Source organism: Azospira sp. I09 (assembly GCF_009177135.1).
GTDB classification, from domain to species: domain Bacteria; phylum Pseudomonadota; class Gammaproteobacteria; order Burkholderiales; family Rhodocyclaceae; genus Azospira; species Azospira oryzae.
In genome coordinates, this window is the sequence record NZ_AP021844.1 from 2,804,652 (window position 1) to 2,860,444 (window position 55,793).

At 64.2% G+C, this 55,793-nt stretch carries 54 protein-coding genes and 2 pseudogenes (2 of these 56 cut by a window edge); 18 read left to right on the top strand and 38 right to left on the bottom strand.

Translation table 11 applies throughout. The features are described from left to right. The 5 genes in view from AZSP09_RS13065 to AZSP09_RS13085 are tightly spaced (at most 22 nt apart) and all read right to left on the bottom strand, a layout consistent with a single transcriptional unit that may run on beyond the window. Positions 1-254 carry the beginning of a PFL_4703 family integrating conjugative element protein gene (locus tag AZSP09_RS13065; RefSeq protein WP_152090296.1) on the bottom strand. Its footprint begins 439 nt before the window's first position, so the window shows 254 of its 693 coding nt (coding positions 1-254); it begins with the start codon at positions 252-254; the stop codon falls past the left edge of the window. Then, a complete protein-coding gene (locus AZSP09_RS13070; protein ID WP_023093115.1) occupies positions 251-661 on the bottom strand; it encodes a TIGR03750 family conjugal transfer protein in 411 nt (136 codons plus the stop codon). Before AZSP09_RS13070 ends, AZSP09_RS13065 begins: the two co-directional genes overlap by 4 nt. Positions 662-673: 12 nt before the next feature. Further along, positions 674-1,042 carry a TIGR03745 family integrating conjugative element membrane protein gene (locus tag AZSP09_RS13075; RefSeq protein WP_021248605.1) on the bottom strand — a complete coding sequence of 123 codons (369 nt, stop codon included), beginning with the start codon at positions 1,040-1,042 and terminating at the stop codon, positions 674-676. A gap of 22 nt (positions 1,043-1,064) precedes the next feature. After that, positions 1,065-1,304 carry a TIGR03758 family integrating conjugative element protein gene (locus AZSP09_RS13080; protein ID WP_003294214.1) on the bottom strand — a complete coding sequence of 80 codons (240 nt, stop codon included), beginning with the start codon at positions 1,302-1,304 and terminating at the stop codon, positions 1,065-1,067. Next, positions 1,301-1,666, bottom strand: a complete 366-nt coding sequence (locus AZSP09_RS13085) for an integrative conjugative element protein, RAQPRD family (protein ID WP_152090297.1) — start codon at positions 1,664-1,666, stop codon at positions 1,301-1,303. The genes AZSP09_RS13080 and AZSP09_RS13085 overlap by 4 nt, the downstream gene beginning before the upstream one ends. A 30-nt stretch (positions 1,667-1,696) precedes the next feature. Between AZSP09_RS13085 and AZSP09_RS20755 the strand changes: the two genes are divergently transcribed. The 9 genes from AZSP09_RS20755 to AZSP09_RS13130 all read left to right on the top strand — a co-directional run bounded on the left by AZSP09_RS20755 (position 1,697) and on the right by AZSP09_RS13130 (position 16,314). Next, positions 1,697-2,089 (top strand): helix-turn-helix domain-containing protein, encoded by a 393-nt coding sequence (locus AZSP09_RS20755; protein WP_442858677.1) that lies wholly within the window; start codon positions 1,697-1,699, stop codon positions 2,087-2,089. A gap of 58 nt (positions 2,090-2,147) precedes the next feature. Next, positions 2,148-5,027: an SNF2-related protein gene (locus AZSP09_RS13095; protein WP_152090298.1), complete on the top strand. Its 2,880-nt coding sequence runs from the start codon at positions 2,148-2,150 to the stop codon at positions 5,025-5,027. A 2-nt stretch (positions 5,028-5,029) separates the two neighbouring features. Continuing rightward, positions 5,030-6,727 (top strand): AAA family ATPase, encoded by a 1,698-nt coding sequence (locus AZSP09_RS13100; protein ID WP_152090299.1) that lies wholly within the window; start codon positions 5,030-5,032, stop codon positions 6,725-6,727. A gap of 2 nt (positions 6,728-6,729) precedes the next feature. Then, positions 6,730-7,605 carry a DNA adenine methylase gene (locus AZSP09_RS13105; RefSeq protein ID WP_152090300.1) on the top strand — a complete coding sequence of 292 codons (876 nt, stop codon included), beginning with the start codon at positions 6,730-6,732 and terminating at the stop codon, positions 7,603-7,605. A 6-nt stretch (positions 7,606-7,611) separates the two neighbouring features. Continuing rightward, positions 7,612-8,193, top strand: a complete 582-nt coding sequence (locus AZSP09_RS19985) for a hypothetical protein (RefSeq protein WP_172974763.1) — start codon at positions 7,612-7,614, stop codon at positions 8,191-8,193. Continuing rightward, positions 8,190-9,143, top strand: coding sequence for a DUF4868 domain-containing protein (locus AZSP09_RS13115; RefSeq protein ID WP_152090301.1), 954 nt, complete (start codon positions 8,190-8,192; stop codon positions 9,141-9,143). The genes AZSP09_RS19985 and AZSP09_RS13115 overlap by 4 nt, the downstream gene beginning before the upstream one ends. Beyond that, the gene (locus AZSP09_RS13120; protein WP_152090302.1) at positions 9,140-10,837 is read left to right on the top strand and encodes a site-specific DNA-methyltransferase; all 1,698 of its coding nucleotides are present in this window, start codon (positions 9,140-9,142) and stop codon (positions 10,835-10,837) included. Before AZSP09_RS13115 ends, AZSP09_RS13120 begins: the two co-directional genes overlap by 4 nt. Next, positions 10,837-13,572, top strand: a complete 2,736-nt coding sequence (locus AZSP09_RS13125; protein WP_152090303.1) for a DEAD/DEAH box helicase — start codon at positions 10,837-10,839, stop codon at positions 13,570-13,572. The genes AZSP09_RS13120 and AZSP09_RS13125 overlap by 1 nt, the downstream gene beginning before the upstream one ends. A 114-nt stretch (positions 13,573-13,686) precedes the next feature. Further along, on the top strand, positions 13,687-16,314 hold the full coding sequence (locus AZSP09_RS13130) for an AAA family ATPase (RefSeq protein WP_152090304.1): 2,628 nt from the start codon (positions 13,687-13,689) through the stop codon (positions 16,312-16,314). Between the two features lie 91 nt (positions 16,315-16,405). Here the strand turns inward: AZSP09_RS13130 and AZSP09_RS13135 are convergent, their stop codons facing one another. From AZSP09_RS13135 to AZSP09_RS13295, 32 genes are all read right to left on the bottom strand, one after another. Next, a complete protein-coding gene (locus AZSP09_RS13135) occupies positions 16,406-17,155 on the bottom strand; it encodes a TIGR03747 family integrating conjugative element membrane protein (RefSeq protein ID WP_029133604.1) in 750 nt (249 codons plus the stop codon). Continuing rightward, positions 17,152-19,308 carry a type IV conjugative transfer system coupling protein TraD gene (gene traD / locus AZSP09_RS13140; protein ID WP_029133603.1) on the bottom strand — a complete coding sequence of 719 codons (2,157 nt, stop codon included), beginning with the start codon at positions 19,306-19,308 and terminating at the stop codon, positions 17,152-17,154. The genes AZSP09_RS13135 and traD overlap by 4 nt, the downstream gene beginning before the upstream one ends. An 8-nt stretch (positions 19,309-19,316) precedes the next feature. Continuing rightward, complete coding sequence (locus AZSP09_RS13145) at positions 19,317-19,838, bottom strand: integrating conjugative element protein (RefSeq protein WP_029133602.1); 522 nt, start codon at positions 19,836-19,838, stop codon at positions 19,317-19,319. Next, the gene (locus AZSP09_RS13150; protein WP_029133601.1) at positions 19,835-20,455 is read right to left on the bottom strand and encodes a lytic transglycosylase; all 621 of its coding nucleotides are present in this window, start codon (positions 20,453-20,455) and stop codon (positions 19,835-19,837) included. Before AZSP09_RS13150 ends, AZSP09_RS13145 begins: the two co-directional genes overlap by 4 nt. Next, on the bottom strand, positions 20,440-21,159 hold the full coding sequence (locus AZSP09_RS13155; RefSeq protein ID WP_003141019.1) for a TIGR03759 family integrating conjugative element protein: 720 nt from the start codon (positions 21,157-21,159) through the stop codon (positions 20,440-20,442). Before AZSP09_RS13155 ends, AZSP09_RS13150 begins: the two co-directional genes overlap by 16 nt. Positions 21,160-21,168: 9 nt before the next feature. Beyond that, complete coding sequence (locus tag AZSP09_RS13160) at positions 21,169-21,816, bottom strand: hypothetical protein (RefSeq protein ID WP_029133599.1); 648 nt, start codon at positions 21,814-21,816, stop codon at positions 21,169-21,171. Next, positions 21,813-22,391, bottom strand: coding sequence for a PFGI-1 class ICE element type IV pilus protein PilL2 (gene pilL2 / locus AZSP09_RS13165; RefSeq protein WP_023123936.1), 579 nt, complete (start codon positions 22,389-22,391; stop codon positions 21,813-21,815). Before pilL2 ends, AZSP09_RS13160 begins: the two co-directional genes overlap by 4 nt. Positions 22,392-22,588: 197 nt before the next feature. Continuing rightward, entirely contained in the window at positions 22,589-24,862 is a 2,274-nt protein-coding gene (locus AZSP09_RS13170) for a helicase-related protein (protein WP_023123935.1), read from the bottom strand. Positions 24,863-24,951: 89 nt separating this feature from the next. Next, complete coding sequence (locus AZSP09_RS13175; protein ID WP_023123934.1) at positions 24,952-25,254, bottom strand: hypothetical protein; 303 nt, start codon at positions 25,252-25,254, stop codon at positions 24,952-24,954. Between the two features lie 115 nt (positions 25,255-25,369). Further along, on the bottom strand, positions 25,370-26,479 hold the full coding sequence (locus AZSP09_RS13180; RefSeq protein ID WP_023123933.1) for a DUF6094 domain-containing protein: 1,110 nt from the start codon (positions 26,477-26,479) through the stop codon (positions 25,370-25,372). Positions 26,480-26,544: 65 nt separating this feature from the next. Further along, entirely contained in the window at positions 26,545-27,195 is a 651-nt protein-coding gene (locus tag AZSP09_RS13185) for a hypothetical protein (RefSeq protein ID WP_010792163.1), read from the bottom strand. An 84-nt stretch (positions 27,196-27,279) separates the two neighbouring features. Further along, entirely contained in the window at positions 27,280-27,645 is a 366-nt protein-coding gene (locus AZSP09_RS13190; protein WP_152090305.1) for a hypothetical protein, read from the bottom strand. Between the two features lie 89 nt (positions 27,646-27,734). Continuing rightward, a complete protein-coding gene (locus AZSP09_RS13195; protein WP_010792165.1) occupies positions 27,735-28,346 on the bottom strand; it encodes a DUF3275 family protein in 612 nt (203 codons plus the stop codon). 55 nt (positions 28,347-28,401) lie between these two features. Beyond that, positions 28,402-28,953 (bottom strand): STY4534 family ICE replication protein, encoded by a 552-nt coding sequence (locus AZSP09_RS13200; RefSeq protein WP_010792166.1) that lies wholly within the window; start codon positions 28,951-28,953, stop codon positions 28,402-28,404. 344 nt (positions 28,954-29,297) lie between these two features. Then, complete coding sequence (locus AZSP09_RS13205) at positions 29,298-29,663, bottom strand: DUF3085 domain-containing protein (protein WP_010792167.1); 366 nt, start codon at positions 29,661-29,663, stop codon at positions 29,298-29,300. A 65-nt stretch (positions 29,664-29,728) separates the two neighbouring features. Continuing rightward, the gene (locus AZSP09_RS13210) at positions 29,729-30,526 is read right to left on the bottom strand and encodes a hypothetical protein (protein WP_003141039.1); all 798 of its coding nucleotides are present in this window, start codon (positions 30,524-30,526) and stop codon (positions 29,729-29,731) included. Positions 30,527-30,816: 290 nt separating this feature from the next. After that, entirely contained in the window at positions 30,817-31,533 is a 717-nt protein-coding gene (locus AZSP09_RS13215; RefSeq protein WP_003141041.1) for a DUF5983 family protein, read from the bottom strand. Positions 31,534-31,783: 250 nt separating this feature from the next. Next, positions 31,784-32,176 (bottom strand): hypothetical protein, encoded by a 393-nt coding sequence (locus AZSP09_RS13220; protein WP_003141051.1) that lies wholly within the window; start codon positions 32,174-32,176, stop codon positions 31,784-31,786. Between the two features lie 25 nt (positions 32,177-32,201). Then, on the bottom strand, positions 32,202-32,438 hold the full coding sequence (locus AZSP09_RS13225) for a hypothetical protein (RefSeq protein WP_013982118.1): 237 nt from the start codon (positions 32,436-32,438) through the stop codon (positions 32,202-32,204). Between the two features lie 778 nt (positions 32,439-33,216). Then, entirely contained in the window at positions 33,217-35,232 is a 2,016-nt protein-coding gene (locus tag AZSP09_RS13235; RefSeq protein ID WP_003141052.1) for a DNA topoisomerase III, read from the bottom strand. 294 nt (positions 35,233-35,526) lie between these two features. Continuing rightward, positions 35,527-35,910 carry a single-stranded DNA-binding protein gene (locus AZSP09_RS13240; RefSeq protein ID WP_003141056.1) on the bottom strand — a complete coding sequence of 128 codons (384 nt, stop codon included), beginning with the start codon at positions 35,908-35,910 and terminating at the stop codon, positions 35,527-35,529. Next, the gene (locus AZSP09_RS13245; RefSeq protein WP_009521552.1) at positions 35,907-36,455 is read right to left on the bottom strand and encodes a DUF3158 family protein; all 549 of its coding nucleotides are present in this window, start codon (positions 36,453-36,455) and stop codon (positions 35,907-35,909) included. Before AZSP09_RS13245 ends, AZSP09_RS13240 begins: the two co-directional genes overlap by 4 nt. Beyond that, positions 36,452-37,240, bottom strand: coding sequence for a PFL_4669 family integrating conjugative element protein (locus AZSP09_RS13250; protein WP_033980479.1), 789 nt, complete (start codon positions 37,238-37,240; stop codon positions 36,452-36,454). Before AZSP09_RS13250 ends, AZSP09_RS13245 begins: the two co-directional genes overlap by 4 nt. Before the next feature lie 188 nt (positions 37,241-37,428). Then, complete coding sequence (locus AZSP09_RS13255; RefSeq protein WP_172974764.1) at positions 37,429-38,181, bottom strand: OST-HTH/LOTUS domain-containing protein; 753 nt, start codon at positions 38,179-38,181, stop codon at positions 37,429-37,431. A gap of 238 nt (positions 38,182-38,419) precedes the next feature. Then, on the bottom strand, positions 38,420-39,613 hold the full coding sequence (locus AZSP09_RS13260) for an STY4528 family pathogenicity island replication protein (RefSeq protein WP_152090308.1): 1,194 nt from the start codon (positions 39,611-39,613) through the stop codon (positions 38,420-38,422). A gap of 3 nt (positions 39,614-39,616) precedes the next feature. Beyond that, positions 39,617-40,177 carry a DUF2857 domain-containing protein gene (locus tag AZSP09_RS13265; protein ID WP_003141063.1) on the bottom strand — a complete coding sequence of 187 codons (561 nt, stop codon included), beginning with the start codon at positions 40,175-40,177 and terminating at the stop codon, positions 39,617-39,619. Between the two features lie 17 nt (positions 40,178-40,194). After that, positions 40,195-41,853: a ParB family protein gene (locus AZSP09_RS13270; RefSeq protein WP_003141065.1), complete on the bottom strand. Its 1,659-nt coding sequence runs from the start codon at positions 41,851-41,853 to the stop codon at positions 40,195-40,197. Then, on the bottom strand, positions 41,846-42,082 hold the full coding sequence (locus tag AZSP09_RS13275; protein ID WP_033980481.1) for a hypothetical protein: 237 nt from the start codon (positions 42,080-42,082) through the stop codon (positions 41,846-41,848). The genes AZSP09_RS13270 and AZSP09_RS13275 overlap by 8 nt, the downstream gene beginning before the upstream one ends. Then, positions 42,066-42,932 (bottom strand): ParA family protein, encoded by an 867-nt coding sequence (locus tag AZSP09_RS13280; RefSeq protein WP_033980500.1) that lies wholly within the window; start codon positions 42,930-42,932, stop codon positions 42,066-42,068. Before AZSP09_RS13280 ends, AZSP09_RS13275 begins: the two co-directional genes overlap by 17 nt. 40 nt (positions 42,933-42,972) lie before the next feature. Beyond that, positions 42,973-43,191 carry an AlpA family transcriptional regulator gene (locus AZSP09_RS13285; protein ID WP_003141069.1) on the bottom strand — a complete coding sequence of 73 codons (219 nt, stop codon included), beginning with the start codon at positions 43,189-43,191 and terminating at the stop codon, positions 42,973-42,975. Positions 43,192-43,332: 141 nt separating this feature from the next. Then, on the bottom strand, positions 43,333-44,091 hold the full coding sequence (locus AZSP09_RS13290) for a hypothetical protein (protein ID WP_023123931.1): 759 nt from the start codon (positions 44,089-44,091) through the stop codon (positions 43,333-43,335). A gap of 539 nt (positions 44,092-44,630) precedes the next feature. Beyond that, on the bottom strand, positions 44,631-45,539 hold the full coding sequence (locus tag AZSP09_RS13295; RefSeq protein WP_003141071.1) for a LysR family transcriptional regulator: 909 nt from the start codon (positions 45,537-45,539) through the stop codon (positions 44,631-44,633). Positions 45,540-45,678: 139 nt separating this feature from the next. On the opposite strand from AZSP09_RS13295, the pseudogene AZSP09_RS20395 reads away from it, so the two are divergent. Beyond that, positions 45,679-46,108 (top strand): annotated as a pseudogene (locus AZSP09_RS20395) (IS66 family transposase); the annotation flags it as partial. Positions 46,109-46,229: 121 nt separating this feature from the next. On the opposite strand, the pseudogene AZSP09_RS20760 reads toward AZSP09_RS20395, so the two are convergent. Continuing rightward, positions 46,230-46,463, bottom strand: a pseudogene (locus AZSP09_RS20760) (IS110 family transposase); the annotation flags it as partial. Between the two features lie 333 nt (positions 46,464-46,796). Between AZSP09_RS20760 and AZSP09_RS13310 the strand changes: the two are divergent. The 8 genes from AZSP09_RS13310 to AZSP09_RS13345 all read left to right on the top strand — a co-directional run. Next, positions 46,797-47,078 (top strand): helix-turn-helix domain-containing protein, encoded by a 282-nt coding sequence (locus AZSP09_RS13310; protein WP_012761384.1) that lies wholly within the window; start codon positions 46,797-46,799, stop codon positions 47,076-47,078. Positions 47,079-47,113: 35 nt separating this feature from the next. Continuing rightward, positions 47,114-47,683, top strand: coding sequence for an Hsp20/alpha crystallin family protein (locus tag AZSP09_RS13315; RefSeq protein WP_024973321.1), 570 nt, complete (start codon positions 47,114-47,116; stop codon positions 47,681-47,683). Between the two features lie 93 nt (positions 47,684-47,776). Continuing rightward, positions 47,777-50,626: a heat shock survival AAA family ATPase ClpK gene (gene clpK, locus AZSP09_RS13320; RefSeq protein ID WP_058158422.1), complete on the top strand. Its 2,850-nt coding sequence runs from the start codon at positions 47,777-47,779 to the stop codon at positions 50,624-50,626. A 16-nt stretch (positions 50,627-50,642) separates the two neighbouring features. Beyond that, entirely contained in the window at positions 50,643-52,073 is a 1,431-nt protein-coding gene (gene cls, locus AZSP09_RS13325; RefSeq protein WP_058158423.1) for a cardiolipin synthase, read from the top strand. A gap of 27 nt (positions 52,074-52,100) precedes the next feature. Further along, positions 52,101-53,984 carry an ATP-dependent zinc metalloprotease FtsH gene (ftsH, locus tag AZSP09_RS13330; protein WP_058158424.1) on the top strand — a complete coding sequence of 628 codons (1,884 nt, stop codon included), beginning with the start codon at positions 52,101-52,103 and terminating at the stop codon, positions 53,982-53,984. Continuing rightward, positions 53,981-54,421: a thioredoxin TrxC gene (gene trxC / locus AZSP09_RS13335; RefSeq protein WP_028914928.1), complete on the top strand. Its 441-nt coding sequence runs from the start codon at positions 53,981-53,983 to the stop codon at positions 54,419-54,421. The genes ftsH and trxC overlap by 4 nt, the downstream gene beginning before the upstream one ends. 75 nt (positions 54,422-54,496) lie before the next feature. Further along, complete coding sequence (locus tag AZSP09_RS13340; protein WP_034050555.1) at positions 54,497-54,967, top strand: phosphate-starvation-inducible PsiE family protein; 471 nt, start codon at positions 54,497-54,499, stop codon at positions 54,965-54,967. 7 nt (positions 54,968-54,974) lie between these two features. Further along, positions 54,975-55,793, top strand: the 5' portion of a protein-coding gene (locus AZSP09_RS13345) for a zinc metalloprotease HtpX (RefSeq protein WP_034050554.1). Its footprint extends 147 nt past the window's final position; the window shows 819 of its 966 coding nt (coding positions 1-819); its start codon is at positions 54,975-54,977; the stop codon falls past the right edge of the window.

A 55,793-nucleotide genomic window follows, 5' to 3' on the forward strand; every position in this document is an offset into this window, starting at 1 on the left:
CCGTTCGTGGGCCAGCGCTGTACCTGCTGCCAGATGTAGAAGGAGAAGGCATACACGCTCTCGGGCGGCACGTCCCACCACTTGCGCGTGCTGCCCGAGCGCAAGTCCGGCGGCACATGGATGGTCAGACTCTTCGGCGCACTCCACCAACCGAAGCCGAGCAGCAGCGCCACCACGAACAACGCGCCGGCCCCCAGACGCAACGTCTTCACGTGCGCCTGCAGGTGCGCAACCTCGTTCTTGAAACGGCTCATGGCGTACCTCGATCGGCATTGCGCCGGGTCGTCCAAAAGCCCGAGCGGGTGATGAGGCGCTGGCCGCCCAGGAGCGCTGCCAGCGCCGGGTGCCGCAATGCCAGCCGCCACTGGAGCTGCCGGTAGAGCCAGGTATCGGGCCGGCCGCGCTTCTGCGCGCGCAGGAAGCCGCCGCCGACGAAGACGCCCAGCGCGATACCGGCGACGATCAGCGTGGGCACCATGGCGATGCTGTGCGTGAGCCAGGCCAGCGGCAGGCCGAGCGCGAACCCGGCTGCGGCCGACAGGCCGGCGCAGATCCACAACTCGTCGGCGGTCAGCCCGCGCACGACCACCGGCTGGCGGTTCAGCCGATGCGGCAGGAAGGTCACCAGCGTGTCTTGCGGGGTCTCCGAAGGGACGGCCATCGCTTGCCGCCCTCACAGCACGCCGGTGGCCTTGGTGAGCAGCCAGATGCCGACCACCAGGAGGATCGCGCCCACGGCGACCGTCAGGCCGAACTGTCCCCAGGTGGCGCGGCCGGTGTGGATCTCCGAGTAGCGCGTGTAGGCGTGATAGCAGACGCCGACGAACATCGAGGCGACCACGAGCAGCGCGATCAGCAGCACGATGTCGTAGCCGTAGTTCTGCAAGGTCTGCAGGATGCCGCTGCCCTGGCCGCGCGATGGGTCTTCCATGGTCGGCAGGCCCTGCGCGAAGGCCGACAGCGGCAGGCCCGCGAGCGCCAGCGGCAGCAGCGGAGCGGCGATGCGGGACGGAATGCGATGGGGTGTCGGTGGCATGTTCATGGCGTATGGCCTTTCGTGACGGTCAGGAGAGGAGGAAGAACGTCAGCACCAGGTACATCGCCACGAAGCGCACGACGACGGCGAGGAACTGACGTTCAGTGATGCGGTGCTCGGCCCAGCCGACATAGGCGGTGCGCATGGCCCACACGCCCCACAGCAGCAGCACAGCGAACACGAAGCCCAGCACCACGGCAGCGACGGCCGAAGGCGCAAAGCCGCCGTTGGCCTGGAAGGCGGCGACCTGATCGGCAGAGGGCGTCATGGCGACGGCACCTCGTCGTAGGCGCGGTCGCGGCGGACGTAATCGCCGGCCAGCGGGACGGGATCGCGCGGCTGGGCGCGCTGGGGCACGAGGTAGTCCTGCAGGCCGGCGCGAACGCGCATCAGGTCTGCGCGCAGTCGGGCGTAGTCGAAGTGGTAGCGGGCGCGTTCCTGCGGAGCGGTATTGGCGGCGTGCTCGGCGAGGCGGTCGATCAGGTCGAGTTGGCGGGCGAGCGCGGCGAGCTGCTCACGCTCCAAGGCGAGGCTGTCGGCAGCGACGGCAGGCTGCAGCGCCGAGAACGACACAGCCAACACCACGGCAAGCGCAGGCCATGCGGATGTGCGGCGGTTGGTCTGTCCCATCGTGCCATTCCCGTTGAAGCGGATGGCCAGATGCTGTGGCGCGCTCTCGCTTTGCGCCGCAGGGAATGGGAACTACAGCATGACCGGATTTGTTGGTCGCGCTGGCCGGCATTCGCGCAATGCCTGGTGGATTTCTTGTTGGCTAGTGCCCACCACCTTTTGGTAGAATTGAGCAAACTTGGCAATCCAAAGTCACGAAAGACCAAACCAGATGGTTTTCAGATGAGTGAAGTCGAGAGCGAGATCCTCACGCTGGAGGAGGTCGCGGCCTACCTAAAAGCCGGGAAACGGACGGTCTATCGCCTTGCCCAGAAAGGAGAGATCCCGGCGTTCAAGCTTGGAGGTACCTGGCGCTTTCGCCGCTCGGAGCTGGATCGGTGGATCGCCGAAAGCATCAACAAGAAGAAGCCGGAGGCCGAGTGAGCGCGGACCAAGCCAGCCGCCGAATCACGCTCGGGGAAGAGCAAGGGGAGGATCGCCGTTGACAACACAGCAGCTTCTGACGCCGCACCAGAGCCAGTACTTTGCTTGGCTGCTGACCAGGCGTGCAGCAGGCGATTCCGTGGAGTCCCTAGCTTCGACCTTGGTGGATTCGCAAGTCGATCTGAATCCCCATCAAGTCGAGGCCGCGCTCTTCGCTTGCCGCAACCCCCTCTCACGCGGCGTGATCCTCGCCGACGAAGTTGGTCTGGGCAAGACCATCGAAGCCGGCTTGGTCCTTTCCCAACGCTGGGCCGAACGGCGGCGGAAGGTCCTCATCATCGTTCCGGCGAACCTGCGCAAGCAGTGGCATCAGGAGTTGCAGGACAAGTTCGGCCTGCAAGGGCTGATCCTCGAAGCCAAAAGCTACAACGCGATCCGCAAGCAGGAGCAGCGAAACCCGTTCCTGTTCGCCTCCGGCCCGATCATCTGTTCCTATCAGTTCGCGAAGGCCAAGGCTGACGATGTCAAGGGCATCGACTGGGACTTGGTCATCCTCGACGAAGCGCATCGCCTCCGCAACGTCTACAAAACCAGCAACGTCATCGCCAAGACCCTCAAGGAGGCGCTGTCGCGCGTTCACTCCAAGGTGCTCCTGACCGCGACGCCGTTGCAGAACTCACTGCTCGAACTCTATGGACTGGTCAGCTTCATCGATGACCGCGTGTTCGGAGACCTTGATAGCTTCCGCTCGCAGTTCACTGGCAGAGAGCAATCCTTCAGCAGCCTGCGTGACCGGCTGGCTCCCATCTGCAAGCGCACCCTGCGCAAGCAGGTTCAGCCCTACGTGTCGTACACAGCGCGCAAGGCCATCGTTCAGGAGTTCACGCCGTCGAGCGAAGAGCAGGAACTTTCCAGGCTCGTTGCCGATTACCTGCGCCGCCCCAACCTCAAGGCCCTGCCCGAGGGGCAGCGCCAACTGATTTCACTTGTGCTGTGGAAGCTGCTCGCCTCCAGCACGCACGCGATTGCGGGTGCGTTGGAGACGATGGCCAAGCGCCTCCAGGGCGTGCTCGACGAAACCACCGAGGTTCCCGATCTGGCCGAGGAACTCGATGAGGACTATGAGTCGCTGGACGAAACCGCCGATGAGTGGAACGACCAAGGCTCAGACGTCGCAGCAGCGAGCCGCTTGGAACGCGATGTCATCACGCAGGAAATCGAGGAGCTTCGCCACTTCAAAACGCTGGCAACCAACATCCGGGACAACGCAAAGGGCAAGGCTCTGCTCACCGCGCTGGATCGAGCCTTCGCCGAACTGGATCGGCTAGGCGCGCCCAGAAAGGCCATCATCTTCACCGAGTCCAAGCGCACGCAGGAATACCTCCTCAACTTGCTGGCTGACACGCCATACGGCGACGGCATCGTGCACTTCAACGGCACCAATAGCGACCAGCGTGCGCAGGCGATCTACAAGGACTGGCTGAAGCGCCACGAAGGCACCGACCGCATCAGCGGCTCCAAGACAGCCGACACTCGCGCGGCCCTGGTCGAGCACTTCAAGGAGCGCGGCAAGGTCATGATCGCCACCGAGGCCGGAGCCGAGGGCATCAACCTCCAGTTCTGCTCGCTCGTCATCAACTACGACCTTCCCTGGAACCCGCAGCGCATCGAACAACGTATCGGACGCTGCCATCGCTACGGGCAGAAATTCGACGTAGTGGTCGTGAACTTCGTCGACCGCAGCAATGAGGCCGATGCACGCGTGTACGAGCTGCTGTCGCAGAAGTTCCAGCTCTTCGAAGGTGTATTCGGGGCAAGCGACGAAGTTCTCGGCGCCATCGGCTCCGGTGTCGACTTCGAGCGGCGTATCGCCGAGATCTACCAGAACTGCCGAGAGCCCGAAGAAATCAAGTCCAGCTTCGAGCAACTCCAGCTCGACCTCTCCGGCGAGATCAACGAGGCGATGGTCAAGACGCGCCAGGTATTGCTTGAGAACTTTGATGAGGAAGTGCAGGAGAAGCTGCGCATGCGGGCCGACGACAGCCGCAACGCGCGCAATCGCTTCGAACGCATGCTGATGGACTTGACCCGCGCCGAACTGGTCCAGTACGCCTCGTTCGATGACGGAGGCTTCGATCTGCACCACATACCAACTGAAGTCGAGCACAGCGGTCTCACGGGCATCGAGCTGGGGCGCTACGAACTGCCCCGCCGCTCCGGCGACGCGCACCTATACCGCATCAATCATCCACTGGCGCGATGGGCTATCGAGCAGGCCAAGGCTCGGGCACTCGACGGCGCCCGTCTTGTCTTCGACTACAACGCCTACGGTTCAAAGATCAGCACGCTTGAAGCCTGGCGCGGCAAGGTCGGATGGCTCACTGTGAAGCTGATCTCGGTCGAGACACTCGGCAACCAGGAGCAACATCTGCTGGTTGCCGCGGGCACGACCGACGGCCGCCTGCTCGCGGAAGAAGATCCGGAAAAACTGCTGCGCCTGCCCGCGACCACGCAGACCGCGAGTCTGTTCAACGCCCCTGACGCCACCCTGCTGGCCGACGTGGAAGCCCGCAAGACCGCGCTCCTGCGCGACGTCAACGAGCGCAACCTCGGCTACTTCGAGCAGGAAGTCCAGAAGCTGGATGCCTGGGCGGACGACCTGAAGCTCGGTCTGGAGCAGGAGATCAAGGAGATCGACCGCGAGATCAAGGAGGTGCGCCGAACCGCCGCGACCTCGCCGACGCTGGAAGAGAAGCTGTCATGGCAGAAGAAGCAGCGCGAACTGGAAGGCAAGCGCAGCAGGCTGCGCCGCGAACTGTTCACTCGGCAGGATGAGGTCGAAGCCCAGCGCAACGACCTCATTAGCCAGTTGGAGGTGCAACTTCAACAGCAGGTGGAGGAGCGCACGCTGTTCACCATCGAGTGGGAGCTGAAATAAGGATGAAAATCATGCCAAAAACTCAGCTTAAAAAGCTGGTCGTTGAAAAATTCCGTGCACTGAACAACGTGGAAGTCGAATTTGGCGACCACATCACAGTCATCTGCGGAAAGAATGGCACGTCCAAGTCATCCATTCTTGGCATTGCTGCGCAAATTTTCAGCTTCGAGAAAGACTATCTCAAAGGCTTAGCGCTTTCGTTCCGACAAATCGCCGGTGGTCTGTTCAAATCCCAATACAGCGAGCATTTCAGAATTTCTGATGAATTTGACCAACCCGGTTCGATGACGGTCAACATAGAGCTGCACGATGGATACACAGATCAGAGTGCGACCGCAAAGCTCGAATTGATGAAGCGGGGAAAATCGCCCAGGCCAGTAGTCCGCAACAACAGCACTGTCGAAAAGGGCGAAAATACAAGTCGCAACTTTACGCATCCGGTAATTTTCCTGAGCCTGAAACGGCTCTATCCGATTGCAGATCGGGACTACAAAGTCATTGATTTCGATTATTTGAATAACCACAAGCCACAGTTCATTGGGTTGGTCAATGAGTTACTCAACCGTCAATCTTCCTTGGCAACAGGGACGGAGGGAACCATCAGTTCTGCGGTGGCGCATGGCGACAATTATGATCAAGAATCCGTTTCCGCTGGGGAAGACAATGCCGGTCAGATCATCTTGGCGTTGATGTCGTTCCGCAAGTTGAAAGAAGAATACGCCGACTACAAGGGCGGTTTGCTGTTGATAGACGAAGCGGATGCCGGGCTGTTCCCAACGGCGCAGGTGAATTTGTTGAAAATTCTGGACAGGGAATGCAAAGATCTGGATCTTCAGGTCGTGATGACTTCCCACTCTCCCACGCTGATTGAGTACGCCTACCAGCAAAGCCAGCAATACCGCCGGAAATACAAAACCATCTATCTGAGCAACACGTTTGGTGGCGTGCAGGTGATGCAGGACTGGTCTTGGGCGCAGATCAGTGCGGACATCAACACTCGAACCGTTGCGGCAGGGGCAGACGAAAAGCTTCCCAAGGTCAATGTTTACTTCGAGGACAAGGAAGCGGCCGATTTCTTCGCCGCCCTGATGAATCGGCAATCCATCAAAAAGTTCACGAACCCGCTGCCGGACGTGACCTTGGGTTGTTCAAACTATCTGCAACTGATTGACAAAGGCGTGCCTGAGTTTTCAGAAAGAAGCATCGTGTGCCTAGACTCGGATGCTGCTCAGCAAGTTAGGAGGAAGAACCCGAAGACCCTGGTTCTTCTTCCGGGAAACCTACCTCCCGATCAGTTGATTTTCGAGTATCTCTTCAACCTCCCTGCTGAGCATAATTTCTGGCGAAACGATTTAGGGTATGCGCGCCCCAATTTCACCCAGTCAGCAGCGGAAGTCATTCGTGAATTTTCCATCAACGGAAATCAGGTTGATGTGAAGACAAGCTTGGCAGCATACCAAGGTGGAAAGAAACCGCGAGAAGTCTTCAAGCGCTTCTACAAGGATGCTGAATTTCAGAAGCTTGTTGCCTTGGCATCTAAGCCCTACAACCCGTGGAAGCACTGGATTGAAAACAACCAAGATGCTTGCAACGACTTCTTGGAAAAATTCGAGTTGGCCCTTCGTGGTGTGATGAGTGGCGGCTATGCTGTTGATGCCAACAAACTGGCCACATTGAAAGTAAAGCTGAAGGGGGGTTAGGCATGTATTCCAACAAACTGTATAGCCCCTTGCGCTATCCCGGCGGAAAAGCCCCCTTTGCGCCCTTCATCGCGGCCGTGATGCGGCAGAATGGCCTAATTGGTGGTCACTATCTGGAGCCGTATGCAGGCGGCGCAGGCGTGGCGCTGGAGTTGCTGTTCCATGGCCACGCCAGCCATATTCACATCAACGATGCCGACCCGGCGGTGTATGCCTTCTGGGTTTCCGTCACCAAGCATTCTCGCGCTCTTCTGAATCTGCTTGAAGCCACGCCCATCACCATCGAAGAATGGTTCAAGTGGCGAGAGGTCTTGCGCGGCGATGTCAAGGCGAGCATGGTCGAGACAGGATTTGCAACCCTGTTCATGAACCGAACAAATCGCTCTGGGATTCTCAAAGCAGGCGTCATTGGCGGGAAAAATCAGGACGGAGATTACAAGCTAGATGCGCGATTCAAGAAGGATATCGTTGCATCGCGGATCAAGGAAATAGCCAAGCATTCCGCTAACATTTCCGTATATTGCGAGGATTCGCTGAGGCTTTTAGGGCGGTGCTCGGAGTTCTTGCCTAAAAAGTCGCTTATCTATCTCGACCCGCCTTACTACGTAAAAGGCAAAGGCTTGTATCGAAATTACTACGAGCATGATGATCATGTTGCGATAGCCAAGAAGCTCCAGAAAAAAAACTTCAAGTGGCCTTGGGTAGTGTCTTACGACAATGCTGAGGAAATCTGCTCCATGTACCAGCTCAGTAAGTCACTTAGCTACGGGTTGAATTACACTGCGCAGCGTCGGTATGTGGGAAACGAGGTCATGTTCTTCAGTCAAGGCATCGTTGTGCCTGATGAGGAAATTCCGCAAACCAAGGCTGTTGGATAGACTGCAATGAGTGATACATCACTTAGGTTGCGACCTCTGGTTTCGTTGGTGTTTTTTCTGAGCGCCTACTCGCCCTTGATGATCATTTTGACGATCAAAGACCTGAATTTTTCATTACCGCATTTCTTCGGCTCGGCGACCACGAGCGGCATTTTGATTTTCATGGCCATTGGCAGCAGCGTTGTGACGCTCATGACGGTCAGGAGCGTGGAAAGCGGTCTGACCGTCGTAGTCACCAAGGCCGCCAACAAATCGGGGGACATGTTCGGCTATACCATTCCTTACATGCTCTCGTTCATGCGTGTCGATCTGGGGGATTGGCAGACCTTGCTCAGCTTGGTGCTGTTCTTGTCCGTTCTATTCATCATGGCCTATCGCACCCAGACCGTATTTATCAATCCCGTCTTGGCGATTGCTGGATACATGCTGATCGATTGCACATTCAAGCGTGATGGCAAGGAGGTTCAGGCAATGGTCGTGACACGGGAGCCGATCAGCGCGGGAGATTCGATGCAACTGGATCAACTCTCTCACTACCTCTACATCCGAATCAATACTGGGCATAAGAACACCGAGGGGCACGCATGAGCAATAAAACAAGAAAGCAACTGAAGGAAATCAAATCCGAGGACTTCGGCGGATGGGCTGCCTCATTCTGGCTGATCAAAAAGAGAACATCCAAGGAAAGCCCCTATTCTGCTTTGCGCGTCGATATGGACAGGAAGCTCCAGAATCGTTTCAGGCGCTACCTGAAACAGCAACTGCAAGGAAAGGACTTCCATCTTGCAGAGTACGACTACAACAATGCGGACGGCGACGATGCATTGTTCACCATTGACGCCGAAACCACGGATTTCACCAAGGTGGCGGCAGAGATTGGAAAAGGGTTCAGCAATCAGAGAGTGACCAGCCACGAAGAGTTGCTCAGATCGTGGGCATACGTGATCCTGTTCGAGAAAGATGATCGCAAGCTTTACGCATGGAAGAAAATCAGTGCGGACACGCAACCCAAGAAAGCCGCGGCCAAGGATCTCGCCTTCTTTCTCAATAAAAAGCTGGTTGATCTCGATGACAAAGAGGTCTTCATGATCTATCCACGCTATGACTTCTTTGTCTATGGCGGAACCACGTTCATTGCCAATAAGCGGCAATTCGAAAGCTCGATGAACTTCCGCGAAGGCATGAAAGCCAAAGCTGCTCAGGTCATTCAGGATTTTATCGACAGTGGAAAGTTCGAGAACACCGAGCGCATCACCAGATATGTCGGCGAGAACCTCCATCACCTGAGAAAGATGGCGTCCATCTTGAAGGCCGGCTATTACAAGCAGACCGACTATATTCAGCAGATGATCGTGGTCAGCAAGAGTGAAGGTTGGGAGTTGAACGTGAAGAATGGAAAGGTTGTGGTTGAGGATGAAACCATAGAGCTTCTGTTAAAGCTGCTCAACAACGATCGCTTGCGCTCTCCGATCAACAACGAGGTATTCGACGCGGCAGCCAAAGCGCGTGTCAACGGTAGTAAGGCAGTTGCGGCATGAAAAAGCAAAAACTAGAACTGACATGGATTGGGAAGGACAAGCGGCCCAAGCTGGAGCCGCGTATCCTGCTGGAAGACCCGGAAAAGTCGTATCACGCCAAGCATCGCGTGACGGACAACGACATCTTCCACAATCGGCTGATCTTTGGCGACAACCTGCTAGCGCTGAAGGCGCTGGAGCAGGAGTTTTCCGGAAAGGTGAAGTGCGTCTTTATTGATCCGCCATACAACACCGGTAGCGCATTCACGCATTACGATGATGGGCTGGAGCATTCGATCTGGCTCGGGCTGATGCGCGACCGGCTGGAGATCATCAAGCGCCTGTTGTCAGAGGATGGATCACTTTGGATCACAATTGATGATAATGAAGCGCATTATTTGAAGGTGTTGTGCGATGAGGTGTTTGGGCGTTCGAACTTTGTCTCAAATATCGTTTGGCAGAAGAAGTTCTCTCCGCAGAACGATGCGAAGTGGATTAGTAGCAGCCACGACCATATTCTTTGCTATGCGTTGAATAAGGGGCTTTGGTTCCCCAATCCGCTGCCTCGTTCAGCAGAAATGGATGAGCGATACAAGAATCCCGATAACGACCCGCGAGGCCCCTGGACCGCGACTGACCTTACGCGCGCAGAGCATAGAGACAGAGATTACTGGGGGTTGGTGACACCATCTGGAAAGACAGTTTTCCCTGCGAAAGGACGTAGTTGGAGCCGCCCCAAGGAGAACATCGAGAAGCTGCAAGCGGAAGGTAGGCTTTGGTTTGGACCAAAAGGCAACAACCTTCCGCGACTCAAAAAGTTCCTGAACGAGATGGAAGGCGGTGTAACGCCGCAGTCCATTTGGTTTCATGGCGAAGTCGGCAATAACCAAGAGGCCAAGAAGGAAGTCCTTCAGCTCGAGGCGGAGACCGTATTTGACACTCCGAAGCCGGAGCGACTTCTTCAGCGCGTTCTTACCCTTGCCACGAACACCGGCGACCTCGTTCTGGATTCCTTCGCTGGCTCCGGCACAACCGGCGCGGTCGCGCACAAAATGGGTCGCCGCTGGATCATGGTCGAACTGGGCGAGCACTGCCACACGCACATCATTCCGCGCCTGAAAAAGGTCATCGACGGTGACGATCCAGGCGGCATCACTAAGGCGGTGAATTGGCTGGGCGGCGGCGGTTTTCGTTACTACCGTCTTGCGCCTAGCCTGATCGTCAACGACCGCTGGGGCAACCCGGTCATCAACCCGGAGTACAACGCGGCGATGCTGGCCGAGGCGCTGGCCAAACTGGAGGGCTTCACCTACGCGCCATCGGAAACGCGCTGGTGGCAGCACGGCCACTCCAGCGAGCGAGACTTCATCTACGTCACCACGCAGAACCTGTCCGCTGAGCAATTGCAGGCGCTGTCCGATGAAGTCGGCCCGGAGCAGAGCCTGTTAGTGTGCTGCGCCGCTTTCCACGGAGTCACGGCGTCCAAAGCGGCGGAGCGCTGGCCGAACCTGACGCTGAAGAAGATCCCGAAGATGGTGCTGGCCCGCTGCCATTGGGGCCGTGACGACTACAGCCTGAATGTGACCAACCTGCCGATGGCGGAGATTGAGAAGGCCGAGCCTGCGGCCTCTGGCAATAGCGCCAAGAACATCAAGAGCGGAAAAGCGGCCCTCGCCAACGCGGGACAGGGCGGCCTGTTTGGGGAGAACGAATAATGAACGCCCGCGTCCTGCACGCCGTCACCGGTCGCCTGTCCCTTCGTCCGCCCCAGGCGGAATCGCTCATCAAGTTGGTTCGTGCGCTCGATGCCGCGCCAGAACTCTTGGGCCACGAGCAGGATGTCTCGGCCATTCTCTCCACGCTGAAGGCCGAGTTCAGCACGCTGGAGGACTTCGAGCGCGAGTTCCCGTCGCTATGCTTTGCGCTGGCCACGGGCGTGGGCAAGACCCGCCTGATGGGAGCCTTCATCGCCTACCTGCATCTGGCGCATGGCATCAACAACTTCTTCGTGCTGGCGCCCAACCTGACGATCTACAACAAGCTCATCACGGACTTCACGCGCAACACGCCGAAGTACGTGTTCAAGGGGATCGCCGAGTTCGCGCTGCAGCCGCCGCTGATCATCACCGGCGACAACTACGACCAGACCGGCGCGGCGGTGGATGAGCAGTCGATGGGGTTTGCCCACGACGTGCGCATCAACATCTTCAACATCTCCAAGATCAACTCCGAGGTACGCGGAGGCAAGGAGCCCCGCATCAAGCGGATGAAGGAAGTGCTTGGCGACAGCTACTTCAACCACCTGGCTAGCCTGTCTGACCTGGTGCTGCTGATGGACGAGTCGCACCGCTACCGGGCCAGCGCCGGCGTGCGCGCCATCAACGAACTCAAGCCGCTATTCGGTCTGGAAGTGACGGCGACGCCCTTCGTCGAGTCCAGCCGAGGGCCGGTGCCGTTCAAGAACGTGGTGATCGACTACCCGCTGGCGCGGGCGATGGAGGATGGCTTCGTCAAGGAGCCGGCCGTGGTCACCCAACGCAACTTCGACGCCAAGGCGCACACGCCCGAGGAGATCGAGAAGACCAAGCTGGAAGACGGCGTGCGCCTGCACGAGACCACCAAGGTTGAGCTGCTCACCTACGCCCGCGAGAACGGCGTCAAGCCGGTCAAGCCCTTCATGCTCGTCATCGCGCGCGATACCACGCACGCGGGGCAACTCTTGGCGCTTCTGGAGTCGGAAGCCTTCTACGAGGGGCGCTACCAGGGGAAGGTGATTCAGGTCGATTCCAGCCGTACCGGCGCGGAGGAAGAAGAGATGATCACGCGCCTGCTGGCAGTGGAGAGCGTGGATGAGCCGACCGAGATCGTGATTCACGTCAACATGCTCAAGGAGGGCTGGGACGTGACCAACCTCTACACCATCGTTCCGCTGCGCGCGGCCAATGCCCGCACGCTGATCGAGCAATCCATCGGGCGCGGCCTGCGTCTGCCTTACGGCAAGCGGACGGGCGTCGCGTCGGTGGATCGCTTGAACATCGTCGCGCACGACAAGTTCCAGGAGATCATCGACGAGGCCAACCGTGGCGACTCGCCGATTCGCCTGAAGCAGGTCATCCTCGATGCGCCGAGCGCCGACGACAAGAAGGTCAGCGTGCAGGTTGAGTCCGGGGCTGCGGCGCGTCTCGGTTTGACGGAAGCACCGGTCGTGATCACAGGGGCTTCAGGCACTGACAGTGGAGCGGAAGTCCCCGCGCCCAGGCCGGTGTTCACCACGGAGGCGGAGAAGCAGGCCGCGCGTGTGGTCATGGACGTCATCGGCAAGTACGAGGTCAAGCGCGATCTAGTGCCCACCAGCAGCGCGCTGCTGAAACCCGAAGTGCAGAAGGAAATCCTCGCGGAGGTGGCGGAGCGGTTGAAGCCGCTGCAAGGCGAATTGCTTGCGGGCGTGGATGAATCAGTCCCCGCACTTGACTTGTCCGCCGTGGTGGCGAAGACCACCGAGATCGTGGTGCAGCAGACCATCGACATCCCGCGCATCGCAGTGGTGCCGACTGGCGAGGTCACGACAGGCTTCCACGCCTTCAAGCTGGATGTGAGCCAGCTCCATCTCCAGCCGGGTGAGCGCGAGATCGTCATCCATAACCTGCGCACCAACGAGCAGGACACCCTGGCCGCCGAAGTTGGGCTCAAGGAGCAGCGCCCGGAGGACTACATCGTCCACGCGCTGGTGGACTTCGACGACATCGACTACTTCACCCACGCCGATCTGCTCTACGACCTCGCGGGCCAGATGGTGCAACACCTGCGCGGCTACCTGTCCGAGGACGAAGCCATCAGCGTACTGGATCGTGACCGCCGCCTGATCGCGCGCGAAATCCACGCGCAGATGATGGCCCACTTCTGGGAGGAGGCGACCGAGTACGAGGTGCAGGTCAGTCGGGGCTTCACCGAACTCAAGCCGTGCAACTACACCGCCACGGCAGGCCAGACGGCCCACCACTTCCGGGAGACCGTGACCGAGACTAGTCGCATCAAGCAGATGCTGTTCGGCGGATTCGCACGCTGCTTGTATCCGATGCAGAAGTTCGATTCGGACACCGAGCGGCGCTTCGCCATCATCCTGGAGCGCGACGCGACGAAGTGGTTCAAGCCCGCGAAGGGGCAGTTCCAGATCTACTACAAGCTCGGCACCGAGCAGCCGGAATACATTCCCGACTTCGTCGCCGAGACGGACGCGACCATCTTCATGGTGGAGACCAAGGCACGCGCCGACATCAACACCCAGGAGGTTCAGGCCAAGGCCGCTGCCGCCATGCGCTGGTGCAAGCACGCTTCCGATCACGCGGCGAACGTAGGCACCAAGCCCTGGAAGTACCTGCTGGTGCCCCATGACGAAATCAACGAGTCGAAACGGCTCGCGGATTACCTGCGCTTTGAGGTCAAGGCGTAATTGAGTTGCCCTCGATCGACTTCGGTGAGCAAGAGCGACTCCGGCAAGGCACCCAGGCGGCGGGAAATCGCCGCTTCACGGGCATGATGAACCGGCAGGGAAGAGGAACAAGAAATGCAGAAGCCCGCCGCACAGCAGAAGACCGTCCTGGAGACGATTCTGGACTGGTCAAAGGATCGTCCTCTCTGGCAGCGTGACGCCCTGCGCCGCATCATCGCAAACGGCCGTCTGACGGACGCCGATATCGGCGAACTCGTGGACCTTTGCAAACAAGGCAAAGGTGCCCCCGTAGGCGCGCTGAAAGCGGTACCGCTGGAGAAGGCCCATCTTCCGGCCAACCCCGGTCAGACCGCCGCGGTATCGCTTCTGTCGATCGCCGACGTGACCGGCGTGAACAACCTTGCCGCCGGCCAGACCCTCAGCTTCGAGCCGAATGGAATCACGATCATCTACGGCGACAACGGTGCGGGCAAGTCCGGCTACGCACGCATCCTGAAGCGCGCATGTCGTGCAAGGCATGCTGGAAAGATCGAACCCAATGTGTATGCCGATCAGCCCCCGAAGCGCGTCGGCGCGAACATCGCGTACGGGGTCGGCGGTGTGCCGCAGCCGGTCGAACAGTGGCAAAACGGCGCAAATCCGCATGCAACGCTGTCAGCGGTGAGCGTGTTCGATAGCGACTGCGCCTCAGTGCATATCCGCGAGAAGAACGAAGTTGCATTCCGGCCCTTTGGTCTGGACGTACCGGATGAGCTTGCTGCAGCCTGCCAGGCGGTGAAGGACGCCCTCGCAGCTGAGCAGAAGCAGCTTGAGAAGGCCCGCAATCCGATCTTTGCGGCGCCGACCTGGAAGGCCACCACGGCCGTGGGGAAGGCGCTTGCCGCGCTGAATGCCAACACAGACGCAAAGAAGATCGAAGCGCTGGCGGCGCTTTCGGCAGACGAAAGCGCCCGTCTTGAGCGTCTGCGGGAAGACCTGTCGAAGAATCCGGCCAAGGCAGCGGCGGAACAGACCGTCAAAGCCGACAACGTCATGCGGCTGATTACCGCGGTAAACAGCGTTGCAGCCAGAACCACCGATGAGGAACTGCTGGCGGCCGCTGCCCTCGCCAGGGACGCACGGTCGAAACGGGACGCTGCACGTCTTGCCGCAGAGAAGGCCTTCACGGGCGAACCCCTTGCCGGCGTCGGCGGCGAGACGTGGCGGGCACTTTGGGATTCCGCCCGACGCTACTCGACGGAGATCGCATACCCTGGACAGCCGTTTCCGCCGTCGGCAGAAGACGCGCATTGCATGCTTTGCCAGCAGCCATTGGAAGCTGAGGCACGTGCACGGATGGCACGCTTCGAGGATTTCATCCAGAAGGACACGGAACAGCTGGCACGCGAGGCAGAGAAGGCAGCTCAGGCCGCACGTCAGACCATAGCTGGCGGGGCAATCGGCACGCGGGCGGTGAAGGCCAGTCTTGACGAGCTGGGCCTCCAGAATGAAGTGCTGCAGCAGCAGACGCGCCGCTTCATCGCCGCAGCCCGGCTGCGGCGCCACGTGCTGCTCAAAGCCCTGGGCGGAAACGGCGAGGTACAGCTTCCGTCCGTTCCACCGTCGCCGCTGCCTGATCTCAGCCTGCTTCAGACCACGATCCGCAACTACGCCGCCGAGCTGCGCAAGTCCGCTGACGCGGATGAACGTAAGAAGCTCGAAGCCGATTTCGCCGAGCTGAGCGACCGGGCGCTGCTCGCCGGCATGCTGCCGGTCGTCACTGACGAAATCCAGCGGCTGAAGACCATCCGGTTTCTGACCGAGTGTGCGGGCGACACAGCGACGAACACCATCACCAAGATGGGCAATGACATTGCCGACACCGTGATTACGCCTCGGCTGCGCGACAGATTTCAGGAAGAGATTGTCCGGCTTGCGGCCTCGAAGGTTCGCGTCGAAATCGTGCGCTCCGGCGGCAAGTACGGCTCACCGCAGTATCAGGTGCGCCTCTTCGCCAAGCCGGATGCCAAGGTCCACGAAATCCTGAGCGAAGGGGAAAAGACCTGCGTGGCGCTGGCCGCCTTCATGACCGAGCTTGCCACCGCGATGCACCGCTCTGCTCTGGTCTTCGATGACCCGGTGTCCTCATTGGACCATCGCTGGCGCGGGCAGGTGGCCAAGCGTCTCGTGGAAGAAGCGGAGAACCGCCAGGTCATCGTCTTCACGCATGATCTGGTGTTCGTGAACGATCTGAATGACCACGCGACGAAGACCGGGCAGGCCGTGCGGCTCACGACGCTCAGTCGTGGCGCCGCGGGAGCCGGTATGGTGGCCGACGGCCTGCCCTGGAAGGCCCAGAGCGTCGAAGATCGCATCGACAAGCTGGAGAAGGCGGCGCGTGCGGCAAAGCTGCTGCATGACAACAACCAGGAAGACGAGTACGCGGTCGAGGTGGCAAAGCTCTACAACTCGCTGCGCGCCACATGGGAGCGCGGCCTGGAGGACATCGCTTTCGTCCGCGTTATTCAACGCCACAGGGACTACATCAACGCCAAGGACCTGAAGAAGGTCAGTGCGCTCAACGAGGCTGACTGCGATGCTTTCGCCGCCGGATTCAAGAAGTGCTGCGACATTGTTGACGCACACGATCCGTCCAGCGGTAGGAATGCCGCGCCGCCACCACCTGCTGATCTCTTTCAGGACATCCAGGCTTTGAAGGACTGGGCCGCGTCTCTGCGAGACAGGCAGAAGAAGATTGCTTGAAACGTGTTTGTTCGCGCCAATGCTGACGTTCTTGACGAAGCAGAGAACCGAAACTATGGCATCGTTTATCTGACCTGGCGCAGGGCTGCAGCTACAGGTACTTCTTGAACGTTGCCGCCGCAATGCACACCGCCACGCCGAGCAATGCGGCGCTGGGCAGCAGGATCAGCAGCGGGTTCACGCTGACCGGCAGTGCCAGGTAAGTCACCCACGGCAGCACGGCCAGCGGGATCAGGCTGGCCCTGGCGCGGTGATAGATGAACCCCGATTCGCGTCCCGCGCCGAAGCGGCGGATGTCCCGGCGCACCAGGCCGTCCACCAGCCCGACGAAGGCAGCCATCAGGAACAGCGGCAGGGTCAGGCACAGCACCAGCAGCCGCACGAGGAAGACCAGCGTCGTGTAGGCCGCCGCGATCAGGTAGCTCTCCACGTTCACGTAGACCAAGCCGATGTAGTAGCGGAAATCCTTGGTCGGGCGATGGCTGCCGGCGCTGGCCTGCGCCGAGGCGTCGCGTATCCAGTCCAACAGACCGCTCTTCACGAACAGCCAGTCGTAACCCTGCTCGACCAGCCGGTGCGCGGTGCGCCCCGGCTCCTGCACCAGCGCGCTGCGCGTGAAGTTCTCCGAGAGCTGATCCAGCTCGTGGTGCAGCATGCCCTGCGCGTGGCGCCAACCCTGATCGGGCCAGAAGAAGTGCATGCCGACGCATTCGATCAGGATGCACAGCAGCAGCGCGCCGCACAGCACGCCGAAGAAGCGGAACGGCAGCGTGACCAGGCCGGCGATCAGGCCCTGCTGTCGTTGCTGCTGGCGCTGGGCCGCGACGGCCGGATCGCTCATGCTTCGGCCTCTTCAGCGGCGGCCATCTGCTTGAAGTCGTCCAGCAGGTCGTCGGGCAGCGCCTTGTCCTGCAGGCCGGGGATGCCTTGGGTCTCCCACCAGTCTCCTGCCTCGACGTAGTGCTGCCGCATGTAGCCGGCCAGCTCCTGCAGATCCTTCGGCATGGCTTCGTCGGGGTCGGGTGCCGGCAGCGGCATGCGGACTTTCCAGAGGTTGCCGCCCTCGATCAGCGCGAAGCATTGCCCCTTGGGTAGCGCCACCACATGCGCCGGCTCGATCAACGGCACGCTGTTGCTGCTGATGCGGTCCTGGGTGTTGGACGTGAACGCCGTGTTGCCCTGCGGATCGGAGCTGTCGGTGGCGCCGCTCATCAGTGCCGTGGCGTACACCTCGACCTTGGGAAGTTGTCGCGTCAGCAGTTCGGCGGTGGCGGTCTCGCGCACGCGCAGCATGAACAGGTTGTTGAAGTTGCCGACCACCTGGCCGGCCTTGGCACGGTTGCCGATGCGGGCCTCGATGTCGCTCAAGGTCTGCGTGTAGGCCGTCACCTGCACGCCGGCACCGCCGCCCTTGTTGACCATCGGAATGAACTCGTCGCCCATGAGTTCATTGAATTCGTCGGCGTGGACGTTGATCGGAATCTTGGCGCCCACCGCGGCGCCGGGTAGCCCGTCGTCGATGCCGAACTTGTAGATGTGGCCGGCGACCGAGACCAGATCGCTGAACATCGAGTTGCCCACCGCCGCCGCGACTTCGGCGTCGGACAGCGCATCCAGCCCCACGTAGACCACCGCGCGTTTGCGGATGACCTGCATCCAGTCGAAGATCGGCCGCGGGTCGGACAGGTCGGAATAGTTCGGTGCGAGCAGTTGCGCGATCTTGCCGGTGGTGAGCTTCTCCAGCAGCGGCAGCAGCGAAGCGACGATCTTGTCGAAGTACGTCCGGTCGTAGCGCACGGCGCTGCGCAGGCCGTCGAGCACCGGGTCATAGATGCGCACCTGCGACAGGTACTGTTCGAGGGCTACCACGCGCTTCTCGCGCCCGATCATGTTGCGCGGGATGTTCTTGTCGTTCAGCTTCGCTTCGAGCTGGACGATGACCTCCCAGGCCTTCGGCTCGTTTTTGGCGAAGTAGTGCTGGGCGTACTCGATGAACAGCGCGTCGATGTTGATGACGTGGCGCTGGATCAGCAGGTAGTCCGGCCGCTGCCCCAGCTCGACCAGGGCGCGCGCGATGATGTTGACGAAGCGCCAGGCGAATTCGCGGAACGCGGCGCTGTTGCCTTCGCCCGAGAGCTGTCCGGCGATGCGCGTGGCCACCTCGGAGATCCGCCCGAACCGGCCCACCGCGTTGTAGCGCGCCGAGATGTCCGGCCAGCCCAGATGGAAGACGTAGAACTCGCCTTCGCGCCCGGCGCGCTTGGCCTCGACGTACATGCGCTTCAACAGGTCCGCATCGCCCTTGGGGTCGAAGACGATCACCACCTCGTGCTCGCCGCGGACCTTGCGGCGGATGTCCTGGGTGATGAACAGCTCGGCCAGCCGCGTCTTGCCCACGCGCGTGGTGCCCAGCACCAGGGTGTGGCCGACACGCTCGCCCAGCGGCAGAGTGACGTCGACCTCGTGCGGCTCGATGCCATGCAGGCGCGGCAGTCCGCCGACCGGCGGCAGCGGCCGCGCCGGGTTGAGCGGGCTGTCCCAGGCCAGCGCGCGCGCCAGCGTCGAGACGGGAAACGGCGCGAACTCAAGCCGCTCCTCCAGCCGCCGGGCGGCCCGGTAGATCGCCGTCGGCTCGACGTAACGGCGGAACTCCGGCCGGTAGGTCTGCATCAGCCGGTGCGTGTGCCGCTGCTCCCAGCGAAAGCCCCGGCCGACGAACAGCCGTTGCTGACTCACCGGCACGTCGCGGCTGGTCATCACGTAACGCGGCAGGCGGCGGATGTTGCGGCGATAGCGCAGGATCGCCCAGGCATCGCGCAGGCGAATCGCGCCGAAGGTCAGGAAAGCCAGCGCCGAGCCCAGGCCGAGCAGCGGGTTCAGCGCGAGCGACCACGGTGCCACCAGGCACAGAATCGCGGCGCCGGTGCAGACCGCCACGGTGTAAAGCTCCACCGCTGGCCGCAGCAGAACCTCGACCGCGTGCGGTTGGGCCATTTGCGCACCTACTGCTCGACGCCGGTGGACGTGATGAGCACCGGGTAGTGGCGCAGGCCCAGGCGCTGGGCCAGGTCGTCGCCGGAGGCCGGCGAGAGGGTCAGACCGGGAGCCAGCCTGCGCAGCGCCGTCAGCGCGGCCATCGACTCCACGTTGACCACCAGGCCCACGGCCTGCAGCTCTCGCAGCTCCGCCTGCCGCTGCCGCAGCCAGGCACGCGACCGCTCGTCATCGCCGATCAGGAACAGCGCCGTCAGGCCCGGCGCCCGGATGACGCGGCGCTGCACCTCGCCCGGCGACAGTTGCGTCGAGCGCACCGGCAGCATGGCGGCTTCGGCGTCGGCCGCGTTGCCCACGCGAGGGGCCGGCGGTGTGGCCTGATCCAGCTGAGGATTCAGCGACTGGTAGTACGGCGGCGCGGAGTCGCCGCCACGGTCTTCGACGACGATCAGCGGTGCGGAGGTGGTCTGCGCGAAGACGGCGGTCGTGGACAGCAGCCCGATGGCGGCGATGAGGACGATGTGGTTCATGGCGTGGTGGCCTGAAGGGTTGAAACGGGAACGCCGGGGTCGAGCACGCGGATCAGGTGCCGATGCACACTGCGCCGGTAGCGCGCCGCGGGTGCCCCGCCGGCGGGCCGGTGGTAGCGGCCGATGGCAAGGAGCCAGTCCTCGCCCGGCGTGTGCTGTTCGCGCAGGATTTCCGCGGCGATGGCGAGGTTGCGGTACGGGTCCAGCAGCTCGCAGGGCTGCGTGTAGCGATGCGCGTGGTAGCCGAGATTGACCTGGCCGAGGCCGGCGTCGATGCGATTGGCCGGCGTGTGGGCGAGCGCACGGTGCAGCCCCGCGCAGGCCTCGGCGCGGGTGGCGTAGCGCTGTGGCGAGCCGGCGACGTTGAGCGTCCACGGCCAGGGGATCAGGCGCCCGCGCAGCATGGCGCCGCTCTCCTGCAAGGCCACCGCGTACAGCACCGCCGCCGGCACGTCTGCACGATGCGCCGCCAGTTGATAGGCCGGCGGCGGCACTTCCCGCGCCAGGGCGGCCAGTGCCCAGCCGCCGGTGGTGAGCAGCAGCACGGCGCTGGCGCAGCGGATGGCGACGCGGGACGGCCGACGCTCCCGGCCCGGAGCACCTATTGCCGCTGCCATTGGCCGTTCACCTCGCGCACCACGGCCGGCAGATCGCCGGGCAGGCCGAGCGACAGCCAGCGCCCGGCATCGTGGTTGAGCGTGATGGTGCGGGCGCGCACCCTGGCCGGGTCGATGCCCGCCCGGGTGGCCCACTGCCGGATGCGCGCGTCGTCCTGACGGCTGCCGACCATGTAGAGATCGAAGGCCGTGCCGGCCGCCTGCAACTGCTGCACGCGCTGCGCGCACGGTGCGCAGTCGGCCTTGACGAAGACCGCCAGGCGCCCGGAGCCGGTGTTGCCGGCACCCGGCGCCTTGGCACCGGGCAGGCTCACGCGCGGCTGGCCGGGAAACAGGCGCTGCCACGCCGCGTCGTAGGCCCGCTGGTAAGCCAGCGTTTTTCCGACGCGCCGGGCCTCGGCCTGCACTTGCAACTCCGCGTAGCGCCTGCGCTCCTCCTCGCTGCGGGCCTCGATGCCCAGCGCCGTGAGCGGATCGAGCTGGGGCGAATAGACCCCGAGCGGCCCCTGCATCAGTTGCCGGTAACGTGCCCACTCCTCGGGCTGAAGCCCCCACTCCCGCGCCTGCCTCTCGTCGAGCGCGGCATCAGTGCCCGGCTGCACCTGGGCGGGCACCATGCGCGAGTTCGTCACCGGGGCCGGTTGGGCGGATGCGCCGAAAGTGGCGAACAGGACGACGGCAGCGAGCAACGGCCGCAGGTTCATGGCGACCTCCTACGGCACCGCGACGCGCTGCGTCTGGCCGTTCACCTGGAACACGCCCGCCTGCGCCTCGATCGACTGCAGTTGCCAGCCGCCCTCGGCATCGCCCTCGCGCAGCAGCCGGGCGCCCGCGAGCGAGGGCGCGGCGGTGGAGGTGATCGACAGAAAGCGCTCGCCTCCCCGCAGCTCCACGCCGAGCACCCGGAACGGCGGCTCCGGCACCTTGGGCTTCGTCACAACCGGCGCGCGCGGGCGAGCGGCGGATGCCACCTGCCGGGTCTTCTCCAGGCGAGTCTCGATTCCGTTCACGCGCGTCTGTAGCGTCTGCAGGTCGATGGCCAAGGCCCTCGCCTCGTCGGCCTCTTCGAGGCGCATCATCCGTTCGTCCAGCGCCTGCCGCGCGGTGGCGAATTCGGCCTGGCTGATCGGCGCCGGCCGCCGCTTGTCCGCATCGGCCTGTTGTTCGAGATCGGCCATGCGCAAGCCCAGCGCCTTGAACTGCGCATCCTGTGCGCTGCTCTGGGTCTGCTCGGCGAGCCGCGACAGGCCGACGCTGTTGATGAGTGCCACGGCACTGATGAGCAGCAGCCAGAAGGCCGCGGCGATCTTGAGCCAGCGCGTGCGGGAATTGCGCTCGGATGGCGCTTGGGGAAAGGTCATGGCTGCATCTCCTCGGGCCGGTCGGCGTCCGGCACGGGCGGGGCGGCGCCGGGCGGGTTGGCGGAAAGGAAGGTGGGAGCACCGTGCCGGCTGAAGCAGACCTGGCGGCTCAAGTCATCGACCGACAGCTCCCAGGCCGGGCCGGCAAGGGTCAGCAAGGCATCGCGCAGCATCAGCGGGCCCAGGCGCAGGTGTGCGGCAGGCAGCGGCAGCGCGTAGAGCGTGGCGGCTTCGGCCGCATCGCAAAGCCGGTAGCCGGAGCGCAGGAGCACATGGCGCATGGCATCGCCCACGCTGGCATCGAGCGTGGGCGGAATAGACACCTCCACCGCCTGCTGCAAGAGATCACGCTGCGCAGGTTCCGGCACCAGCTCGATCAGGGTGTAGCGGCCATAGCGGGCCACCGGAACGAAACCCGGCTCCGGCGCGACGGCGGTTGGCGATGCGGCCGGCACCGCTGGCACAGACGGCGTGGCGGTCGTGGCGGTCGTGGCGCAGCCGGCGGCCAACAGGCTACCGGCCAGCAAGCCAGCGGCGAGGGCCAGGCGGTGAACAGCGCAGATGGATGGTTGCATGGAGGGCGCTTCCCTGGAACACGGAGCCCTCACCATCGCCGCCGCTTGGCCTGCGGGCAGCAAACAAAACGCACTGACGCCCGCCCGAATACATGGCGGGCGGCGCCATGGACTGTCATACGCCCAAGAAAAACGGCCCCGAAGGGCCGTGGAAAGTAGCCGGCGACCCCGAGGGGCCGCCGGCATGAGCACATGGATCAGACCGTGACAAGCTGCCGTGCCAGTGCCACCTCCACCGAGTCGCCGTCCTGGTTCAGGACATCGAGTCCGGACTCGGGCACGTCGCCCGACGTGCTCTGCGACACCATGATCTTCCGGGCCATCAACCCCAGGCAGGTCATCTGCGAGGAGTTGGCGTAGCCGAGGTAGATCACGCGCACCGGCTGCTTCTGGCCGATGCGCCATGAGCGCCGGGCGGCCTGCTGCAACGAATACACGTTGTAGCCGGACTGGAGGAACACGATGGTCGGGAACTCCAGCAAGTCCAGGCCGGTTTTCACCAGCTCGGGATTGGTGATGAGCACGTCGATGCCGCGGTCCAACTGCTCGGCGATCCAGTCCTCGCGGCGGGAGGCATCCACGCTCGCGCGCAGTACCGCCACCTTGAAGCCTTCCTGCTCCAGCAGCACCTTCAAACGCGACGTGGTGTCGCGCGTGCCGGTGTAGACCGAATAGACCAGGGTCTTGCGCCCTTCTGCCTTCTCCTGCTTGCAGATCTCGATCAGCTCGCGTTCCTTGGGCATCACCTCCAGCTCGTTGAACTGAGCCGGAACGAACGCCAAGGTATTGCGCGTGCGCGGATGCACCACGGTTTCCGACCGGAAGCAGCAGTCCGGCCAGGCCAGCAGCACGTTGAGGACCACACCGAGCAGCGTCGTGTCGCGCTTCGCCAGGGCCTGCTTCAGCTCCTGGGTCAGCCGACCCGCCAGATCGCGGTAGGCCGCGGCTTGCGCCGTGTCCATCGCGACTTCGCGGAACTCCTCGTCGTAGGGCGGCAGCACGTTGCCACCGATGTCCTTCAGCTTGAGGAAGACCGTGAACGGCAGGACGCAACGCAGCACGCCCTTGGGACCGAACCCCGGCGCCTTGACCGTGCGCACCGATACCTTGGTGCCCTTGGCCGTCTTGTGCGCCGTGCCCGTGCTCTCGGAATAGATGTCCTTGAGCACGCCGTGATCGCGCATGAACGCCATCGCGGCCGAGGTCATGCTGCCGCTCTTCGTCGGCCGGTAGCCGTCTTCGATCATCCGCCCCGGCAGGGCTCGGAACAGCAGGTGGAACAGGTCGTCGCCGTAGCCGCCCATCAGTGTGCCGGTGAGCAGCAGCGTCTTGCGCGCCTTGGCCGCCAACACCCCCATGGCCTGGCCCTGTGCGGAGCCGCCGTTCTTGTACTCGTGTGCCTCGTCGGCGATGAGCAGGTCGAACGTGCCTTGGGGAAGCTGCCTCTTGATGAACTCGGACGGCTGGTAGCCGCCCTCGCCGAAGCCGAACTCCATGTTGGCCATCGCACGTTCCATCCGATGGGCTTGCCGGTCCGAGAAGACCAGCTCGCCGTTGCCATCCATCAGGTTGATGAACTCGTGGATGTTGTCCCCGAGCATCGACGCGAGGAAGGCGTCGCCGAACTTCTGCATCAGCTTCTGCGCGGTGACTTCCCCGATGGTTGGAATACGCTTCAGTGCCTTGAGCACGGTCGAGGACTGGTCGCTGGCGGACAGGCCTCTCGGACGGATCAACGACCACAGCGGTGCACGGCAGTGGCTGCACTTGCGGCGGGACTCCTCGGCTTCGAGTTCGACCGGGTTGATCGGCTCGCCGTCGAGGTCGGTGATGACATGCCCGCAATCCGGGCAGGCCCCCACGTCACCGTGAGGCGTGCGCCGGCGAACGAAGACAGGTTTCCAGTGGAACCCCATCCGCATCCGCACGCGGCCCAGGACGAAGAACTCCTGGCCCTGCGCCGGCACGCCCAACTGCTCGCGCAGTTTCAGCAGCTTGACCAGCGTGTCCGGGCCATTGAGCACCCAGACCTTGGCACCGGCCACCGTCTCCTGGATTTCGCGCCGCCACTTGTAGACTAGGTGCGGCGGAGACAGAACCAAGGTACGGCGGTAGCCTTCGGCATTGAGCACGGCGGCGGTGGCAATACCCACCGTCGTCTTGCCGCAGCCCATCTCGCCATTGACGATCGCGGCGCGTTCGCCACGATCGACCAACAGCTCGGTGACGGCATGGACCACATCGGCTTGCGCCGGGAACAGCTTGCGCTTGAGCGTGGCGAGGATCAGTTGCCGATGCACCCGCACCTGGCCGGTGTAGACCGGAGGATTGGCGCGGTTGAGTGAGTCGAGCAGCTCGTCGCCGAACTCCGATACGAAGTCCTGCAGGCTGAGCGTGAGGGGTGAAGCGGCCGCTTCGAGCAGGTCGCCCTGCACAGCGGTTTCGGGAACAGTTTCAAGATCGAGGGACATGGTGATGCTCCAATGAAGATGGGGCATGCACCGACCCCTGCGGGGCGATGGCATGCCCCAGGGGTGGGAAGAGAACGGTCAGATGACGATCAGTACTCGGATGGCAGCAACAGCGTGGTGACGCTGCGGTCCCACTCGGTGATGATCCAGAGATTCAAGGTCGGCGTGACCTGGTAGGACGAGAACAGACGATCTCCGGACTTCAACGCGGCATCGTTGGAACGCCGGTCGCAGTCGTCGAGATCGCCCCAGTCACCACGAAGGTGGCGACGCAGATAAGGCACCGGATTGAACTGGCCCTGGTGGACCAGATCGTTGATACCGGCGGTCATGACCACTTGCCCGGATGGGAACCGTGGTTGCGACACGAGGTTGAGAACAGCGAGTGCCATGGTGATTTCTCCTTCAGGAAAAAGAGGCCACGGCGCCCCATCGGGGCGACATGACCCCGGTGGGTGGACAAAGAAGGCGGCGAAGCACTGGCGGCTTGCCGTCGAGGAACGACGATCAGCGAATGGTCAGCACCTCGCCCCGCGTGGCGGAGCCCGGCGTCATGTCCCAGGCGCGGATGACCGGCACGAACTTGTCGGTGAGGATGCGTGTCTCGGCGACAGACCCGTCGTCGCGCTCGGTGTATTCTGTCTGGAGCGTTTTCTCCTTGTGGGTGTCACCTTTCACGACGAGCGTTCTGCCGCTCTTGGAGGTCACGACGCCCGAGATTGCGCCCGCGGCCAAGGCCAGGGCGAGATGCCAGTGCGACAAGGCCCGCGCCGGTGGCCGCAGCGACTGCTGCGCGCCCCCCAGGTGCGTATCGAGCGCCGGCCAGAGTCCTTGCAGCCGGCCGACTTCATCGGCGAACTGCTCGGGCTCCATCGTCACGCGATAGAAGTGCTCCGGCTCGGCCGGGCTGGCAGGGACGGTGTACGGCAGGAACGGCCATTCGAGCGGCAGTTCCTCGGCTTCGGCGTCGCCCTGACCGATCTGCAGCAGCAGACCACGCAGGGCCTTGGCCGACTCCGACGCCTGGTCGCGCTGGCGAACCCGGCGGCCGAAGATCACCACCTGCTTGAACTGCGTTTCCACCGCACGGTAGATGCGCAGGTCGGCGAAGTGGCGCGTCAGCCATCCGACCAGCTCGGCGTCGAGCACGTAGGACGGCACGATGAAGATCAGCACGCCGCCGTACTGCAGCAGCGGCAGCGCGCGCTGATAGAACAGCTTTTCCAGCCGCGCACGGCCCTGGCCCTGATAGCCGATGTTGCCGTTCACGTCCTTGCTCAGATCGCCATACGGCGGGTTCAGCCACAGCAGCCCGAATGACTGGCGCGAGATCAGCGTGTCCATCAGGTCACCGTGGATGCAGCGATCGACCAGGTGCCGTGCGTGGCGGGCACGCTCGGCGTCGTACTCGACGGCGAAGGCCTGGACCTGCTCGCGCCCGAGGGCGTGGGCGGCTTCAGCAATCGCCACGCCTTCGCCGGCGCAGGGATCGAGGATGGACATGGAGCCGGGAGACGGTGCCAGTGCGGACAAGGCGCGCTCCAGCGTCGGCTCGTCGGTGGGGAAGTAGCCGTTACGGATGAAATTGCGCGCCAGGCGCGGAAACATGAGTGCCATGGATTTCTCCTGATGATGGATGAGGGAAGGCGGGCACGCGCGGCGCGCATGCCCGTGGGAATGGCTCACGCCACACGCCGAAGCGGTGCGTTCGCGGCCAGTTCGTACTGCGTGGCACCGAGGGTGCCGTTGCGGATCAGCTCGCCCAGCGCCTTCGTCAGCGCCGGGACATCGAGGGCCAGCCGATGGCCTTCCAGCGGCCCGAGGGCCAAGGGAAGACCGGTCAGCATCCGCCGTGTCTGCAACAGCTCCAGCACGGTGTCGCGCCAGTGGTCGAGCAGTGGCAGCGGGCAGGTGTCCTGCACCAGCGTCCACAGCCGGTCGAGCCGGTAAGCGGAATCCCTGGGCAGAAGCGCCAGCGCGCTGGCGTTGGCCTTGTCTGGCTTCACGCAGCGACGATCGAACAGCCACACATTCGTCAGCGAACCGAACAGCGTTCGCCGATAGGCGCGGGTGATGCGCTTTTCCAGGTTCTCGACGTTGCCGACGAAGACCGGGATGGATGCGCCCTGCTCGGTGATGACGTGGAACTGATCCAGTCCCTGTTCATCCCGGCCGAGGGTCAGGCGAGCGAGGAACTCCTGAACGGCGGTGTCGCGCGCCCAGATCGAGAGAAAGACGAGATTGCCCTGCTCGTCACCGACGCAACCGTCGGCCATGAGGTCGGGGCATTCGTCGATGCGGTACAGCGGTTTCGCGGAAGAAGGTGCAGGCATGGTGATGTCCTCTTGGAAAAGAAGGAGCAACCACAGCCCGCGGGGCCGTGCTCGCCCCGGTTGGGTGAAGGAAGATGCGTGCCGCTAGACAGCGCGTCCCGCGTGAAAGCGGTGAACCCGCTCGCGCCACTCGGAGCTTTGCACCGGCGCCATGTCGAGATAGCGCAGCGGGCACGAGTAGTAGTACGGATGCACGGACTCATCGAGGGACTTGTAGCCCCAATCGCCGCCCGAGCTTTCCAGCAGATTGCAGCCGATGTAGCAGACGGACTCACCGGCCGCGAGGCCCATGACGCCCGCCTGCCTGGCGATGACGCGAACCACGGTCCACAGAACGTCGCCGTCCAGCGTGTGGTCGATGACTTCGCAGCAAGCGCGTTCGGACGCCTGCGGAGCGAGCAGCTCGCGGATCAACTGATCGCGCGTCTGACGAACGAAGGTCCAGCCCATGAGGGTCTCCTTGAAGAAAAGGCCGGAGCCCTCCCCGTCGGGGGAGAACCCCGGCGGGTGGCGGAATGCCGCGCAAGGCGGCGGATGGATCAGGCAGCTTGGAGGTGCCAGTCCTGGGACAGCGGAGCGAACTCGTAGCCCAGCTTGTCGAGACGGTCGCGCTGCTGACGCAGCACACGACGATCCACGGTCGCATCGAGCTTTACGGTCTCGCCCAGGGGCCACAAGGCACCGAACAGCGCCGCGTCGTCTGCCTCGGCCGAGGCCGCAGCGGACACGGGAGCCGGTTCGCTGCCGAACGGCGTGGTATCGACCAGGGGATCGCGCGGACTGCGCGGCTTCGCCTTCGGCTTGGCCGGGGGCGTTGCCGGCGCGGGCGCCTGCGCTTCCTCGTCGATTGGATCGACTTCCTGCGGACTCAGCCGGCGGGCTTCGTCGCGGCTCAGGGCGTCGATGTTGGACAGGGTCATCCCGCCCAGATGGGCGCGGATCTCGATGACCATGCGGCCGTTGGCGTTGTACGTGGAGGGGCGAATCTCGACGATGACGAAATCACCGTCGTACTTGCCCTCGCGGTACTGATCGAGTTCGGCGTTCTTCACGACGAACTCGCCGATCGAGGTCGCCAGGCGGCCGACGTTGAAGTCGCCGTTCCTGCCGTGGATGGTCTTGATGGCCAGTTGGCCGGGAATGGTGATCATGAAGGTCTCCTGCGGACGAAGAGAAGACAAGGCCCCGGGGATGGGGCCTTGCGGATCAGAACGACTCGGCAACGGCCAATGCGGGGGCATCGGCAGCGTCGTCGGCAGCATCGGCGACGGGCCTGGAAGGCTCCGGTGCCGAGGCTTGCTGCGCGGCGGGCGCGTCGGACGTCACGGGGACTTCCGGGTCGCGCTCGTCGGTCTCGGTCGGCTTGGGTTCGGCCTTGTAGACGAGCTTGCCGTCGACCTTGATCCAACTGACGAACAGCAGACGGGCCTTGAGGCTCACACCCTGCTCGCCGGCACGCTTCCCCTTGGAGTAGGTGAAGGTGTCGGTCCACAGGTCGCCCAAGCGGAAGCCGATCATCACCTTCTTCTCGGCGTCGACCGCCTGAATGCAGCGGCGCACCAGGTGCTGCGCTTCCGAACCCGATACGCGCGTGTCGAAACGCACATACGAGACGTCGTCGCTGGGACCGTTCAGAGCCGCGATGTCGCAGGCCAGGAACGCATCGCCCTTCTTGGGCTTCACTTCGCGGATGCGATTGAGATACCCGAGGCCGGTGATGTGCAGATCGAAGTAGGACTTTTCGGTGGAAGTGGTCATGGTGAATCTCCTGGGAACAATGAGGCGGAGACACACCCGACCCAAGGCGGGGAAGGTGTGGAACCCCCGCGTGGGTTGATGGAACAGCTTGGAGGCATCGCCATCGAGAACCGATGGCCGTTCGCGCATGGATGCCGGTGCGAACTGGAGTGATCAACGCGGTCGGAACCGCGTCGCAGCCTTGAAGATCGTGGCTGCCTGGGCATGTCGCTGACGGACGTCAGCGGAACATGGCCGGAAGCGTGGCGCCAGGACGGCGCGCAGGCGAGCGGCAATCGGCACTCGCGGCTGTCCGCATTGCCGGGAAGAAAGAGGCCCCCGGAGCGGGGGCCAGGGATGGGCGGTCAGTTACCGCTGGGCGTGGGAGGAACCGCCTGCAGCGATAGGTGTGTCGCGGAGGCGGACACGTCGAGGTCGTCCTCGCTGCGCAGGATGCGCGCAAACACGCCCTCCTGCGGATCGAAGAACTCGCCGAAGTCGTCGCCACCGAACTCGGCGCGCGCCAGCTCCCACCAGTCATCGAAGGCATCGACATCCGGGTTGCAGCCAGCGGCATAGGCGATGGTCTTCTGGCGACCATCGGGTCGGCGCTCGCCGCACTCGGCCAGGAAGTACACGCCCTGATCCTTGACCAGGATGACGCGGCATTGATTCGCCACCGCTTCGGCGAGCACGGGCCGCAGCTCCGTGCCTTTGAATCGAACAGTCATGGGTGTGATCTCCAGGGGGCAGGAAAAGAGGCTTCCCGCCGCGAGGGCGGGAAGCTGCTGTGAGATCAGTGCCGGATAGCCTTACGACACGACAGGCACTGCACGCGGATGCGCCGCCAACTCCCGTCGTCGATCAGCCGTTCCAGCGTCTCGCCGAGGGTGTCGAAGAACACCTCATCGACCCGTTCGACCAGCTCGCCGTCGCGGTGCAGCTCCACCGCGTAGAGGTCGAGGCCACGCTCATACAGCACGGTGACGCGACCCTGGAACTTCGTCGTGGCGACGGTGAAGCCGATGGCCGGCGGCGTGCGGATGATGTCGGCGGGCAGCGGATCGACCCAGGTGATGTCCCGCGCGCCGGCATCCACCAGCATGTGGGTGACGCGCCGGAAACCGTCGGGAGCGGGCAACTGCTCCAGTTGGTCGACCAGTTCCTGCAGCTCGGGGCAGCGCGGCTCGGGGATCGGCAGCTTCGCCGGTGCGGACCCGAGCACGAACCGCTTCACCGTGTAGGGCTGGCCGTCGGCGGTGAACTCGGTCTGCTCCTCGGGCGTGTCCGCCCGCTGACCGTCGAAGCGGCGTCTGACATAGGGTTCGACCTGCACCTTGGCGCCCTCGTCGGGCACTTCGGTCACGAGCGTGCGATCGAGCACCGCGAACTCGGCTCGTCCCGTCTTGACGACGATGGCCTCGTCGGTGGTGGCGATGACCTTGCCCTCGAAAGGCTTCGGGTCGATGTGAAAGCCCAGCGTCGAAACCTTGGGCTGGCCGTCGAAGATGTTGAATTTGAACGAACGGACGTTGGAAGGCACATGACCGACAACGAGCGTCGGCATCTGTGCGCGGATGGCTTGGGTATCCATGGGGAGACTCCTTGTGGCAACCAAGGGACTCCCGCCCGCAAGGGAGGTCTGTCCCTTGAGGGTGAGGTGGATGGACGCGGGTGCGCCCGGAGAACGAAGCAACCAGCACGGCGAACCGCGCCGCAGTCTTGAAGGTCTCGACTGCCTGGGCATGCTGCCGGCAACGCCAGCGAACATGCGGCCAGCGTGCGGCACATGGCGGCGACCATCCGTTGGGAATCGGCAATGCGCCGGCACCGCGTTCCGCGAAAAAGAAGAGCCCCGACGTGGGGGCTCGAATGGGTTGCGGGTTACTCGTCGTCGTAGAGCGTCAGCCCGTCCAGCACTGGCGCGTCGGCATCGAACACCAACATGCGAACGTCGGCGAGCGCAGCCAGGTGCAACACTTCCACGAGGGACTCCGGCACGCCCTTGGCCCGATGCTCCTGCCGCAGCTCTTCGGCGGTGATGCCCTCGACATGCTGCAGGTTCGCATCCGTCCAGGGCGTGGCGATCAGCTTCACGCCGACCGCCGGGCTGTAGGGAATGCGGAAGGCCACGAACAGAAAACCGCTCGGCGTGGCGATGTCCGCCAGTTCGGCGAGGAAGCGACCGGCCTCCTCGGTGATGTGCGCCGAACTGATTTCCCAGGCACGGCTGTAGAACCCGGTCTCGAAGCGCAGGCGGCGTACCACCTCGCGCGCGGCTTCCTCGGAGTAGGTATCGCCGACGTGCAGCGGCTGGCCGGCTTCTTCGGCCATGACTGCGTAGACGAGGTTTCGGGCGATACCGTGGCTGGGGCACTGCGCGTCCAGCTCGGGCGGCACGTTCTGGCCCTCGGTGATCAGCGCGAAGTCGTCGCAGAAGACGCAGGCATGGCGCTCGACCTGGTTGTCCGGCAGATGCGACTGCGAGACGTGCAGCGGCAGATAGCTCAGCGGGCAGTCGTCGTCGTAGGAAATCGCCAGCAGCCGCTGCACGGACAGGCCATCGTAGCCGCGGACGAAGGGGTTTTTGGAATGAGACATGGGATTCCTCCAGCAGAGGATGGCCGAGGCAATCCCCTGCCGGGGATTGAACCCCAGCGAGTGGATGAAGTGGCAACCGGTCAGCCGGCCGCGGCGTCGGGCCGCCCTGGCGCCGGGCGGTGCAGGTCAGTGGAAGATGGTGATTCGGGACATGGCCGCTCCTGCGAAAGGAAGGAGGGACATGGCCCCGAACGGGGACGCATGTCCCTCGTGGGGTGGGATGAAAGAACGGTGGGTTGCCAGGCGCGGCTCACCAGCCGTTGTAGTGCAGCGTGAGGTCGGCGATGACCTGGCGCCGTTCCAGATCGAGGCCGCCGAAGTCGGACAGCCCCTCGAAGCCGCAACGCTTGAGCATCGCGCCGCCCTCGCGGGAGTTGTAGAAGCTCACCATCGCGGACAGGAACATGCGTTGACCGCTGCTCAGCACACCCAGGGCGTCGTTGAGCATCAGCATGTTGGGCCGCAGGTCCCACTTGGTGGTGGCACGCTGCAGACCTTCGCGTGTGCCGTCGCCGAACCACTCGTGGCCGGCGATCTGCGCGCCGCGCTTCCAGGCCTCGAAGAAGGCCTGCGGTGCAGCGTCGAAGTGCGCCTGTTCCAGCGCCATCTGATCGAGCACGTCTTCGGGTAAAGACAGATTCATGAGAGAACTCCTTGAAGGGTGGGAATCAGGGGTGAGCGCGCTGTGTCCAGGCATGGGTATCCAGGGCGCGCTGTGCTGCGAGGTGGTTCGGGAAATACTCGACGGACTCCCGCGATACCGGGCCTTCGTCGTCTTGCGTGCCGATGTAGTGGCCGGCCGCGCTGCGCAGCACCTGTAGCGGCAAACGCTTGCCGGTCCAGGCCAGCGCCAGCGCACCGCTGCGCACTGCGGTTGCAGAGGAAGATGCGGAAGGTTCAGACATGCCGTGCTCCTTGGTGGGTCGGGGAGCACGCATCCCGCAGGGGATGGGTTCCCCTCGGGTGGTTGAGAAAAGTGCATCGTCGCCAGGCCGGCGAGCGTCCGCGGTGGGCGATGCGAAGCGGACTGGATCGGTCAACGCGGCGAACCGCGTTGCAGTCTTGAAGACCGAGACTGCCAGGGCATGCCGCTGACGACTGTCAGCAACGCATGGCGTGAGGATGGGCGCGAAGCATGGCTGTCGTCGCAGGGAAAACCGAATCGCGGACGGCCCGCTTTAGGGCAGGCCCGCGTCACGGGACAAGGCAAGGACCATGGCGCCGAAGGCCACGCGGGCCTTCGGCTGGAGAGGAAGGAGAACCACCTGTGGGCTGCGTCAGCGCGGGCCGTCGTCAAAGCCGTTCGCTGCGTCAGCAATCGCACCCGGCCCGTTTCGTGGCTGGGGCCGGAAACCTCTGGCGTGCATCCACACACAAAGGGAGCCCGTTGTTCCGCCGGCGGGCACCGGCACGGAATACCCTCGGCCCAAGGGGCCTCCTCACGGCTCGCGCGGCGGCAAGGCGTCAGGAAGCCCCTCATGACCGAGGCAAGGCACACCGATCAAGGGAATGGCGGCGGGCGCGATTCGTGGAGCAATGACCTTCTCGCCCTGTCGCCCGATGGCGGGCAGACGGGGCGCGCACACCGTTGCAGAAGGAGACGCGCGCTTTGGAGTCCCGCGCGGTGCGGGACGTTTGCCTCGCCGCCAGTGAAGTGGCCGGCGCGGCAGGGGGAAGCGAGGATCAGGACGCCTTGGAGGCAGCGCGCCGCTTGCGCGGTGCGCTGCGCCGGCCCGTCGGGGACTCGATCGGCAACGTGCCCTTGCAGTCCGGGTAGCGCGAGCAGGACCAGAACGCGCCGCTCTTGCCCGTGCGCTGCTGCATCGGTGCGCCGCACTGCGGGCAGGCCGGCGCCGGCGGCAGCTTGAGCGAGAGCGTTGCGCCGCGATACTGCTGCACGAGCTGGCCGAGCCACACGGACTGCTTCTCGATGAAGGTGTCCAGCGCCATCTGGCCGGCCTCGATCATGTCGAGCGCCTGCTCCCACACTGCCGTGGTGCCGGGGTCGGCGATGGCCGAGGGCACCGCGTCGATAAGCGTGAATGCCGCGTCGGAAGCGCGGACGGCACGGCCTTTCTTGACCAGGTAGCCGCGACCGATCAGACCGTTGATGATGTTGGCGCGTGTCGCCTCGGTGCCGATGCCGGTGGTATCTCGCAGCTTCTGTTTCAGGCGCGGGTCGGTCACGAACTTGGCGACGGTCTTCATGGCCTTGATCAGCTCGCCCTGCGTGTAGGGTTTGGGCGGCAGCGTCTTCAGCGCCTTGAGATCCACCTTTCCGACCGGGCAGGACAGGCCCGCATGCAGGGCGGGCAGCACCTGGCTGCGCTGCGCATCCTCGCCATCGGCATCGTCCGGCCCTGGCGTCGCCAGCACCTCACGCCAGCCGATGACGGCGATCTGCTTGCCCACGCCCGCCAGCGACTGACTGCCGCACGAGAACTGCGCCACCGTCCGGTCGAACTCATGGTGCGGGAGGAACTGCGCGAAGTAATGGGCGCGGATCAGCCGGTAGACGGCCAGCTCCTTCTCGTTCATGGCCGACAGGTTGGCGGGCTCCAGCGTCGGGATGATGCCGTGGTGAGCCGACACCTTGCCGTCGTTCCACGCACGCGAACGCTGTTGGCGATCCAGGCGCTCGATCAGCGGCCACAGGCTGGGGTCGGTCTTGACCAGGCTGTCGAGTACGGTCGGCACCTCGGCCAGCATGCTCTCGGGCAGGTAGCCCGAATCGGAGCGCGGGTACGTTGTCGCCTTGTGCGTCTCGTACAGCGCCTGGGCAATGTCCAGCGTCTCCTGCACGTCGAGGCCCAACTGCTTGGAGCACACCTCCTGCAGCGTGCCCAGGTCGAACGGCAGCGGCGGTGCCTCGCGCACGCGCTCGGTGTCCACCGACACGACCTGCGCATCGCGTGCCGCGCGAATGCGATCCGCAGCCTGCTGCGCCACCGGCTGCTGAAGGCAGCGACCCGCTGCATCCGTGCTGCCTTCGGGCGGTATCCAGCTCGCGGTGAAGGATTGGCCGGCATGGGATAGCAGCACATCCACGGCCCAATACGGCATGGAGACGAATCGCGCGATCTCGCGATCACGATCCACGACCAACTTCAGCGTCGGCGTCTGCACGCGCCCCACCGACAGCACGCCCGTATAGCCGGCCTGACGCCCCAGCAGTGTGAACAAGCGGCTCAAGTTCATCCCGATCAGCCAGTCGGCGCGCGATCGGGCGAGTGCGGAGAAATACAGCGGCAGCGTCTCGGCGGACGGCTTGAGCGCACGCAGCGCTTTGCGGATCGACGCATCGTTGAGCGCCGACAGCCACAGGCGCTGAATCGGCCCGCGGTAGCCGCACAGGTCGATGATCTCGCGGGCGATCATCTCGCCCTCGCGGTCGGCGTCGGTCGCTATCACCAGCTCGCCCGCCTTGGCGACGAGCTGCTGCACGACCTTGAATTGCGCTGCGGTCGCCGCCTTGGGCTCGACACGCCAACGCTCGGGAAGAATGGGCAGTTGCTCGATGGCCCAGCGCTTGTATTGCTCGCCGTAGCCTTCGGGCGGAACCGCCTCCACCAGATGACCGATGCACCAGGTCACGACGACACCCGCGCCGCTGTAGCAGCCGTTGCCGCGTTGAACGGCACCCAGCACACGGGCGATGTCCTTGCCCTGGGACGGCTTCTCGCACAGGAACACGCGCATGAAGCCTCCTTGGAAATGTGCGGTTCATCGGATGGGCGTCAGCTTGGCGGGGCCAGGAGATGCCGGCAGCAAGGAAGCCGATTGATGCAGACACCGCTTTGTGATCGGCAGGCGGCCCGTTGCCGCAGCGGTGTGCATAGACCGCAGGAGCTGGCACAGCAAGAGCGTCGTTTCGGGAGGGCGGCTGGAACTCCGTGGACGACCTTGGAGCTATCCCCTGGGGATAGCTCGCTGGTGCATCGCGGGCGTATGACGGTTGCTACAGCCGCCCTCGGGGGAACGGCGATGGGCGAATTACTGTCCGCCGGCCGGCTTGGTGCTGAGCGCCACCGACTCGATGCGGTACGGCAGGATGCCCACGCGCCGCGCCTCGACCTTGAACGTCACGCGCTCGTTCTCGTCGGCGTCCTCCCATTCGTCGCGCACGGTGCGGCCCTCGACCAGCACCCGCATACCTTTCTGGTACAGCGTCTTCCAGTGCTCGGCGTCGCGGTGCCACAGCTCCACGGGCGCCCAGAAGCCGCCGCGATCTTCGTACTCGCCGTCCTTCTTCGGGATCGGGTTGTCGAAGTAGACGTTCAGGCGAAGCAGCCGGCGCGGCTCGTCGTTGCCGTTCGGAAACTCGCGGTAGTCCGGCGCAGAACCGATGTTGCCCTCGCCGACGAAGTGCGTGCTCATGGTGACTCCTTGGTGGTGGGTGGAACGGCCGCGGTATGCCCGTGGACACGCCGCAGGTAAGCCGCTTCGGCCTGGGCGGCCTTGCTGGCGCATTCCAGGGCTTGGCGAGCGATGCTGTGGGTCAGGCTGATCTGCATGTTCAGCACGATGCGCTGCAGTTCGATCGCGTACAGCTCGTCGATCAGCGAGGCCGGCGTCGCGGGGTTGGCCAGCAGGGCCTCCCACAACGCCACGCCCATGGAGGAACGGTCGAGGTTGCGCCAGCGCAGGAAGGTCGTCCCTGCGCCAGTGGCCTGCTGGGCCAGTTGCACGTCGAGCAGGCTGAAGGGGTAGGCGCGTGCCTGGGGCAGCACACGCCGCTGCGCCAGGCCAATCACGTCGTCGCGCAGCGCTGCGCACTGGCTGGCCCAGGTCTCCAGACTCCCCTTACCCTTAAAAGGCTGTAAAAGGCCTTTTAGGTAGCCTGCGTGTTCCAGCCGCTGGAAGTCCGCCTGTTCCAGCGTCACGAAGCGCGTGGAGTGACTGATGGGGGGCGATGCCGTCATGCGTCAGCACCCTCATTACCCGTCGCTGGATTGGCTGCGCCATCCGTGTGAGCCGGCGCATCGGGCTCAATGGCGGGCGCAGCAGGCGGCGTGCCGGGCTTGGTCGTCCGCCGCGCGATCGGTGGCGCGAAGCGCGAGCGGCGCGTGCCTTCCAGCACGTCTTGCGGCAGCTCGCCGAACTTCTCCAGCGCCGCTCGCGCCGCGGCGTTCTTCGCCGCGAAGTCGTCGCGCGTCGTGCCCGAGTAGCGGTACTGCTGGGCGAGCGAGAACAGGCTGCGCAGCGCGTGCGCGCCATCATTGAGCCAGCGCTCCAAGGTGCTGCGGTCGATCAGCGCCGTGTGGTGCGCCAGGATGAGTTTGCGCGCCAGGTCGTCGTAGTCGGCCAGCAGGTACACCGCCATGAAGCCGAGCTGTGCATTCACGAACAGCGGCAGCTTCACCGGCTGCACATTCATGTTCTCGCCCAGCGACAGCGCCGGTGGCACGTCGGCCAGGGCCTGGTCGACCTGTTCGCGCAGGGTCTGCAGGCGGGTCTTGGTGTCGGCGAGCTTGTCCTCGATCCGCAACATCCACCAATCCGAGTACGGGTCGTCCTGCTCGGCGCCGCGCTTCATCTTGTTCATGGCGCCGATGAAGCCGTTGAGACCGATGATGCCGGGGCGCCCCTCGGTCGGCGCGCGGCCGTGCCAGATGCGCGAAGCGTGGTGCGTGTGCAGCGTCAGCGACATCGCGCTGCGCAGCGATCCGAGATTCAGTTGCAGGGGTTCTGTGCGTTCGTTGGCCATTGGAGCGACTCGCGGTGAAGGGGCGAGTCGCCAGCATCGGCATCGGCCGGAAGGCTGTCAGTCAACAAACCGCAGCCCATGCGCGCCCGGTTTGTTCCGCACGGAAGGCTGTGTGTGCCGGCTATCCCCTGGGGATAGCTCGGCGGAGTTGTTCGCGGCTCGCGCGGAGGTGAGACCGCGTCGCGGGGCTATGCCTCGCGAGGTCTGTACCAGGCGGCCCGTTGCCCCTCCACCTCACGGTAGCGAAGCTCGAACATGCGGCACTCGTGCACCACCTGCCGCCAACTGCTGCAGCCGTAATTGGCTGGAAGCTGCTCGGGATGCCGGTCCGCGATCCAGCGGCCAGCGGCGGCGATCGGTGTCCAGCCCTCGACGGCCAACTGCGCGGCGGCCTCGCGTAGCGCACGAACGATGCCGGCGGCCGGCCAGTCCACCGTGCCGTCCGGCGCGATGCCATTGACCACCAGGTCGTGGAACACATCCGACTGGACGAACTCCGCTGCCAGGCGCCGCGCCTGATCCATGTGCTCGGCCCAGCCGCGCAGCTGCTCAAAGTGTTGATCGATGCGCGTGTAGGCGGAACCGAGTTCGTCCTGTGCAGCGCGGCACCCGTCCACGGTCCATAGATCGTGCTGGTCGATGAAGTGGTGCACCAGTGTGTTGCGCAGCGATACCAGGTCTTTGAGGTCGGCCTGGGTCTTGGCGTAGTCCTGCGCAGACAGGCTCAGTTGCACGCGCGTGCGAAAGGAGATCACGTCGCCGGGAAGATCGTCGTCGCGTTCCTCGCCGCCATTTCCATCGGTGACGACATACGAACCAAACAGTTGTCCGATCAACGTGCCCAGGGTCTTGGTCGCGGCATCTTCAATCCGCGCTGCGCGAATGGCCTCCAGCGAATGCGCCGGGCCTGAAATCTCGTGGTGGGCCACGATGGCTTTCATGAGGCGCTCGTATTGTTGAAGGCGCAACAGGCATCTGCCCAGCAAGCGCTGAACGTCTGGCTGTAGTGGTTGCAGTGCGTTTGTGACGGGGAAAGTCGTCATATCCATCGTTGGCCGGGCTCGTGCGTGGCTGTCCTCGTCTGATTCACAGGCGACAGTTTCGCCTGTCGTTCGGCGGGCAGCAATCGAGCACGGCGGAAGGGTGTTTGTTCCAGCTATCCCCTGGGGATAGTCAACATCAGCGATCACGCAAGGCTTCTCGGAGCTGAGCCAGGTAGGCACGTGCCACCTCGGGATCAGCCGCACGGGATGCTGGCGGTGACGAGGGCGCAGGTGACGGGGGCGCTGGCGGCGTCGATGCACTTTCTCCGGCCCAGGCCTTGAACTCCCCGCGGATCGCCTTCTGGATGATGCCAAACAGGTAGCCGGCCGGGTTGCGTACCGCGCTGTTGTGGCAGCGTGCCGCCCACTCGTCGAGAACGGCCTGCCTCTGCGCCTCGTCCACCTGCTGCAGCGCCACCAGCGCGCCGGCCTGCTGCTCGTCCTTCAAGCGCAGGAAACGCTCGGGCAGCCGCAGGTTCTGCAAGGCCCTCGCGCGCGGTACTGTACGTACTTCATTTATACGATCATTACGTACTGTACGGTCCTCCTTCGGAATCCAAAGAGAGCCGTCCGGCGCGGGTTTCGGTCCTGCTTCGGATTCCGAAGACGGGCGCGCAGCATTCCGAAGAAGGGCTTCCTGGCCTTCTTCGGATTCGTGGTCCGCACCCTCCTGTGGATAACCTGGCGTCGTCCAGCCATGCCGCGCCATGCGCTGCGCCAGCACTTGCAGACGGGTCGGCAGCGTGCGCCCGCTGAGCAGCGGGTCTTCGGCGATCTCCCGCAGCGTGTTCATGCCCACGACCTGCACCGCCTTCGCCGCGTGCGTGAGCGCCTGGCTCACCAGGCCCAGGTAGTCCGGGTCGAGCTGCATCGCCTCGAAGGGTGACAGCGGTTCGTCGTGCAGCACGTAGAGGTTGCCTTGGATACGGCCGGTCTTGGGATCGCGCCGCCGCCGCACCAGGCTGAGCCAGCGCGTCAGCCGCAGCAGCGTCAAGGCGCGCGCCACGGTCTCGTGCGAGGCTTGCGCCGCACAGGGCATGGACGCCAGATATGGGCGGAGCTGGTCGTAGGTGGGAAAGGCGGTCACGCCGTCGTCGTTGAGCTGCAGGCGGAACACCTGCCAGGCATTGCGCTCCAGCGGCGTCAGGCGCCGGTCGAAGAACAACGCGCGCGGCACGCTCTCGTGCCGGTTGCCGCTGTAGAGAAAGCCGTCCTGGCTCGGCGCCGTGCCCTGCGCCGGTTCCTTCGGCTCAAGGTGCCGCAGCGCCTCGTCGAACAACGCCGACAGCGCAACCGGGCCTTCGCGCCGTGGTGCGCCACCCGTGGTCATGGCCTACACCAGCCCCTGGTCGATCCAGTTGCGTATCGCCGCCCACACCACCGACATCGGCAGGCTCAGCGCCTCGGCCAGATCCATGGTCAGCGCCAGCATCGCCATGTCGTCGGTCAGGGCGATATGGCGCTCGGAGACGCCGGCCTTCCAGCGCTCCCACAAGGCCACGTCCTGCGCCTCGTCGAGCACCGGATGCCGGCCCTTGCGCTTGGGCAGCCCGAGGATGTCGCGGCGCAGCGCCACTTCCTGATGCGTGAGGCCGTAGAACTTGCTGACCATCTCCGTGCTCGCCCCCAGGCGCAGCATGCGGTCCACCGTGGCGATCTCCCGCTCCACGTCGTGCACCTGGCTCAGCAGCCGCTTCAACACTTCCCGGTTCACCGACACCGAACACCACGACACCGTGGCATTCACCAGCATGCTCACGAGTTCGGGGTGCTTCAGCGCATCCAGCTCCTCCTCGCCGAAGCCCATGGCCTTGCAGCGGCGCAACTGGCCGTTGCGCAGGTCATGCAGGGCCTGGGCGATCACGGCCTGGTTGAGTGGGTGCGGTGCCGACATGCGGGAGCCTCCTGCGCTCAGGAATCCTGGCTCGCTACGCCGGCTTCCAGATCCAGCAGCCGGCGCGCCAGGCGCAGCAGACGGAACAGCTTCACCAGCGCAGCATCGCTCAGGCGTGTGGCCGAGCCGCCGTGGCCATGCAGCAGCGCCGCCAGCTCGTCGGCCAGCCGCGCGCGGTCCAATCCGTTCGCGGAGGGCGGAGCCGCACTCAGCACATGCAGCAGGGTCAGCACCGCCCGCGCGAACGCCGGCAGCGCCTTCGCCTGGCCCACGGCCGGTGCCACGCAGACGAAGCCGATGCCGCCGACGCTGGCCTCGATGTGGTCGGCGACCGCCGCTTCCTCGCCGATCTCGCGCGCGAACTGCGCGATGTGCACGCGCAGGCGATCCGGCGCGTCCAGCCCCGGCTCGATATACCAGACGTCCGAGATGGGATAGAGCCCGCCAGCCTGCACGGGGATCGCACGCAGCGCGTCGGCCTCGAAGTCGGGCAGCTTGTCGCCGAGCTGGTCCGCGACCATCCGTTGGATGGACAGCAGGCGCTCGGTGGTCGGTGCCGGTGTCACGATGTGCCCTTGCAGACGCTCGTCGCGTTGCCCGTACTGTTCCTCCGGCGCTCCGGTCGGTGCAGGCGGTGTTGCTGCTGGCGCCGGAGGCGCGACCGGCGTGGCGTCGCGCGGCACAGACGAGGCGGGTGGCTGCTGAGGCGTGGAGACCGGCGGGGGAGGAGCAGCAGGCACGACAGGCGCTGCCGGTGGCGTCGGCACCGCTGGTTCGCTGGTCAGCGCACGCTGGCGGCTTTCGCTGTCGTTGATCTCCAGCGCCAGCGTGTCGTAGTCCACCTCCAGCAGCTCGGCCATCTGGCCCACCAGCTCGTCCTGCACCCGCTGCGGCGAGAAATCGTCCGGCTGTGTGTCGAACTGCGTCAGCACGTCCTGAAACAAGGTGGCGAAGTCCATGGCCACGGTGCGGCCCAGCGCACGCCGCTCCCAGGTGCGCTCGCACGCCTTGCGCAGCACCGCGAGCCGGTCCACCTGATGCCGGCCCAATCCGCCGTACAACAGCGTCGGGATCGCCGGCAGCAGATAGCGCACCGCATCGTTCATGCGGCTGATGTGTGACTGCGGCACCGGATAACCGTCGGCAGTCAGCCGCCGCGCGAGTTCGCTCTGCGACAGCGCCTGGCCGCTTTCCTGCTCGTAGAACTCGCGCGCCTTCTCGATGCCCAACGCCCGCTCGATGAAGGTCAGGCCGCCGCGCAGCTCGTTCTCGGCCAGATGCCCGGTCAGCGCCACGATCTCGCCGCGCGCCGGCCACGGGCGGAACAGGCACGCAATCCGGAAGAAGCGTTCCTCCTTGGTCTCGCTCCACAACTCGCGCAGGATCGCCAGCCGCGTGTTGCCGCCGTTGCGAATGATGTAGTGCGCCTCGCCCGGCCTGCGCGTGATCGCGGGGGGCGCGTCCAGCCCACGTTCGCGGATGGACGCCTTGATCTCCGCATAGGCCGGGTTGCGCGTCACGCGCGGGTCGTGGTCGTAGGGCCGCAACTGGTCCAGCGTCACCACCATCGGCGTGTCGGCGATGGGGTCGCTCAAGGTCGCGGCCGAAGGGCCGCTGCGCTCGAAGCCGGTGGCCAGCAGCTTGGCAGCCATGTCCTGCGGCGTCAGCTCAGCCACGGCTGTTCTCCTGCGCCTGCCGGTCGGCGCGGCGAAGTTGCGCGCGGGCATTGCGGTCAGCACGGTGGTCGCTCGCCGTCGAGCTGGTGTAGATCGACGCGCAGCCTTGCTTCGTGAATTTCAGGTGCCCGCCGGACGTGCGCACCACGCGCCAGCCTTCGCCCAGCGCGAACTCGATCAGCGCGCGCAGCCGTTCGCGGCCGCGCGCCAGTTCATGCGCGCTCGCCATGGCCGGCCCCTCCCGCATCGGCCCGGCCGGTGACCAGCGCGAAGCACTCCCGCCACGCGGGGAACAGCTCGCCGGCCAGCGTGCGCATGGTGTCCAGCGCCGCGGGCGCCGTGCGCCCAGCTGGCCGCCGGTACTCCACCCGATGCACCGGCAATCCTCGTGTCGCAGCGCGCGGATAGGCTTCGATGGCCGGCACGTCGGTGTCCAGCACCTGCACGCCGGCCTGTTCCTGGAACACCTGTCGCAGCGCCTGCTGGACCAGCCGCGCGTTCGACGACACCGGATGCACACGGTTGATGAGCAGGCGCAGCGGCGGCGGCTCGATGCCCAGGTGGCGATACGGCGCGATGTCCTCGATCAGTTGCAGTGTGCCGCGGCGCAGTTCGCGCGCGGCCAGAATCTCCGGCGTCACCGGTGACAGCGCCAGGTCGGACGCCAGCACAGCCATCTCCAGCAGCACGCTGCGCGCGCCCTGGGTGTCGATCAACAGCAGGTCATAGTGCGTGCGGAAGACGGGCAGCAAATGGCGCAGTCGCAGGCGCCCATCCGGAGCGTGCAGCAGCAGCGTGTTCAGTTCGCCGCGGTCGTCGTTGGAGAGCACCAGGTCCAGGCCCGCGATCGCGGTGCGCGACACCAGTTGCTCGATGCGCCGTTCGTTGAAGGCCAGCATCTCGTAGATGCCGCCGGGCGCGCGCACGTCCAGCGTGAAGTAGCTCGACAGCGTGGGCTGCACGTCCAGATCCAGCAGCAGCACGCGCAGCCCGGCATCGGCGATGAAGCCGCCCAGGTTGGCCGCCGTCGTGGTCTTGCCCACGCCGCCCTTGGTCGAAATGATGGACACCACCTGCATGAGCTTCTCCTCGTCGAATGGCATGAACCGAGAAGAAGCGTCAGGCGCGTTCTTTGAGGCGATCGGCGATCCACTGTTCGATCTCCACCGAGTCCCAGCCCACCGCGCGCACGCCCAGGCGCAGCGCCTTGGGGAACTTGCCTTCCTTCATCAGGCTGTAGATGTGCGCGCGCTTGAAGCCGGTCTTGGCTTCGACCTCGGCGCGGCGCAGGATGCGGTGCTCGGCCGGCACTGCCGGCGCGGTGGTCTGCGAAGACATGAGAGACACTCCTTGACGCTCACTGGCGCTGTTCGGAAAGTGCCTCGTATTCAATACACCGCGGTCGCCGAAATCACTGCAATTGCAGAAGCAGCGACTGCAATTGCAGTGCGCCGCATCGGCATCATGCTGGCCGCGTCGTCAGCGCGACGCCTCCAGGTGGCGCCGCGCCTGCGCGAGCTTGCTCCACAGCGTCCGCTCGCTGAGACCCGGCCGCCCCTCATGGTGTGCGATCAGCGCGCTGACCACGGCATCCATGCTGCGGAACGACGAATAGGCCGCGCCTGACGGCGAATTGCCCAGCAGCAGCGTCAGCAGTCCGCCGATGATGTTGAGGTAAGTCGTCTCGCTGCGCAGGCCAGGCTCGCGCGCCTGTTCGTCGTTGGCCGCGCGCGTGGCATGTTCCTTCGCCAGTGCTTCGTGCGCGGTGCGCAGCGTTTCATGCACCAGGGCAAGTTCGGCAAGTTGCGACTTCGCTGCTTCGCGATCGGCCAGCAGAATGTTGAGCGTGTCCACGCTCACCGCCGGATGCACCGCGCGTTCGATGCCGTCAAACAAAAACCCCGGCCGATCGCCGGGGTAGAACTGCGACATCCACGCTTTCAAGTCCACGTGGCGCACGGTCAACTCGGGGTCGTCGAGCGCCGGCCGCTGCGAGTCCAGCACGATGCCGGCCTTGCCACCGAGCAATTCGCCATGCGTCAGCGCGTCGAAGATGCGCTCGGCATACAGGCGCAGCAGCGGCCAGCGCGGGAATTCGCCGGGCTCCGGCATGGCACGCTGCTCCAGCGCTTCCAGAATACGCTGCTCGAAGCGCAGGAGACCGCACCAGCGGACGGCCGCCTCGATCGGTCGGTAGTACGTCTTTGCGCCAAAGGCGTGGCTGCTCGATTTCGGCATATCGCGCTCTTCCCATCGTCGGATCGACACATGGCAAGCGCGCGCGGCCCACATGGGCGCAGCGATTGCCCAAAGAACCCGATGAAGCGCGAGCCGGTCGGCATCGTGGTGGACGTTGGGTGCGGCGATGTCGCCGAGCGTTACGCAGGGGGCAAACCTCCTTGCGGTGCCCGCTACACCTCAACCATAATGCACCTGCGAAAAATCTTGTTACCGGCGCAACGGTCTGAAAAGCCGCGCATCCAAGTTCGATCAGGAAGGGATGCTGCGCTTTACCGGAAAACCAGGGCAAAGTTTTCGTAGGAATACGGGCGGGGTAAAGCGCCAATGCGACTTCCGGCTGAGCCGGTTTGCATCCAGCAAGGGCTCATGCGTTCTGCGTCACTGCTGTGACCTCGACAGCTTGAAGGTGCCTTGCTTGATGCCGGGTGGATAGGCCCGATTCGCCATCCATGCCCGTGACGCAAAAGGTCGGCCGCCGATGCAATGCGGGTCAAGGTCCAGACCGAAAGGGAATCGTACCGTCCAAAATCCCCGCGTCACATCGGGCGTTGATCGGTGCCTTGCGGGCGTCCGACACGCTCCACGCGGTCGATGAACTGCCGCAGCGGCTCCATGATTTCGCCTTCGGGTCGCAGTAGATAGGTCGTCAGCGAAGCGGTCTCGTCGGCCAGCGGCCGCACGACGACATCGGCCTGATGGCAACCCGCCAGATGCGCCGCGCTCGAAAAGCCCACGCCGTAGCCGGCGGCCACGAGGGCCAGCATCAGGGAATGGGTCTTGACGTACTCGGCTACCGTCGGCGGCGCATCCACCGTGCGGAGCAGCCGTTCGCGCTGCCGGCTGCAACCTTCGCAGACCTGGGGATCGCACAGCACCAGCGGATAGCTCGCCACTTCCTCCAGCGGCACTTCCTTGAAAGCCAGCAGCGGATGCCTGGCGGGCAAAGCCACCACCAGCGGGTCTCGCCACACCGGCATGGCGACGATGCCGGCGTCCATTTCACCAGCCAATGCAAAACCTGCGTCATACAAGTCGTTGCGCAGTCCAGTCACCAACTGCGCCAGTGGCGTTTCAAATATCCGAATGCCGACCTGTGGTGCCTCCTCGCGGCAAAGCGCAAGCAACGCCGACAAGCGGGCCTGCCCCATGTCACCAGATAGTGCGATGCGCAGCGTGTTCCGCTGGTTCGCTGCGGCGCGTGCCTTGGTCTGCGCTTGCTCGAAGGCCAGCAGTACGCGCCGGGCTTCTTCGAGGAAGACCTGTCCCGCCGGTGTGAGACGAACACTGCGTGGCAAGCGGTTGAGCAGCGGCACCCCTAAATCCGCCTCCATCTGGCGGATCGTGCGCGACAGTGGAGACTGTTCGATGTGCAGCCGTCGAGCAGCCCGGCCGAAGTGCAGTTCCTCGGCTACGGCGATGAAGCAGCGAAGATGGCGTAAGTTCATGCTTTCTCCCTACCGATGTGATCAGTCCATATCATCGTAGGGAGCCGAATAGTGCGGAGGATTCACCTCTGTATCGAGATGAGAGCCATCCTGGGGGGTGATGCTCGGATGCTTTTCGCCCATGTCAGCGCCTACGGCGAAGCTCTCGTTCGAGATCGCCCAGCTGCGACGCCTGAAGTTCGGCAAGAAGAGCGAGCAGCTCGATGCCGAACAACGCGCGCTGTTCGACGAGGCTCTGGACGCCGACCTTGCCGCGGCTGAGGCGCAGCTCCAGGAACTGCTGGGCAAGAAGAAGCCGCCGGCTACGCCTGGCGCGATGCCTAAGCGCACCGCCTTGCCGGCGGACCTGCCGCGCGTGGACTGCCACCACGAGCCCGAGAACACCCGCTGCGCGTGCGGCTGTGCGCTCAAGCGCATCAGCGAGAAGCTGGACTACACGCCGGGCGTGTTCACGGTCGAGTGCCACATCCGCAGCAAGTGGACCTGCGCATAGGTGCCGAACGCTGACCCAGGCGCCGGTCCCGGCGGAGATCATCGCCAAGGGCATCCCCACCTCCGGGCTGCTCGCGTAGGTGCTGGTCGCAAAGGACTCCGACCATCTGCCGCTTACATGGTCGTCCCTAGGCAAGCAGGAATAAGCTGCGTGAGTGAATCGGGAGGTTTGCGTAGCTGATGGCTGGCCAGCAGCGTCTGCGCCGGCGGCTTCACCGGCACGAAGCGCATGTGCGGGCGGGTTGCCGCCTCGCAGATCGCTGCGGCATCGGCCGCACCGTTCTTGCGTCCCTTGCCGGCCATGCGGTAGGGCGTGACGAAGTGGCCTGCAATCAGCCGCGCATCCAGCCCATAGCCGCGCAGCTTGCGTGCCCAGTGATGCGCACCGCCGCAGGCCTCCAGGGCCACCAGGCAGCCGGGAGGCAGCTCCGCGCACCAGGCCGCAAACTTGTCAGCGGCCAGCGCCTTGGCAACCACCACGCGCGCATCCACCGCATGCACCTAGATAACCCGCTTGGCCAGATCCACCCCGACTCGGGCAATCTCGTTCATGGACTTCCCCTTTCACATGGCTGCAGATTGATGACTTGGGGAGCACCATCGCGGTGGCAGCCAACATTTGTTTCCTGGCTGCTTACGATTGAGTCACATCAATCGGCCAGCAGATCGCTGGATGTTGACTCTTGAATTTCGGCATGTTAGGCGCAATATCTTGCAAGAATTTCCTCAGGCGAGGCCGCGTGACGACGGAACTTGTGGGGTGGTATGACAGCGCGCCAGCAGGCGATCTTCACACTCGACGAGTTGGCTGCCTACTTGAAAGTCGGCAAGCGGACGCTTTACCGGCTCGCCTCGCACGGGGAGATTCCGGCCTTCAAGGTCGGCGGGACGTGGCGGTTTCGTCAAAGTGAAATCGATCGATGGATCAATGATCAGATCCAAGCAGGCAGAAAGAAGGAGGTGATACGCACAGATGAGCAGCCAAAGTCAGCGGAACACTCCGTGTCGTCTGGGCGCGCTGTCCGTCGCCGCAGGCAAACGGAGTGAGCGAGAGTCTTCAATTTTTCTTCTGGAGGTGTGACATGGACATTGATTTCAAGAAATTGGCTCCCTGGAACTGGTTCAAGAAGGAGCAGGAAGAACAACAGAGCACTGCCTCGCTGCCGGTGCAGCGCAATGACCTGCCGGTGGCGGGTGGGCCCGTCAGTCCCATCCTGCAATTGCATCGCGAGATCGACCGCCTGTTCGACGACGCGTTTCGAGGCTTCGGTTTCCCGACGCTGGCCATGCCACGCTGGCCGTCGGACTGGCCGGGCATGCTGAAGCCGGCGCTGGACATCCAGGAGACCGACAAGCAGTACAAGATCGCCCTGGAAGTACCCGGCGTCGAGGAAAAAGACATCCAGATCACGCTCGACAACGACGTGCTGCTGGTGCGCGGTGAAAAGCGTCAGGAGCAGGAAACGAAAGACGGCGGTTTCCACCGGGTGGAGCGCTCCTACGGCAGCTTTCAGCGCGCTCTGAACCTGCCGGCCGATGCCAACCAGGACACGATCAAGGCCGCTTTCAAGAACGGCGTGCTCACGATCACGATGGAAAAGCGCGAGGCCAGTACGCCCAAGCAGGGGCGCTCGATCCCGATCAACGGCTGACGCGGGGCAGCGCGTTTTTCTCAAAAACCACAAAGAGATGAGGCACCGTGATCGGCGGTGCCTCGTCAGATCAATCTTTACAGGAGCATCAGCATGGCCAGAAAACAATGCCAAGTCTGCGGCCAGCCCGCCACGGTGCGGGTGGAAGCCAATCTCAATGGTCGCCACAGCACCATGCTGTTGTGTGACGATCACTATCGCCAACTGGTGCGCCAGCAAAAGCGCACCGTCTCACCGCTGGAAGCCTTGTTCGGCTCGCGCAGCGGGCTGTTCGAAGACTTCCTTGGCAGCGACTTCTTCCGCATCGGTGACGACGCACCGTCCATGGCGGCCGATACCGACGAGGTCGTCGATGCCTCGTTCGGCGAACCCGCCCCGGCCGGTACGGGCACCGCGCGCCGTCGCGGCAGTGGGCTCGCCAGCCGTATCAGCGAACAGTCCGAGGCCCTATTGCAGGAGGCCGCCCGACACGCTGCAGAGTTCGGGCGCGCCGAAGTCGATACCGAACACCTGCTGCTGGCGCTATCCGACAGCGACGTGGTCAAGACCATCCTGGGGCAGTTCAAGATCAAGGTCGATGACCTCAAGCGCCAGATAGAATCCGAAGCCAAGCGCGGCGATAAGCCGTTCGAGGGCGAGATCGGCGTGTCGCCCCGGGTCAAGGACGCGCTCAGCCGTGCTTTCGTGGCCTCCAACGAACTCGGCCACTCTTATGTCGGGCCGGAGCATTTCCTGATCGGGCTCGCCGAGGAAGGCGAAGGTTTGGCGGCCAACCTGCTGCGCCGTTACGGCCTCACGCCGCAAGCGCTGCGCCAGCAGGTAAGCAAGGTGGTCGGCAAAGGGGCCGAGGATGGCCGCGCCGAGACGCCGACCAACACGCCCGAGCTGGATAAATACTCGCGCGACCTCACCAAGATGGCGCGCGAGGGCAAACTCGATCCAGTCATCGGCCGTGCGCAGGAGATCGAGACCACCATCGAGGTGCTGGCCCGGCGCAAGAAAAACAACCCGGTGTTGATCGGTGAGCCCGGCGTCGGCAAGACCGCCATTGTCGAAGGACTGGCGCAGCGGATGGTCGCCGGCGAAGTGCCCGAGACGCTGCGCGACAAGCGTCTGGTCGAACTCAACATCAACGCCATGGTGGCAGGCGCCAAGTACCGCGGCGAGTTCGAGGAGCGCGTGCAGAAGGTGCTCAAGGAAGTGACCGAGCACCAGGGCGAGCTGATTCTCTTCATCGACGAGGTGCACACCATCGTCGGTGCAGGCCAGGGTGGCGGCGAAGGCGGGCTGGACGTGGCCAACGTGTTCAAGCCGATGATGGCGCGCGGCGAACTGAACCTGATCGGCGCCACCACGCTCAACGAGTATCAGAAGTACATCGAGAAGGACGCCGCGCTGGAGCGTCGCTTCCAGCCGGTGATGGTGCCCGAGCCGACGGTAGCGCAGACCATGATGATCCTGCGCGGCTTGCGCGACACCTTCGAGGCGCACCACAAGGTCAGCATCACCGAGGATGCGATCATCGCCGCCGCCGAGTTGTCGGACCGCTACATCACCGCGCGCTTTTTGCCTGACAAGGCCATCGACCTGCTCGACCAGGCGGCCGCACGCGTGAAGCTGTCGGCCACGGCCCGCCCGGTGGCGGTGCAAGAGCTGGAGTCCGAACTGCACCAGCTGCGGCGTGAGCAGGACTATGTGGCCTCGCGCAAGCAGTACGACAAGGCCGCCGAGCTGGGCAAGCACATCGAGGCCAAAGAGGCCGAACTCAAGAAGCTTGTCGAGGAATGGGAACGCGAGCGCGCCTCGGGCAGTGCCGAAGTCAAAGCCGAGCATGTCGCGCAGATCGTCTCGCGCCTGACCGGCATTCCGGTCAACGAGCTGACGGTGGAAGAACGCGAGAAGCTGCTGCATCTGGAGCAGCGGCTGCACGAGCGCCTCGTGGGCCAGGACGAAGCGGTGCGCGCGGTGGCCGATGCCGTGCGGTTGTCGCGCGCGGGCCTGCGCGAAGGCAGCAAGCCGGTGGCGACTTTTCTGTTCCTCGGGCCGACCGGCGTGGGCAAGACCGAGCTCGCCAAGGCGCTGGCCGAGTCCATCTATGGCGATGAAGGTGCGCTGCTGCGCATCGACATGTCCGAGTACGGGGAACGCCATGCCGTGGCACGCCTGGTGGGGGCGCCTCCGGGTTACGTCGGCTACGACGAGGGTGGCCAGCTCACCGAGAAGGTGCGGCGCAAACCCTACAGCGTGTTGCTGCTGGACGAGATCGAGAAGGCTCACCCCGACGTCTACAACATCCTGCTGCAGGTGTTCGACGACGGGCGGCTCACCGACGGCAAGGGCCGGGTGGTGGATTTCACCAATACCATCATCATCGCCACCTCGAACTTGGGCTCGGACATCATCCAGCGTCGGCTGAAGGCCCGTGGCGCCGCCGGCGAGGAATACGAGAGGACCAAGGGCGAGGTGATGGACGTGCTGCGCGGACACTTCCGCCCCGAGTTCCTCAACCGCATCGACGAGATCATCGTCTTCCATGCGCTGGGCAAGGAGGAGATCCGCCATATCGTCGGCCTGCAGCTCGATCGTGTGGCCCGCAACGCCGCCAGCCAGGGCGTGACGCTGACCTTCGATCAGACCTTGATCGATCACTTCGCGGAGGAAGGCTACAAGCCCGAGTTCGGCGCGCGTGAGCTCAAGCGGCTGATCCGCAGCGAGCTGGAAACTGCTCTGGCGCGCGAGATGCTGGGTGGCGGTATCGGCAAGGCCGATCACGCCAGCGCCCGCTGGGACGACAAGGCCGAACGGGTGGTCTTCGAGCGCCAGGAGCCACCCGCGAAGCCGGCCGAGCCTGAGAAGCCCGATGCCGCGAACGTGGCCGAGACGCCGCCGAGCGACGCGAGCAAGCCTGCGCGCAAGAAGAAGTCAGCGGGCGGCGAATCTTGAGCGATGGGAGGCTGTCGTGTCCGACCCCAACGGGCTGACATGGGCAGCCACCCTCGTGTCGCTGGCGGTCGCTATCCCCACAGCGGGGCACGCGGTCATCTACAAGCGTGACCCTCGATCGGCCACGCTGTGGGTGCTGCTGATCGCGCTGTTGCCGCTGGGCGGTTCGCTGCTGTATGGGCTGTTCGGCATCAACCGTTACCAGCGGCGGGCGCGGCGGCTGTTTCCGGGGGCAGATCCTGCTGTTCGGCAGGACCTCGCGCCCACGATGCCCGAGCCCGTATCGCCGCCGCTTGCCGGCCTGGCGCACCTGGTGGGACGCGCCACCGGCCAGTCGCTGACCAGCGGCAACCGCATCGAGCCGCTCGTCGATGGCGAGCAGGCCTACCCGGCCATGCTCGCTGCCATCGAGTCGGCGCGGCACAGCGTCGCGCTGGCTTCGTACATCTTCGACAGCCAAGGCATCGGGGCGCAGTTCGTCGATGCGCTGCGCCGGGCTCATGAGCGCGGCGTGCAAGTGCGGGTGCTGATCGACGACGTCTATGCCCGCTGGAGGCCCCGCAGCGCCTACCGCGCCTTGCAACGCGCCGGCGTTCCGGCGGCGACGTTCAACCCGACGTTGATTCCCGCGCGCCTGCATGCCGCGCATCTGCGCAATCACCGCAAGCTGCTGGTGATCGATGGCGAGACGGGTTTCACTGGCGGCATGAACATCTTCAGCCCGTATTGGCGGCCCGATGCGCCGGAGCAGGCCTGTCACGATTTGCACTTTCGTCTGCGCGGGCCGGTGGTCGCGCATCTGATGCGGTGCTTCACCGATGATTGGTGCGATACCACGGGCGAGCGGCTCAGCAAGGGTTTCTGGGGCGAACCGCCCGCAACGGCTGATGAGCAAGGAACCTCTTGGGCGCGCGGCATCGAGGCCGGTCCCGATGAGGCCCTGGACAGGATGCGCTGGACCTTCATGGGCGCTTTGAGCGCGGCGAAGCATTCGGTGCGCATCTGGACACCTTACTTCGTGCCCGATCAGCCGATGATCGCGGCGCTGAGCACGGCCGCGTTGCGCGGCGTGCGCGTCGAGGTGCTGACGCCCGCAAACGGCGACCATCCCACGGTGCAATGGGCCGCGCGCGCCCACTACTGGCAGGTGCTGGAGCACGGTGTACGCATCTTCGAACGGCCTGGCCCGTTCGACCACAGCAAGCTGATGCTGATAGACGGCCAGTGGTGCTGCCTGGGTTCGGCCAATTGGGATGCGCGCAGCCTGCGCCTCAACTTCGAGTTCAATGTGGAGGTGTACGACACCGCGCTGTCTACGCGGCTGGAATCCCTTTTTGATGCCGCCCGTGATGCATCGAACGAGATATCGGCCATGGCGTTGCGCGCCCGCCCGCTGGCCATCCGCTTGCGCGACGGGGTGGCCCGTCTGTTCACCCCCATTCTCTAGCGGCACGACTTGCGAGGAACATTGCCCATGGAAAAGAAAGATCAATGGAACATTGGCTACTGGATCGTCGCCGGCCTGTTGCTGCTGACGCTGCAGAACTACTGGCAGGCGGCCAAGACCGTCGAGCCCGTGCCCTACAGCGAATTCGAGAAGGCGCTGGCCGAGGGGCGCGTCGCCGAAGTGCTGGTGTCGGACCGCACGGTCACCGGGCGCCTGAAATCGCCGGACAGCCGGGGCAAGACCACCATCGTGGCCACCCGTGTCGAACCCGACCTGGCCGAGCGGCTGTCCAAGTACGACGTGCCCTATGCGCGGGTGGTGGAAAGCACCTGGCTACGTGATGTGCTCTCCTGGATTCTGCCGGCGGTGGCCTTCTTCGGCGTCTGGTTCTTCCTGTTCCGCCGCTTCGCCGAGAAGCAGGGCATGGGTGGCTTCCTGAGCATCGGCAAGAGCCGTGCCAAGGTATTCATGGAGAAGAACACTGGCGTGACCTTTGCCGATGTCGCTGGCGTCGATGAAGCCAAGGCGGAGTTGGTTGAGATCGTCGATTTCCTCAAGAATCCGCAGGAGTATGGACGGCTCGGGGCGCGCATCCCGAAAGGTGTGTTGCTGGTTGGCTCGCCCGGCACGGGCAAGACCCTGCTGGCCAAGGCCGCGGCGGGCGAGGCCGGGGTACCGTTCTTTTCCATCTCAGGCTCGGAGTTCGTCGAGATGTTCGTCGGCGTGGGTGCAGCGCGCGTGCGCGACCTGTTCGAGCAGGCCCGCGGGCAGGCGCCGGCCATCATCTTCATCGACGAGCTCGATGCGCTGGGCCGCGCGCGCGGTGTCGGCGGCCCCATCGGCGGCCACGACGAGCGCGAGCAGACCCTCAACCAGCTGCTCACGGAGATGGACGGCTTCGACAGCTCGGTCGGGCTGATCATCCTCGCCGCCACCAACCGCCCCGAAATCCTCGACCAGGCGCTGCTGCGCGCCGGTCGCTTCGACCGTCAGGTGCTGGTGGACCGGCCCGACAAGAAGGGACGGCTGGACATCCTGAAAGTCCACGTCAAGAAGGTGACGCTGGCTCAGGATATCGATCTCGAACAGGTGGCTGCGCTGACCACGGGCTTTTCGGGTGCAGACCTCGCGAACCTGGTCAACGAGGCCGCGCTGGCCGCGACCCGGCGCAAAGCGTCCGCCGTGGAGTTGCAGGATTTCACCGCCGCCATCGAGCGCATCGTGGCGGGCCTGGAGAAGAAAAACCGAGTGCTCAATCCCAAGGAGCGGGAAACCGTGGCCTATCACGAGATGGGGCATGCGCTGGTGGCGCTGGCGCTGCCCGGCACCGATCCGGTACACAAGATTTCAATCGTTCCGCGTGGCATCGGTGCACTCGGCTACACCCTGCAGCGGCCCACCGAAGACCGATTTCTGATGACACGTGCCGACCTGGAGCACAAGATCGCCGTGCTCCTGGGAGGGCGCGCGGCTGAGAAGCTCGTGTTTGGCGAGCTGTCCACAGGGGCTTCAGACGATCTCGCGCGGGCCACCGACATCGCCCGCGACATGATTACGCGCTTCGGCATGGATGAGGGCTTGGGGTACGTTGCTTTTGAGGCACAGAGGCCGCGTTTTCTTGATGCGCCTGAACTGGTACAGGGTGGCTGCCGGGTAGCCGAATCGACTCAGACACGCATCGACCAAGCCATCCGTGACATCGTGATGGGTGTGTTTGATCGTGCATACCGAATTCTCGAAATTAACCGAGAAGTGCTGGAGCGGTGCGCGCGCGAACTGCTCGCACGGGAAACGCTGGATGAATACAGCATCCGGCAACTGACGCAAGGGCTACAGCTCGAATCCCCATGTCACAGCGGCCCAACTGCCGGAGCCATTACTTCCTCTGTGTCCCAAGGAGCCACCTCATGAGTGACAGCATTCATATCGTCTGCCCACACTGCCAATCCATCAATCGCGTGCCAGCCAACAAGTTGGCAGAGAAGCCCAATTGCGGGCGGTGCCAGCACCCGCTGTTCACCGGAGAACCCATTGATCTGACCACAGCGACCTTCGCCCGTCATCTGGAGCGCAGTGACCTGCCGCTGCTGGTTGACTTTTGGGCGCCGTGGTGCGGACCGTGCAAGATGATGGCGCCGCAGTTCGAGCAGGCAGCCTCCCTGCTTGAACCCAAGGTGAGGTTGGCCAAGGTAAATACCGAGGCCGAGCCTCACCTGGCCGCCCAGTTCGGTATTCGCAGCATTCCAACCCTGATTTTGTTCCGAGGGGGACATGAGGTTGCACGTCAGGCGGGCGCCACGGGCGCGCAGGACATTATGCGCTGGGTGGCTTCGCAATTGCCCCGATGATTCAGGTGCAATCGAGTCGTCTTCTCGGACTCCCCGTTCGATTAACGTTTCATTGAAAGAGAGAGCGCAACGCTTATGCATAAAGAATCTGGCCACACGGCCCTTGACAAGATGCGCTCCCAGTGGCGGTTGATGACGGTTTACGAGCGCTTCGAGCAGGTCGTTGCCATCACGCTTTCGGGCGTCATCGCGTTGGTAATTGTGATTTCGCTGATTCAGTTGATTCGGCTGGTGTTCACACTGCTCGTCATGGATGCGCTGAATCCACTGGATCATAAGGTTTTCCAGCTGGTGTTCGGTGCCACCATGACGCTGCTGATCGCCATGGAATTCAAGCATTCGATCGTCAAAGTGGCTCTGCGCAAGGAAAGCATCATCCAGGTCAAGACCGTCATTCTGATCGCGATCCTGGCACTGGCCCGCAAGTTCATCATCCTAGAACCCGACGTTGATCCTGCCAAAGTGGCCGCGCTGGCGGGGACGGTACTGGCCTTGGGTCTGACCTATTGGCTCATGCGTGAACGCGATGACCGCAAGAGCGAGTAATGGAGGCATGACCCCCTATGGTCTAGTCGGCCGACACGATGCCAGGTCGAGGCACCGCTGGCTCAATCGCTTTCAAACCGCGCTGCTGGTTTTGACCCTGGTGGGGATCGCAGCTGCCGCTGGCAGTCTGCTGTTCGGCGAGATTGGCCTTTGGCTGGCACTGGCAACATGCGCATTGACCCTGCTGATCGAACCTGTCGCCGCCTCCGCGATGACCTTGCGTCTGTATGGCGCCCGTCCATTGCGCCCTGATGAAGCCCCCGCAATCTGGTCGTTGCTGCGAGCGCTCGCAGCTCGCGCAGGATTGCCGAACACGCCGGTTCCGTACTATGTGCCCAGCGACATCGTCAATGCCTTTGCCACCGGCTCCAGGCGCCTTGCCTCCATTGCCCTCACCGATGGCCTGTTCCGCAGCCTGAGTATGCGCGAACTGCAAGCCGTGCTGGCGCATGAAGTCGCGCACATCGCTCAAGAAGATCTTCGTGTCATGGGCTTGGCCGATTCGATCAGCCGGCTCACGAACCTGCTGGCGTTGTTGGGTCAGGTCGCGCTCCTGATCAGCATGCCAGCCTTGCTGGTCGGTGCAGCAGAAATTAACTGGATTGGCTTACTGTTGTTGGCCGCTTCGCCGCAACTGGCACTGCTCGCACAGTTGGGTCTGTCACGTGTGCGAGAGTTCGATGCCGACCGGATGGCAGTAGAGCTGACGGGAGATCCGCACGGGCTCGCCTCGGCGCTGGCGAAGATCGAGCGGGTGAGCCGCTCGTGGCGAGCCTGGTTGTTGCCCGGCTGGGGGAATCCCGAACCGTCCTGGTTGCGCACGCAT

What these genes read in the sequence shown, in the direction of transcription:
- AZSP09_RS13070 (WP_023093115.1), bottom strand. Translation starts at nt 661, where the DNA reads ATGGCCGTCCCTTCGGAGACCCCGCAAGACACGCTGGTGACCTTCCTG.
- AZSP09_RS13075 (WP_021248605.1), bottom strand. Translation starts at nt 1,042, where the DNA reads ATGAACATGCCACCGACACCCCATCGCATTCCGTCCCGCATCGCCGCT.
- AZSP09_RS13080 (WP_003294214.1), bottom strand. Translation starts at nt 1,304, where the DNA reads ATGACGCCCTCTGCCGATCAGGTCGCCGCCTTCCAGGCCAACGGCGGC.
- AZSP09_RS13085 (WP_152090297.1), bottom strand. Translation starts at nt 1,666, where the DNA reads ATGGGACAGACCAACCGCCGCACATCCGCATGGCCTGCGCTTGCCGTG.
- AZSP09_RS20755 (WP_442858677.1), top strand. Translation starts at nt 1,697, where the DNA reads ATGCTGTGGCGCGCTCTCGCTTTGCGCCGCAGGGAATGGGAACTACAG.
- AZSP09_RS13100 (WP_152090299.1), top strand. Translation starts at nt 5,030, where the DNA reads ATGAAAATCATGCCAAAAACTCAGCTTAAAAAGCTGGTCGTTGAAAAA.
- AZSP09_RS13105 (WP_152090300.1), top strand. Translation starts at nt 6,730, where the DNA reads ATGTATTCCAACAAACTGTATAGCCCCTTGCGCTATCCCGGCGGAAAA.
- AZSP09_RS19985 (WP_172974763.1), top strand. Translation starts at nt 7,612, where the DNA reads ATGAGTGATACATCACTTAGGTTGCGACCTCTGGTTTCGTTGGTGTTT.
- AZSP09_RS13115 (WP_152090301.1), top strand. Translation starts at nt 8,190, where the DNA reads ATGAGCAATAAAACAAGAAAGCAACTGAAGGAAATCAAATCCGAGGAC.
- AZSP09_RS13120 (WP_152090302.1), top strand. Translation starts at nt 9,140, where the DNA reads ATGAAAAAGCAAAAACTAGAACTGACATGGATTGGGAAGGACAAGCGG.
- AZSP09_RS13125 (WP_152090303.1), top strand. Translation starts at nt 10,837, where the DNA reads ATGAACGCCCGCGTCCTGCACGCCGTCACCGGTCGCCTGTCCCTTCGT.
- AZSP09_RS13130 (WP_152090304.1), top strand. Translation starts at nt 13,687, where the DNA reads ATGCAGAAGCCCGCCGCACAGCAGAAGACCGTCCTGGAGACGATTCTG.
- AZSP09_RS13135 (WP_029133604.1), bottom strand. Translation starts at nt 17,155, where the DNA reads ATGAGCGATCCGGCCGTCGCGGCCCAGCGCCAGCAGCAACGACAGCAG.
- traD (WP_029133603.1), bottom strand. Translation starts at nt 19,308, where the DNA reads ATGGCCCAACCGCACGCGGTCGAGGTTCTGCTGCGGCCAGCGGTGGAG.
- AZSP09_RS13145 (WP_029133602.1), bottom strand. Translation starts at nt 19,838, where the DNA reads ATGAACCACATCGTCCTCATCGCCGCCATCGGGCTGCTGTCCACGACC.
- AZSP09_RS13150 (WP_029133601.1), bottom strand. Translation starts at nt 20,455, where the DNA reads ATGGCAGCGGCAATAGGTGCTCCGGGCCGGGAGCGTCGGCCGTCCCGC.
- AZSP09_RS13155 (WP_003141019.1), bottom strand. Translation starts at nt 21,159, where the DNA reads ATGAACCTGCGGCCGTTGCTCGCTGCCGTCGTCCTGTTCGCCACTTTC.
- AZSP09_RS13160 (WP_029133599.1), bottom strand. Translation starts at nt 21,816, where the DNA reads ATGACCTTTCCCCAAGCGCCATCCGAGCGCAATTCCCGCACGCGCTGG.
- pilL2 (WP_023123936.1), bottom strand. Translation starts at nt 22,391, where the DNA reads ATGCAACCATCCATCTGCGCTGTTCACCGCCTGGCCCTCGCCGCTGGC.
- AZSP09_RS13170 (WP_023123935.1), bottom strand. Translation starts at nt 24,862, where the DNA reads ATGTCCCTCGATCTTGAAACTGTTCCCGAAACCGCTGTGCAGGGCGAC.
- AZSP09_RS13175 (WP_023123934.1), bottom strand. Translation starts at nt 25,254, where the DNA reads ATGGCACTCGCTGTTCTCAACCTCGTGTCGCAACCACGGTTCCCATCC.
- AZSP09_RS13180 (WP_023123933.1), bottom strand. Translation starts at nt 26,479, where the DNA reads ATGGCACTCATGTTTCCGCGCCTGGCGCGCAATTTCATCCGTAACGGC.
- AZSP09_RS13185 (WP_010792163.1), bottom strand. Translation starts at nt 27,195, where the DNA reads ATGCCTGCACCTTCTTCCGCGAAACCGCTGTACCGCATCGACGAATGC.
- AZSP09_RS13190 (WP_152090305.1), bottom strand. Translation starts at nt 27,645, where the DNA reads ATGGGCTGGACCTTCGTTCGTCAGACGCGCGATCAGTTGATCCGCGAG.
- AZSP09_RS13195 (WP_010792165.1), bottom strand. Translation starts at nt 28,346, where the DNA reads ATGATCACCATTCCCGGCCAACTGGCCATCAAGACCATCCACGGCAGG.
- AZSP09_RS13200 (WP_010792166.1), bottom strand. Translation starts at nt 28,953, where the DNA reads ATGACCACTTCCACCGAAAAGTCCTACTTCGATCTGCACATCACCGGC.
- AZSP09_RS13205 (WP_010792167.1), bottom strand. Translation starts at nt 29,663, where the DNA reads ATGACTGTTCGATTCAAAGGCACGGAGCTGCGGCCCGTGCTCGCCGAA.
- AZSP09_RS13210 (WP_003141039.1), bottom strand. Translation starts at nt 30,526, where the DNA reads ATGGATACCCAAGCCATCCGCGCACAGATGCCGACGCTCGTTGTCGGT.
- AZSP09_RS13215 (WP_003141041.1), bottom strand. Translation starts at nt 31,533, where the DNA reads ATGTCTCATTCCAAAAACCCCTTCGTCCGCGGCTACGATGGCCTGTCC.
- AZSP09_RS13220 (WP_003141051.1), bottom strand. Translation starts at nt 32,176, where the DNA reads ATGAATCTGTCTTTACCCGAAGACGTGCTCGATCAGATGGCGCTGGAA.
- AZSP09_RS13225 (WP_013982118.1), bottom strand. Translation starts at nt 32,438, where the DNA reads ATGTCTGAACCTTCCGCATCTTCCTCTGCAACCGCAGTGCGCAGCGGT.
- AZSP09_RS13235 (WP_003141052.1), bottom strand. Translation starts at nt 35,232, where the DNA reads ATGCGCGTGTTCCTGTGCGAGAAGCCGTCCCAGGGCAAGGACATCGCC.
- AZSP09_RS13240 (WP_003141056.1), bottom strand. Translation starts at nt 35,910, where the DNA reads ATGAGCACGCACTTCGTCGGCGAGGGCAACATCGGTTCTGCGCCGGAC.
- AZSP09_RS13245 (WP_009521552.1), bottom strand. Translation starts at nt 36,455, where the DNA reads ATGACGGCATCGCCCCCCATCAGTCACTCCACGCGCTTCGTGACGCTG.
- AZSP09_RS13250 (WP_033980479.1), bottom strand. Translation starts at nt 37,240, where the DNA reads ATGGCCAACGAACGCACAGAACCCCTGCAACTGAATCTCGGATCGCTG.
- AZSP09_RS13255 (WP_172974764.1), bottom strand. Translation starts at nt 38,181, where the DNA reads ATGAAAGCCATCGTGGCCCACCACGAGATTTCAGGCCCGGCGCATTCG.
- AZSP09_RS13260 (WP_152090308.1), bottom strand. Translation starts at nt 39,613, where the DNA reads ATGACCACGGGTGGCGCACCACGGCGCGAAGGCCCGGTTGCGCTGTCG.
- AZSP09_RS13265 (WP_003141063.1), bottom strand. Translation starts at nt 40,177, where the DNA reads ATGTCGGCACCGCACCCACTCAACCAGGCCGTGATCGCCCAGGCCCTG.
- AZSP09_RS13275 (WP_033980481.1), bottom strand. Translation starts at nt 42,082, where the DNA reads ATGGCGAGCGCGCATGAACTGGCGCGCGGCCGCGAACGGCTGCGCGCG.
- AZSP09_RS13280 (WP_033980500.1), bottom strand. Translation starts at nt 42,932, where the DNA reads ATGCAGGTGGTGTCCATCATTTCGACCAAGGGCGGCGTGGGCAAGACC.
- AZSP09_RS13285 (WP_003141069.1), bottom strand. Translation starts at nt 43,191, where the DNA reads ATGTCTTCGCAGACCACCGCGCCGGCAGTGCCGGCCGAGCACCGCATC.
- AZSP09_RS13290 (WP_023123931.1), bottom strand. Translation starts at nt 44,091, where the DNA reads ATGCCGAAATCGAGCAGCCACGCCTTTGGCGCAAAGACGTACTACCGA.
- AZSP09_RS13295 (WP_003141071.1), bottom strand. Translation starts at nt 45,539, where the DNA reads ATGAACTTACGCCATCTTCGCTGCTTCATCGCCGTAGCCGAGGAACTG.
- AZSP09_RS13310 (WP_012761384.1), top strand. Translation starts at nt 46,797, where the DNA reads ATGACAGCGCGCCAGCAGGCGATCTTCACACTCGACGAGTTGGCTGCC.
- AZSP09_RS13315 (WP_024973321.1), top strand. Translation starts at nt 47,114, where the DNA reads ATGGACATTGATTTCAAGAAATTGGCTCCCTGGAACTGGTTCAAGAAG.
- clpK (WP_058158422.1), top strand. Translation starts at nt 47,777, where the DNA reads ATGGCCAGAAAACAATGCCAAGTCTGCGGCCAGCCCGCCACGGTGCGG.
- ftsH (WP_058158424.1), top strand. Translation starts at nt 52,101, where the DNA reads ATGGAAAAGAAAGATCAATGGAACATTGGCTACTGGATCGTCGCCGGC.
- trxC (WP_028914928.1), top strand. Translation starts at nt 53,981, where the DNA reads ATGAGTGACAGCATTCATATCGTCTGCCCACACTGCCAATCCATCAAT.
- AZSP09_RS13340 (WP_034050555.1), top strand. Translation starts at nt 54,497, where the DNA reads ATGCATAAAGAATCTGGCCACACGGCCCTTGACAAGATGCGCTCCCAG.